Origin of the sequence: Lachnospira pectinoschiza, assembly GCF_020564355.1 — a bacterium.
Classification (GTDB): Bacteria; Bacillota; Clostridia; order Lachnospirales; family Lachnospiraceae; genus Lachnospira; species Lachnospira intestinalis.
This window is the reverse complement of record NZ_JAJCRR010000002.1, coordinates 1-57,671: the sequence shown is the minus strand read 5'-3', so window position 1 is coordinate 57,671 and position 57,671 is coordinate 1. Positions and strand designations below refer to the sequence as shown.

General features: G+C 43.5%; 43 protein-coding genes, 1 tRNA gene and 1 rRNA gene (1 of these 45 running past the window's edge). 4 read left to right on the top strand and 41 right to left on the bottom strand.

The window, feature by feature from the left end:
- Window positions 1-229, top strand: partial view of an MgtC/SapB family protein gene (locus LI288_RS03615; protein ID WP_022433057.1) — the 3' end only. 461 nt of this gene lie to the left of the window's left edge; 229 of the gene's 690 nt are visible here — the last part of the coding sequence; its start codon lies off the left edge, out of view; it ends in the stop codon at window positions 227-229.
- A gap of 220 nt (window positions 230-449) precedes the next feature.
- Here the strand turns inward: LI288_RS03615 and LI288_RS03610 are convergent, their stop codons facing one another.
- The 5 genes from LI288_RS03610 to LI288_RS03590 all read right to left on the bottom strand — a co-directional run bounded on the left by LI288_RS03610 (window position 450) and on the right by LI288_RS03590 (window position 4,395).
- A complete protein-coding gene (locus LI288_RS03610; protein ID WP_227089468.1) occupies window positions 450-1,496 on the bottom strand; it encodes an FKBP-type peptidyl-prolyl cis-trans isomerase in 1,047 nt (348 codons plus the stop codon).
- 203 nt (window positions 1,497-1,699) lie between these two features.
- Window positions 1,700-2,056, bottom strand: coding sequence for a 50S ribosomal protein L20 (gene rplT / locus LI288_RS03605; protein WP_022433055.1), 357 nt, complete (start codon window positions 2,054-2,056; stop codon window positions 1,700-1,702).
- Window positions 2,057-2,093: 37 nt separating this feature from the next.
- A complete protein-coding gene (gene rpmI, locus LI288_RS03600; RefSeq protein ID WP_022433054.1) occupies window positions 2,094-2,291 on the bottom strand; it encodes a 50S ribosomal protein L35 in 198 nt (65 codons plus the stop codon).
- Window positions 2,292-2,330: 39 nt separating this feature from the next.
- Window positions 2,331-2,825, bottom strand: coding sequence for a translation initiation factor IF-3 (gene infC / locus LI288_RS03595; RefSeq protein ID WP_227089467.1), 495 nt, complete (start codon window positions 2,823-2,825; stop codon window positions 2,331-2,333).
- A 298-nt stretch (window positions 2,826-3,123) separates the two neighbouring features.
- Window positions 3,124-4,395 (bottom strand): peptidoglycan-binding protein, encoded by a 1,272-nt coding sequence (locus LI288_RS03590; RefSeq protein WP_227089466.1) that lies wholly within the window; start codon window positions 4,393-4,395, stop codon window positions 3,124-3,126.
- Between the two features lie 93 nt (window positions 4,396-4,488).
- On the opposite strand from LI288_RS03590, the gene LI288_RS03585 reads away from it, so the two are divergent.
- Window positions 4,489-5,418 carry an N-acetylmuramoyl-L-alanine amidase gene (locus LI288_RS03585; protein ID WP_022433051.1) on the top strand — a complete coding sequence of 310 codons (930 nt, stop codon included), beginning with the start codon at window positions 4,489-4,491 and terminating at the stop codon, window positions 5,416-5,418.
- 102 nt (window positions 5,419-5,520) lie between these two features.
- On the opposite strand, the gene LI288_RS03580 is transcribed toward LI288_RS03585, so the two are convergent.
- From LI288_RS03580 to LI288_RS03545, 8 genes are all read right to left on the bottom strand, one after another.
- Window positions 5,521-6,702: a hypothetical protein gene (locus tag LI288_RS03580; RefSeq protein ID WP_022433050.1), complete on the bottom strand. Its 1,182-nt coding sequence runs from the start codon at window positions 6,700-6,702 to the stop codon at window positions 5,521-5,523.
- A gap of 41 nt (window positions 6,703-6,743) precedes the next feature.
- A complete protein-coding gene (locus tag LI288_RS03575) occupies window positions 6,744-7,235 on the bottom strand; it encodes a dihydrofolate reductase (protein ID WP_227089465.1) in 492 nt (163 codons plus the stop codon).
- Between the two features lie 175 nt (window positions 7,236-7,410).
- A complete protein-coding gene (hflX, locus tag LI288_RS03570; protein ID WP_227089464.1) occupies window positions 7,411-8,670 on the bottom strand; it encodes a GTPase HflX in 1,260 nt (419 codons plus the stop codon).
- A gap of 148 nt (window positions 8,671-8,818) precedes the next feature.
- Window positions 8,819-10,552, bottom strand: a complete 1,734-nt coding sequence (gene ptsP / locus LI288_RS03565; RefSeq protein WP_227089463.1) for a phosphoenolpyruvate--protein phosphotransferase — start codon at window positions 10,550-10,552, stop codon at window positions 8,819-8,821.
- A 27-nt stretch (window positions 10,553-10,579) separates the two neighbouring features.
- Window positions 10,580-12,385: a glycerophosphodiester phosphodiesterase gene (locus tag LI288_RS03560; RefSeq protein ID WP_227089462.1), complete on the bottom strand. Its 1,806-nt coding sequence runs from the start codon at window positions 12,383-12,385 to the stop codon at window positions 10,580-10,582.
- Between the two features lie 99 nt (window positions 12,386-12,484).
- Window positions 12,485-13,063 carry a putative ABC transporter permease gene (locus LI288_RS03555; RefSeq protein ID WP_227089461.1) on the bottom strand — a complete coding sequence of 193 codons (579 nt, stop codon included), beginning with the start codon at window positions 13,061-13,063 and terminating at the stop codon, window positions 12,485-12,487.
- Between the two features lie 32 nt (window positions 13,064-13,095).
- On the bottom strand, window positions 13,096-13,692 hold the full coding sequence (locus tag LI288_RS03550) for a CDP-alcohol phosphatidyltransferase family protein (protein ID WP_022433044.1): 597 nt from the start codon (window positions 13,690-13,692) through the stop codon (window positions 13,096-13,098).
- 21 nt (window positions 13,693-13,713) lie between these two features.
- Window positions 13,714-14,922, bottom strand: a complete 1,209-nt coding sequence (locus tag LI288_RS03545) for an NADP-dependent isocitrate dehydrogenase (protein ID WP_022433043.1) — start codon at window positions 14,920-14,922, stop codon at window positions 13,714-13,716.
- 369 nt (window positions 14,923-15,291) lie between these two features.
- Between LI288_RS03545 and asnB the strand changes: the two genes are divergently transcribed.
- The gene (asnB, locus tag LI288_RS03540) at window positions 15,292-17,133 is read left to right on the top strand and encodes an asparagine synthase (glutamine-hydrolyzing) (RefSeq protein WP_227089460.1); all 1,842 of its coding nucleotides are present in this window, start codon (window positions 15,292-15,294) and stop codon (window positions 17,131-17,133) included.
- Window positions 17,134-17,202: 69 nt separating this feature from the next.
- Here the strand turns inward: asnB and LI288_RS03535 are convergent, their stop codons facing one another.
- The 13 genes from LI288_RS03535 to LI288_RS03475 form a co-directional block, all read right to left on the bottom strand.
- Window positions 17,203-20,478: an Ig-like domain-containing protein gene (locus LI288_RS03535; protein WP_227089459.1), complete on the bottom strand. Its 3,276-nt coding sequence runs from the start codon at window positions 20,476-20,478 to the stop codon at window positions 17,203-17,205.
- 150 nt (window positions 20,479-20,628) lie between these two features.
- On the bottom strand, window positions 20,629-21,300 hold the full coding sequence (locus tag LI288_RS03530) for an ABC transporter ATP-binding protein (protein ID WP_227089458.1): 672 nt from the start codon (window positions 21,298-21,300) through the stop codon (window positions 20,629-20,631).
- Window positions 21,301-21,322: 22 nt separating this feature from the next.
- On the bottom strand, window positions 21,323-22,513 hold the full coding sequence (locus LI288_RS03525) for a sensor histidine kinase (protein ID WP_227089457.1): 1,191 nt from the start codon (window positions 22,511-22,513) through the stop codon (window positions 21,323-21,325).
- Window positions 22,470-23,282, bottom strand: a complete 813-nt coding sequence (locus tag LI288_RS03520) for a response regulator transcription factor (protein WP_227089456.1) — start codon at window positions 23,280-23,282, stop codon at window positions 22,470-22,472. Before LI288_RS03520 ends, LI288_RS03525 begins: the two co-directional genes overlap by 44 nt.
- The gene (locus LI288_RS03515) at window positions 23,261-26,134 is read right to left on the bottom strand and encodes an FtsX-like permease family protein (RefSeq protein WP_227089455.1); all 2,874 of its coding nucleotides are present in this window, start codon (window positions 26,132-26,134) and stop codon (window positions 23,261-23,263) included. Before LI288_RS03515 ends, LI288_RS03520 begins: the two co-directional genes overlap by 22 nt.
- Before the next feature lie 152 nt (window positions 26,135-26,286).
- Complete coding sequence (locus tag LI288_RS03510; protein WP_227089454.1) at window positions 26,287-30,039, bottom strand: phosphoribosylformylglycinamidine synthase; 3,753 nt, start codon at window positions 30,037-30,039, stop codon at window positions 26,287-26,289.
- Between the two features lie 105 nt (window positions 30,040-30,144).
- Entirely contained in the window at window positions 30,145-31,080 is a 936-nt protein-coding gene (locus LI288_RS03505) for a M14 family metallopeptidase (protein WP_022431918.1), read from the bottom strand.
- Window positions 31,077-32,012, bottom strand: a complete 936-nt coding sequence (locus LI288_RS03500; RefSeq protein WP_227089453.1) for a M14 family metallopeptidase — start codon at window positions 32,010-32,012, stop codon at window positions 31,077-31,079. Before LI288_RS03500 ends, LI288_RS03505 begins: the two co-directional genes overlap by 4 nt.
- Before the next feature lie 15 nt (window positions 32,013-32,027).
- Window positions 32,028-33,443 (bottom strand): DUF342 domain-containing protein, encoded by a 1,416-nt coding sequence (locus LI288_RS03495; RefSeq protein ID WP_022431920.1) that lies wholly within the window; start codon window positions 33,441-33,443, stop codon window positions 32,028-32,030.
- 51 nt (window positions 33,444-33,494) lie between these two features.
- Entirely contained in the window at window positions 33,495-34,472 is a 978-nt protein-coding gene (locus LI288_RS03490; protein ID WP_227089452.1) for a hypothetical protein, read from the bottom strand.
- A gap of 132 nt (window positions 34,473-34,604) precedes the next feature.
- Window positions 34,605-37,064, bottom strand: coding sequence for an ATP-dependent DNA helicase (locus LI288_RS03485; protein ID WP_227089451.1), 2,460 nt, complete (start codon window positions 37,062-37,064; stop codon window positions 34,605-34,607).
- Window positions 37,055-37,849: a hypothetical protein gene (locus tag LI288_RS03480; protein WP_227089450.1), complete on the bottom strand. Its 795-nt coding sequence runs from the start codon at window positions 37,847-37,849 to the stop codon at window positions 37,055-37,057. Before LI288_RS03480 ends, LI288_RS03485 begins: the two co-directional genes overlap by 10 nt.
- Entirely contained in the window at window positions 37,764-39,455 is a 1,692-nt protein-coding gene (locus tag LI288_RS03475) for an N-acetylmuramoyl-L-alanine amidase family protein (protein ID WP_227089449.1), read from the bottom strand. The genes LI288_RS03480 and LI288_RS03475 overlap by 86 nt, the downstream gene beginning before the upstream one ends.
- A gap of 158 nt (window positions 39,456-39,613) precedes the next feature.
- Here LI288_RS03475 and LI288_RS03470 point away from each other — a divergent pair, with 158 nt between their 5' ends.
- Window positions 39,614-40,675, top strand: a complete 1,062-nt coding sequence (locus LI288_RS03470) for a glycosyltransferase family 2 protein (protein ID WP_227089448.1) — start codon at window positions 39,614-39,616, stop codon at window positions 40,673-40,675.
- Between the two features lie 114 nt (window positions 40,676-40,789).
- Here the strand turns inward: LI288_RS03470 and LI288_RS03465 are convergent, their stop codons facing one another.
- The 15 genes from LI288_RS03465 to LI288_RS03395 all read right to left on the bottom strand — a co-directional run.
- On the bottom strand, window positions 40,790-42,466 hold the full coding sequence (locus tag LI288_RS03465) for a cadherin-like beta sandwich domain-containing protein (RefSeq protein ID WP_227089447.1): 1,677 nt from the start codon (window positions 42,464-42,466) through the stop codon (window positions 40,790-40,792).
- Window positions 42,467-42,515: 49 nt separating this feature from the next.
- Complete coding sequence (locus LI288_RS03460) at window positions 42,516-44,672, bottom strand: dockerin type I domain-containing protein (RefSeq protein WP_022431926.1); 2,157 nt, start codon at window positions 44,670-44,672, stop codon at window positions 42,516-42,518.
- Window positions 44,673-44,722: 50 nt separating this feature from the next.
- Window positions 44,723-46,309 carry a peptide chain release factor 3 gene (locus LI288_RS03455; RefSeq protein ID WP_440311442.1) on the bottom strand — a complete coding sequence of 529 codons (1,587 nt, stop codon included), beginning with the start codon at window positions 46,307-46,309 and terminating at the stop codon, window positions 44,723-44,725.
- 128 nt (window positions 46,310-46,437) lie between these two features.
- Window positions 46,438-46,695 (bottom strand): hypothetical protein, encoded by a 258-nt coding sequence (locus LI288_RS03450; protein ID WP_022431928.1) that lies wholly within the window; start codon window positions 46,693-46,695, stop codon window positions 46,438-46,440.
- Window positions 46,696-46,898: 203 nt separating this feature from the next.
- Complete coding sequence (locus tag LI288_RS03445) at window positions 46,899-48,503, bottom strand: FMN-binding protein (protein ID WP_227089445.1); 1,605 nt, start codon at window positions 48,501-48,503, stop codon at window positions 46,899-46,901.
- A gap of 130 nt (window positions 48,504-48,633) precedes the next feature.
- Window positions 48,634-49,344, bottom strand: coding sequence for a hypothetical protein (locus tag LI288_RS03440; RefSeq protein WP_227089444.1), 711 nt, complete (start codon window positions 49,342-49,344; stop codon window positions 48,634-48,636).
- 17 nt (window positions 49,345-49,361) lie between these two features.
- Complete coding sequence (locus LI288_RS03435; RefSeq protein ID WP_227089443.1) at window positions 49,362-50,375, bottom strand: ABC transporter ATP-binding protein; 1,014 nt, start codon at window positions 50,373-50,375, stop codon at window positions 49,362-49,364.
- Window positions 50,350-51,324 carry an ABC transporter ATP-binding protein gene (locus LI288_RS03430; RefSeq protein ID WP_227089442.1) on the bottom strand — a complete coding sequence of 325 codons (975 nt, stop codon included), beginning with the start codon at window positions 51,322-51,324 and terminating at the stop codon, window positions 50,350-50,352. Before LI288_RS03430 ends, LI288_RS03435 begins: the two co-directional genes overlap by 26 nt.
- Complete coding sequence (locus LI288_RS03425; protein WP_022431933.1) at window positions 51,303-52,247, bottom strand: ABC transporter permease; 945 nt, start codon at window positions 52,245-52,247, stop codon at window positions 51,303-51,305. The genes LI288_RS03430 and LI288_RS03425 overlap by 22 nt, the downstream gene beginning before the upstream one ends.
- Before the next feature lie 39 nt (window positions 52,248-52,286).
- Window positions 52,287-53,276 (bottom strand): ABC transporter permease, encoded by a 990-nt coding sequence (locus LI288_RS03420; protein ID WP_022431934.1) that lies wholly within the window; start codon window positions 53,274-53,276, stop codon window positions 52,287-52,289.
- A gap of 4 nt (window positions 53,277-53,280) precedes the next feature.
- Entirely contained in the window at window positions 53,281-55,164 is a 1,884-nt protein-coding gene (locus LI288_RS03415; protein WP_227089441.1) for an ABC transporter substrate-binding protein, read from the bottom strand.
- A 1-nt stretch (window position 55,165) separates the two neighbouring features.
- Window positions 55,166-55,831, bottom strand: coding sequence for a hypothetical protein (locus LI288_RS03410; RefSeq protein ID WP_022431936.1), 666 nt, complete (start codon window positions 55,829-55,831; stop codon window positions 55,166-55,168).
- 39 nt (window positions 55,832-55,870) lie between these two features.
- Entirely contained in the window at window positions 55,871-57,010 is a 1,140-nt protein-coding gene (locus LI288_RS03405) for a hypothetical protein (protein ID WP_227089440.1), read from the bottom strand.
- Window positions 57,011-57,377: 367 nt separating this feature from the next.
- Window positions 57,378-57,448 (bottom strand) — tRNA-Trp (locus tag LI288_RS03400).
- 118 nt (window positions 57,449-57,566) lie between these two features.
- Window positions 57,567-57,671, bottom strand: a 23S ribosomal RNA gene (locus tag LI288_RS03395); the annotation flags it as partial.

Below are 57,671 nucleotides of genomic sequence, written 5' to 3'. Positions count from 1 at the left end.
CATCTCCATTTATGCAGAATATCAGGATTCTTCCTTTATCAAGAACCTGATTGAATACTGCAACCTGCATAATTACGAATTACATAATCTGGAAATTTATCCGACCCATGAGCAGCGTTCCGGTTTTGCCACATTTTATGTGCGTGTACAGAATCCCATTATGCGCCAAACTGTTTTAACGGATATCCGCGGTCTTTCTAATTCACTGATCATCGAAGAAATCCGTTGAATTATCCGGATATCGGATATCTTCCGGTTTGGGCTGCCTGCCTTTACGGATTCACAGATTGTACTTATCAAAATTTCAGCTTACCAAAAAAAGAGATTTACGAAGCCGGTCATTATTAAACCGTTTCCTCGTAAATCTCTTTTATTTTATAATATAAATTTCAGACTTTTATTTTGGACTGTATCCGTCCATGCTGCGTGCCGGTGTACTATTTATGTGACTATTCGTATACGGCACTGTTCATCACAACGTCCTGTGCCTTCTGTAAGAGCATGGCACGTACAATCTTATCTTTTCCATACTTTTCAACAAAACTGTCTTTATTGGTAAAGCCCATCTTATCCGCAAAGCTTTCCAAATCGCCCTTGTATTCATAATCTGTAATACTTAAATCTTCCTGTTCAATAATAGACTGGAAAATCAAATCCTGTGCTACGGCACGCTTTACGTATTCCTCAAATGAAATACCAAAAGATTTCTGGCAATACTCATCATTTGATAAGCCCTGCATCAGTGCATAGAACTTAATGGATGTTTCTAATTCTGACTGCTTGCTTGACAGATATGCTTCCGGATAGCCTGTAATTTCACAGTTTTGCTGAAGCTTTGTAAGAACTGCTTCTTTCTTGGCATCTTCAATCTGTTCGTCAATCGTTTCCTGAATATCATCTTTGATAGACTGTCTGTATTCTGCTACCGTATTGCATGAAAAATATTCCTGTACATACGCATCGGTAATCATCGGTACATTGGGCTGTTCAACCTTTTTCATTGTAATATTGTATACAATGCGGCTGCCCGCATATTCCGGTGCATCTTCAAAATCTTCCGGCACGGTTAAAATTACAACCTTTGTCTGACCTGCCGACATGCCGTATAATGCATCAATAAATCCGTCAATGACAAATGTATCTGTTCCTAAAATCAGCGAGTAATCTTCGTTACTGAAGCCTGAAACTTCTTCGCCGCCGATTGTTCCGGTAAAGTCTACCGTTACCTGATCCTTATCCCTTGCTTCTCTTGAAACCTCATCATAAGTCGTATTGGATGCCAGATCGTTCTGAACTTTTTTTTCAATCAGTTCATTCTCAATTGCCTGTTCGTCTACCGATACGGTAATCCCTTTATACTGTCCTAATTTGACATAGTCGCTTGCTTTTGCTTCAAAATTCACTTTAATCTTAGTGTTACAAGCCACAGCTGTCACCATCAGTGCCGCTGTCATCACAGCTACACCTGCTCTTTTTAATAATCCTGTTTTTTTCATTCCTGTTCTACCGCCACCAGACGGTCCTCCCATCATGTAATTTATGCTGCTGACGGTAAATCCCATCAATATCATTTATGTTTATACCACATTTCTTATCAAATTCATAGGTATTGCACACAATTTTCACACATATTACACATTTTTTATATTACAAATGCCCCCGTATACACGAGGGCATTTTATCAGCTTTGCTGATTAAATTATGCTAACTTAGACTTTGCAAGTTCTGCAAGCTTTGCAAAACCTTCTGCATCGTTGATTGCCATTTCTGACAATACCTTTCTGTTTAAGTCGATGTTTGCAAGCTTTAAACCATACATGAACTTGCTGTATGATAAACCATTCATTCTTGCAGCAGCATTGATTCTGGCAATCCATAACTGTCTGAACTGTCTCTTCTTCTGCTTTCTGCCCTTGTATGATTCTGTTAACGCTCTCATTACAGACTGCTTTGCAACTCTGTACTGCTTAGAACGTGCTCCTCTATATCCTTTAGCGAGCTTTAATACTCTGTTATGTTTCTTCTTTGCGTTCATACCGCCTTTAATTCTTGCCATTTTCTATATTCCTCCTTAAAATTCACACAACCTCATATTAGAGATAAGGCATAATCTTCTTCATTGTCTTTACATTTGTTGCATCTGTCATAGCTGCATGTCTTAAATTTCTCTTTCTCTTTGTTGTCTTCTTTGTAAGAATATGGCTCTTGTAAGCTTTCATTCTCTTTAACTTTCCTGTTCCAGTCATTTTAAAACGCTTAGCGGCTGCTTTTTTTGTTTTTACCTTTGGCATAATAATCCTCCTAAATGTTCTCTATAATTTCAATTTATTTTAACGTTTTTCAGTTAAAAACATCATCATGCTCCGGCCCTCGAGTTTTGGAGCTTTTTCAACAACTGCAATATCACTTAACTTCTCAGCAAATTCTTCCAAAATGTGCTTGCTGCTGTCGATATGTGCCATCTCACGTCCACGGAAACGAAGTGTTACTTTAACCTTGTTGCCTTTTTCAATGAACTTTCTGGCTGCGTTATTCTTCGTATTCAAATCATTCGCATCAATATTCGGTGATAATCTGACTTCCTTGATTTCAATTGTCTTCTGTTTTTTCTTTGCTTCTTTTTCTTTTCTTGCAAGCTCATATCTGTATTTTCCGTAATTTACAAGCTTACACACCGGTGGATTCGCTGATGGAGCAATCTTTACCAAATCTACATTGGCTTCCTTTGCCAGCTTCATTGCTTCCTTTGGTGGCATCACACCAAGCTGCTGTCCTTCTTCTCCAATAACACGAACCTCTCTGTCGCGGATTTGTTCGTTAATCATTAATTCACTAATAGTAGTGCACCTCCATAATTAGCATGATGTTGAAATAGCAAACAGGTCTATTCCTCATAAAAAAATAGAACGAATAACCAATTCCCGTTATCCGCTCTACTCTAATCCTAATATCTTGTATTCTCCACAAATCCAGTGAAAAATTATATCATTCATAAAATATAAACCCGAGTCGCCTGCTGCGCTAAGGTGAGAGTGGATACCCTGCTTCGTTTTACAACTGTTATAGTTTAACATCTTATCGTTTCTTTGTCAATAACCTTTTTGTATTTTCCACGGCATTTTTTTACATCAGCTCTGCAATGCCCGAAAGGCGCACATACTGGTCGGAAATTTTATACCATGTCGGAAAATCCACAACGCCGGTCTGCGGCAGATTAAAAATCCGCTGGAAGACCTTTACTGCCTCTGCCGTACGTTCTCCGTAAATACCGTCTGCAACCAGCACCGGAATGGCATTATAAAATTCTCCAATCAGATTTAACTGTTCCTGTATCTGTTTAACCTTCTGCCCTGATGAACCGATATCTAAATCCGCTCCCGGCCATGAAGACGGAATCCCGCTGATTTCTTCCGCCGTATTGATATAAATGGTATCCCCATAGTAATACTGCAAAATTTCAATCGCACTATAATTCTGGTCGCCTAAGTATTTACTGCCCCACTGGCTTAACCACTGTGGACAGCTGACTCTTTTTCCATCACAATACTGTGTTAATATCGGCTGTTTGACGTTCGGTCTTGACAGATACGTATCAAATATCTCATCTACCACCTGTGAAATATTCCCAAATACATTTCTGTCTGCAATCCATTTATGGTCATATGCCGTAGAGGACGTAATCGTAAAATTATACCCCTGATTGCGATACCACTCTGTATACACACGGTTTAACGTAAAGGACATTATGGCATGGATATTGGCCTCCAATGTCTGTCTTGGCCATGTTGAATAGATTTCACTGCTTGCCACATTTTTAATATAATCCCTGTAACGCACATAGTAATTCTGTGCTGTGGAATCGGCCGGCGTGCCGTCATGGACAACAACCATTTCCGGCACCACCACACGGCTTAATACAATTTCTCCCGGTTCTCCGACCGGCTTTATCTCACTTTCAGCAATTTTAGGCGGATATTCCGCAAATAACGTATGCGGTCCGATTACAATATTTTTCGGTGATTCCGACACCCGTCTTGGTTCCATCGGCATATTCTGCAGGCTTAATTCCCCTGAAAGCACATTGACAGCCGACACGCTGAATGCCTCATAACCCTCCGCCCTGACCGTCACGGTATATTCCGCATACGGCTGTTCAATCCCCGGTTCCATGCTGTACTCTAACGGCGGCGCAGCAAGCCCGACATCCTCTGTCAGTCCGCTGTTATCCGTGTCTAACACCTCCAGCACTGACTCCGGGTCTGCTGTATAAGAAACCTCCACCCTTGCATTTTGAACCGGCTGATTCGTATCCCTGTCAATAACACTGACACGCAGTGTTCCCCGGTCAACCGCATTGTCCGGTGTTTCAAGTGTGTGTACATACCCTACGTTCATTTCTATCTCCATTGGTAATTTTTGTATCAATATATGCAACGATTGGGAAAGTGATGAATAATATAACTGTGATAAGACTGTTATGGAGGCTTTATGTCTGAAATAACGATAGCACTTGACGCCGGACACGGCGGCAGCGACTCCGGCGCCGTTTATAAAAGTCGTAAAGAAAAAGACGATACACTGCGGCTGACCCGCGCTGTCGGACAAATTCTTGAAAACAGCGGTATCAATGTCTACTATGTACGCGAAGATGATGAGTATGAAACCCCATTTAAAAAGGCAACCGATGCCAATAATGCCGGTGCGGATTACTTTGTATCCATTCACCGCAATTCCTCAGAGCGCCCGAACCAGTACAATGGTGTGGAAACACTTGTATACAACGATTCCGGCATCAAAGCCGTGCTTGCGCGCAATATCAATGAGGAACTTGAAAAGGCAGGCTTTAAAAATCTCGGTGTAACCGAACGCCCGAATCTTGTCGTTTTAAAACGTACGAAAATGCCAGCCGTACTGATTGAAGCAGGTTTTATCAACGACGATGAAGATAACCGTATTTTTGATGAAAATTTCAATAAAATTGCACAGGCCATTGCCGATGGTATTTTAAAGACACTTTACGCACAGGACATCAATTTTAATGAAATCCCGGATTATGTACAAAATATGCCGGAACCGGAAGCCTTTAACGGCACATATCAGGGGGATGCACAGGATACCACCCTGCCTCCAAGTCCTGCAACACGTCCTGGCATGAACGTTCCTTACCGGATGCAGAATCCAATGGAAGACAATGATCCCGAAAAACTCTACCGTGTCCAGGTCGGCTCTTTCCGCGATAAATCCAATGCAGAACGTATGCTCAACTCGCTTCTGATGGAAGGTTTTCCTGCATTTATGATTTATGAAGACGGGTTGTATAAAGTACAGGTGGGGGCTTTCCGATATCTTTCCAATGCAATCAAAATGGAACGCCGTCTCCGCTGCTTCCGTTACAGTACATTTATTGTATATAACTGATTTTATATTTCTGCATCACCGGCGTGCGCCGCTAGGCGCACCCCAAAAAAAGCAGTACGAAAAATAAACTTTCCGTACTGCTTTTACCTGATTATCTGATTTTTAACGAAACTGATACGTACATTCACCGGTAAATTCAACTGCCGCCTCATGTCCTTTCGCCTTTGCCGTCACTTTTCCTAAAGTACAGGACAGATAATTGTTCTGCTTTTCTACCGTCAGCGCCACCGTACCGGAAGGCTGGCTGCCGGTTTCATGGTATCTGACATTAAGGTTCACCTTAGATACCATATCCGTATTTTCACCGACTGCTGTCAGCTCGGAGCGCTCACTTTTTATACGGACTGCCGTCTGCTCATTCCATTTTTCAAGTCCCTGTGCTTCCAAAACAGCCTCGCAGAAGCCTGTGTCAAATGACGTTGACAGACGAACAAGATTTTTATCCTTATCTAAATAAACATATAGATTTACCTGTGTAAAATCTGAAAACAGTGTTTCTGCCTGCTGCTGTAAATCATATTTGGAATAACCGGTAAACGTTGCAAGCATCGTGGTATAAGAATTTAACTCTTTATCCGCATACACACGGTTTAAGAAGTCTTCCACACCCGCCATCCACGCTTCTTTTCCGACAGTTACGGTATATTTAACCGTTGAAAGCTGTGTGCCGTTGATTTCCAGCGTTTCTTTCCCTTCTTTTTCATAGGTACTCTGATTCAGCACCGTGCCTGCTGCCCCGTAAGCCTGCTCTGTCAGCTTATCGGCTACCTGCATATACTCCTGCATGGTATCCGCATCAACACTGTTTAATATCGTATGCAGTCTATTATAGTACGATTCGTACCCTGCTTCCTTTAAGAATTCTTTTAAATCCTTTTCACCCACAGATACTTCTGCTTCCCGTTTCTTTTCACTGCCTTCTGCCGTTATATTTCCGTTTACCGTGCGTTTCGCGGCATCTAATTGCAGTTTGAATGTTCCTTTTGATAAGCCATGCTCTTTTAAATAATCTTTTCCGTCCAGTTCGGCTCTGGTAAATGTCACATTTCCCGTCAGCTGTGTCTGACCGGTCAGCAAATCCGATACTTCGGAAATCATGGTCTGCATGCCCTGCTTTGATTCTTCTCCCGCTGTCTGTAAAGCAGCCAATACCTGTGCCTTTGGGGAATATGCCGTTTCCAGATACGGATATGCAAATGCCGTACCTCCGCCAAGCACGATGACAATTGCCATCACAAGAATTGCTGCCAGTCCTTTTCTTTTCTTTTTATTATAGTTTGCCAAGAAAAACCTCCTATCTGCCGCACATTGCGGTCTCTGTCTGTTTACTTCTTTCTGCTGTATCTGACAAATTCGTAAATCATATCAAAATAAGTCTTTTCTTCGCTTGTTTCTTTGATTTCCCATTCAGAAAGCTTGTCCAGATTCGGGAAATACGTATCTGCATCGTATTTATAATCTACCTTTGTAATGTGTGCCGTATCACACAGCGACAGAAACTGCTTGTAAATACTGCCCCCGCCGATGATATAAATATCCTCTGTCGGATACTTTGCCAGTTCTTCTTTTGTTTCTTCAAATGACCGGCATACGATTGTATTTTTCGGTGCAAAGCCCGGATTTTCAGACAATACAATATTGGTTCTGCCCGCCAGTGCCATTGCCCCCGGCAGACTCTCAAATGTCTTTCGTCCCATGACAATCACCTTGCCCGTCGTTTCCTCACGGAAAAACTTTTTATCCTCCGGGATATTGACCAGCTCTCTGCCAGCCTTCCCAATAGCCCAGTTCCTATCTACTGCTGCAATTAAATTCATACTTCCTCTTTTCCGCAGGCATTCTAATGCCGGAGGATTCGCGGACTGAATTTATTCAGTCCTGCGATAAATCCAGAATTGTGACGCCTGCGGCACAATTCTGTTATGCGAAAATCTTTGATTTAAGGATTTTCGCATTTCTCCTTTTCTGAGCGACTTTGTCGCGAAGCAACTACTATTGAAGCTTCTGATACAGCGCTTTCGGCACATACGCTTCCACTTCAATTCCGTTTTCTGTGTATTCTTCTTTGATAAGCTGTCCCTGTGCGCGGATCTGCTGGATTTTTCCGGCATCGGCGTATGCAAAGGTCTGTACCAGATGCACACGGCTCTCCCGGATAATCTTTTCCAGAATCGCTTCAAAATCTGCAATGCCTCTTCCGGTACGTGCGGAAATATATGCCGTTTCATCTGCCTTAAAATCCCGTAAAACCGGCGCTTCCGTATCCCCATTTTCAAACTTATCACACTTGTTAAACAAGGTCACAACCGGCTTATCACCAACTTCAAGTTCCTTTAAGGTCTTGTATACGACATCCATCTGGATATCCCTGTCCGGTGAGGATGCATCCACCACATGCACAATTATATCCGCATACTTTGCTTCTTCGAGCGTACTCTTAAATGCCTCTATCAGATTATGCGGAAGCTTGCGGATAAATCCGACCGTATCGGTCAGCAGGATTTTTTCACCGTTTGGAAGATTCATTGCCCTTGTTGTCGGGTCAAGTGTTGCAAACAGCTTATCTTCCGAGAGGATTCCCGCATCAGTCATATAATTTAACAGTGTAGATTTTCCTGCATTGGTATATCCAACAATCGCCGCTACCGGAACTGCCGTACGGCTTCTGTTCTGTCTTGCAACCTCTCTGTGATTCTTGATTTCTTCTAGATCTTTAGAAAGACGGCTGATTCTGTCACGGATAATTCGTCTGTCTGTTTCGAGCTTCTTTTCGCCCGGTCCTCTCGTACCGATACCGCCACCCAGTCTTGAAAGCGTTGTTCCAAGTCCTGTCAGTCTGGTGGAGCGGTACTTTAACTGTGCTACCTCAACCTGTATCTTTCCTTCACTGGTCGTTGCACGCGAAGCAAAAATATCGAGAATGACCATGGTTCTGTCCATAACCTTTGTCCCCAGTGCATCTTCAAGATTCCTAAGTTGTGCCGGAGAAAGTTCATCGTCACAGATAATGCCCGTTGCCCCTGTTTCTTCTATAAGACTGCGGACTTCCTCTAATTTTCCTTTCCCGATATAAGTTGCCGGATGGTACGCATCACGCGGCTGGATTACCTTCCCAACCGTTTCCGCACCTGCGGTCTTTGCAAGTGCTTTTAATTCTTCAAGTGAGCTTTCCATGTCTTCCTGATTGTCTAACTGTACGCCAACCAGTAAAACTCGTTCCTTCTGCTCCTCTGTATCATATCCCTGTGCCATTCATTCCTCTTTTCCGCAGGCATTTCAATGCCGGAGGAACCGCGGGCTGAATTTATTCAGTCCTGCGATAAAAAGATATTTGTGCTGCCTGCGGCACAAATATCTGTGTGAAGAATCTTTAATTTAAGGATTCTTCACACTTTCTCCTTTATTTTCCATTTGACATTTTTGTTGCAATATAATCACTCAGATAAGCTGAAACTTCCTTTTCTGTGCTCATGCCCATCACCGTATCCGTAACGGCAGCGGCTTCTTTCATCGTCCATGAAGCAATATTTTTTCTTGTTTCCAGTACTTTTGATGCCGTCACGCTGAATTCATCTAATCCGAATGCTAAAAGCAACGGTATCATTGCCGGATTGCCTGCGGCTTCCCCGCACATGCCGACTTCAATATTTTCCCGTTTTGCGCACTCGATAATACGCTTCACAGAGCGCAGTACCGCCGGATGGAATGCCGAATACAGATAAGCAACATTTTCATTGCCCCGGTCAACCGCAATTGTATACTGCGTTAAATCATTCGTACCAATAGAGAAAAAGTCGGCTTCCTTTGCTAAAATGTCGGCAAGCATACACGCCGCCGGTGTTTCAATCATGACACCTAACAAAATATCCTTATCATACGGAATTTCTTTACTGTCAAGTTCCCGCATGACATTCTGCAAAATTGTCCGCACGCTGCGCACTTCACTCACACCGGTAATTAACGGAAGCATAATGCGGATATTGCCGTAGGCACTTGCCCGCAGGATTGCCCGCAGCTGTGTTGTAAAGACGTCGATTCTGCCAAGACAGAACCGGATGGCACGATATCCTAAAAACGGATTGCTCTCCTTTGTCAGCCCCATGTACGGAATGTCCTTGTCTCCGCCAATATCCAGTGTACGGATTGTTAAAACTTTGTCCTTACAGATGACCGCTGCCCGCTTATAGACTTCAAACTGTTCTTCCTCTGTCGGCATGGAAACACCGTTCATAAACAGAAACTCCGTCCGAAACAAGCCGACACATTCTGCCCCGGATTCCATCGCCTTGACGGCATCCTCTGCATTTCCGATATTTGCGGCAAGGCACACTCGTTTTTCATCCTGTGTGACTGTATCTTTATTGATATATTTCTTTAGCTCCTGCACCTGTTCTTCATATAACTTGCGTTTTTTGCGATATATTTCTATCGTCTTTGGAATCGGCTGTACAAAGACTTCTCCGTATTCACCGTCTACAATCACCGTATCGCCGTTACCGATTTTTTCCAACGCATCTTTTACGCTTAATACCGCAGGAATTTCAAGCGCTCTTGCAAGAATGGCCGTATGCGAGGTTTCCCCGCCTTTTTCCGCCACGATTCCTGCCACATGCGCTGTATCCATAACCGCGGTAATGGACGGCTGGAGTTCCTTTGCAATAATAATGGTATTTTCCGGCAGATGTGTCAGGTCTACACTATGCACACCCAGTAAAATGCCCGCCAGACGGTCTTTTAAATCAATAATATCCGCAATGCGCTGTGCTACCGCCTCACTGCCCGAATTTTCAAAAATCTTAATATAGAGATTACACGTTTCTTCAACTGCCGCTTCCGCGCAGACCTTCTGCTCCTGTATCATCTGTAAAATGCCGTTGTCCATTTCCGCGTCATTAATCAGATAAATCTGGTTGTGCAGAATCAGTGCTGTCTTGTCCTTTTCGCCAAGCCGCTGTTTTAACTGCTCTATCATCTGCTGTGTTTCTTCAATAAACTGCGCCTTTGCCTTTTTATAACGTTCCTGCTCTGCCGCCGTATCTTCGATTTTTTTAACGGAAATTTCCATCTGCGGACTTTCTACAATCAAAGCCCGTCCCATTCCGATTCCTTTTGATGTACCTATTCCTCTAATCATATAAGCCCCCGTTTCCGCATTTTACGCTTAGCCGTTAAATACATATTTAATCATATTAATCAGTGTTTCGCTTGTATCCCTTGAATAGACGGTTTCACGTGCCAGTACCGGGTTGTCCGTAATAATATTGTCTACGCCCTTATTCGTCAGATTCTTAATAGATACTTCATTGTTGACCGTCCACGCAAAAACCTGTTTACCGGACTGATGAATGGCATCCACCGTTCTTTTGGATAAGAACGAAGCATTCATGCTGAAAAAGTCGATATCCGGCATATTAAAATAATCCCCGTATGCCACCGACAAAATATAACCCGTCTGGATTTTTGTATCATAGTGCTTTGCATATTTTAATGCATAATAGTCAAACGATGTAATCACACATTTATCTTCCATATTATACTGATGAATTAATTCTATCACTTTTTCTGCCAGTTTTACACTGGAAGCCGTCGTTTTCAACTCAATATTAATGCGGATTTTTCCGTCCGTCAGTTGAAATACTTCCTCCAGTGTCGGCACCTGTTCTCCGGCATATTCTGCACTGAATGAACTACCTGCATCAAGCTGTTTAACTTCTTCCAGTGTCATTTCTGAAATTTTTCTGTCAACGCCTGTTGTTCTTGCCACACTTGCATCATGCATAACAACCACTTCATCATCAGCGGTCAGCTGCACGTCCAGTTCAATGTAATCTGCCATATCATCCATGGCTCTTTTAAATGCTGCCAGCGTATTTTCCGGTGCCTCCGTAGATGCGCCGCGGTGTGCCGTAATGGTCGTTTCATGGAAAATAGCAATTTTATCAAACGGATTTTTATTAAATGAACCTACCACGTAAACTGCATTTAACACAACGGACAAAATCAGCACTCCGAAGTAGATGGTTCTGTTTAACCGGTAATAACGGTTTCTGATATAAATGACACTAAAATCTACCGGCTGCGTATTGTATTTATAATACATACGCGAAATCACCGTATAGGATACAGGAATGGCAATAAACACCAGAAACAATTTCGTCCCGCTCCGGATGGCACGCAGAACGGATAAATAAACCGCACTTCCCATATACGCCATTGCAAGCAGTTTCACGCCTGCAATCAGAACTGCTGAAATCAGCACATAAAAAATACCGATTATCACAAGCACACCCAGATTGTACATTACAAGTGAACCAAGTGTTCCCACAAAATGTTTTTTGACAATTGCAGCACTCTTTTTATAAGCCTGTCTGAAATCCACACCTTCCAGCATAAACACATGGAAAGAATAAATCCCGAAAATCATCACAGTATAAATAATCAGCGTACCTGCAATCAATGCACCTTTTACAAACCATGTGTTTCGCAGAATATACGTCTTAAACAGATTCACCGCAGTCTGGGAATAGAGTACATTTCCACAAATCGCCACGTTAATCGTAAGAATCATGATAAAATAAAACAAGGCGAGTGGAATATTTTTTATCTGAAACAGCGGACGGATATGCTTTAATGCCGTGAGTCCTGTTTCTATAATGGAAGCTGTACATTCCTGCCTTTTTAACTCAAAACAGGTTGTTAAAAAAGACATTTCATAGCTGCAGTATAGTACAAACAGAACAATTAATAAAACCAGTGTCAGAATCACTGCCGGATTTGTAACCGCTTTTAAAATGTATTCATTTGTAAGATAACTGATTCCTGCAAAGCTAAACACCAGATTTAATACCAGTACCGCCAGCGGATAGACAATCGCCGTTGCTGCCAGCTTATATGTCAGTTCAAAAACAAATATGTGCTTTCCGCTGCGCATCAGCAGACTCAAATCTTCCTTTGCCTTTTTTAACATTTTCTACAATCTCCGTTACTTTTGTTTCAAAAATGGCAAAAGCGCCTTTACCGATATGGCAACTGCGCTCTACCCAACGCCCTATGGGCGGTATTTTCCTTAATGTCTTATAATTCTGGATAAAATATCCATATTTTTAAAACTCTCACTGTTCTGGATATTCTGTATAAAATGTATCGTAAAATCAATGAGATAGGATATTGTAAGCACTGCCCCGAAAAAGCAGACAAATCTTTCGTCCAGTGCAAATACCAGATTTTCTACCAGCCGGTTGAAAATCCCAAAGATAAACAACGCAAGAAATCCCCAGCCCAGTGTACTCTGAAGGCATAGAATTCCTTTATAATTAATCTTTTTATGTGTATAATCCCACCACACTTCATCAAACAGCCGGAGCATCACCTGTGCTGTCAGATATTCAAAAATCGTGGCGGCAATGCAACCCCAGATATACAGTGCCACATAATTGTGTTCAATCGGCTGGAATAAATGATATGCAATAAACACACCAAAGCCGTAAATGACACAAAACGGAAGCTTTGCAAATCCTCTGTTTTCCCATCTGCCCAGCTGGATGCGGATTACAACACATTCCATTGCCCAGCCGCAGAAGCTGTAGATAAAAAACCACAATGCCAGCTGGCTCATATTCATGCCATGAAAAGTATAGCCTATCATAACCTTATTCTGTTCCCATAACCTTTCTTGATTTAATAAATGACCTTATCATTCTTACCGGTTCTGCCGTCAATAAACATTGTAATGTAAATGCGAAGATACATTACAAAAGAAAGCGTCATCGCTCCTGCACATACCAGCAGAAGCATTTTCTGATACCCGTCTGAAAGCTGTGGGAAGGCTACCATAATGAGCATAACTGCATACAGCAGGGCTGTACACACTTTCCCATACCACTTTGCACCATTGAGCCTGCGATGCACCGTCCTCCAGCTGATATAAGCAAATACGGTCGAAACCACTTCTTTCACAACCAGATAAATGACCAGAAGATACATGTACGGAACGCGGAACATCAACGCCACAAGCATCGCAAGCTGCATCAGCTTATCCGCAACCGGGTCAATGACCTTTCCCAGATCCGTTATCATATTACATCTTCTTGCAATCTGCCCGTCTAAAAAATCGGTAATTCCCGATGCCAGCACTATCAATGTTGCAAGATAATAGTCGTGCGGTGTTTCTGCCGTAAAATAAACGTGCAGAAACAGCGGCACCATCAGTATTCTAAGGTAGCAAAGGATATTTGGAAGCTTGAATAAATCTTTTATTTCAAACTTAAATTTCACTCTGATCTGCCTCCGTTCATCTTAAAGAAGTCCTTCTAATGTCTTTCTGACTGCTTTGATGAAATCCTGTGTATTTAATGTCTTTGCATTGTCCAGTGTTGTAATCAGTGCAAGGTCTTTTGTCATTTCACCGTTTTCAACGGTTTTAATGCAGGCTTTTTCCAGCTTATCCGCAAATGCACACAATTCCGGAATGTTATCAAGTTCACCGCGTTTTCTTAACGCACCTGTCCATGCAAAAATGGTTGCAATCGGGTTGGTTGAAGTTTCTTCACCCTTTAAGTGCTTGTAGTAATGTCTCTGAACTGTTCCGTGTGCAGCTTCATATTCGTAATATCCGTTTGGTGATACGAGTACGGATGTCATCATGGAAAGTGAACCGAACGCTGTTGCTACCATATCACTCATAACATCGCCGTCATAGTTCTTGCATGCCCAGATATAGCCGCCTTCTGAACGGATAACACGGGCTACTGCATCATCAATCAGTGTATAGAAATACGTAATACCTGCTTCTTCAAATTTAGCTTTATAGTCGTTATCGTAAACTTCCTGGAAAATATCCTTAAAAGTATGGTCATATTTCTTGGAAATGGTATCCTTTGTCGCAAACCATAAATCCTGCTTTGTTTCCAGTGCAAAGTTAAAGCAGCTTCTTGCAAAGCTTTCAATAGAACCGTTTAAGTTGTGCATGCCCTGTAATACACCGGCACCCTTAAATTCATGAATCAGTTCTTTGGTCTGTGTACCGTCTTCTGCCGTAAATACCAGTTCTGCTTTTCCGGCACCCGGTACTTTCATTTCACTGGCCTTGTATACATCACCGTAAGCATGTCTTGCAATGGTAATCGGCTTCTTCCATGTCTTTACATATGGCTCAATGCCTTTTACGATAATCGGCGCACGGAAAACAGTTCCATCAAGCAGTGCACGGATTGTTCCATTCGGACTTTTATACATTTCTTTTAAGTCATATTCTTTAACACGTGCTGCATTCGGTGTAATGGTTGCACACTTGACTGCAACACCGTATTTCTTAGTTGCTTCAGCAGAATCGATTGTTACCTGGTCGTTGGTTTCGTTTCTGTGAACCAGACCTAAATCGTAGTATTCTGTATTCAAATCTACAAAAGGAGTCAGCAGTTCATCTTTGATTAACTGCCACAGAACTCTTGTCATTTCATCTCCGTCCATCTCTACTAACGGTGTTGTCATCTTTATCTTTTCCATGCGCATTTTTCCTCTCTGTCTATATTTATTCAAATTTTCATTTTATTATAATGTATTTTCTATATTTTGTAAACCCTTGTTCTGCTGTCATATCCATTTGTCCTTCGTAGTGATTCTATGGCTGCATTTTCAATAATTTTACCGTATAAATCACATTCCGGCGGAAAAACTTTTATTATTAATTGTAATCGGCAAATTTGTTTGTTATAATCTTTAACGTGTATTTTAACTTCGCAGCAAAACAAGGAGGCAAATTCCTCTGCTCCTGCTTAGGGCAGTCGCATTTTGCTTCGCAAAACAAGGAGGCAAATTCCTCTGCTCCTGCTTAGGGCAGTCGCATTTTGCTTCGCAAAACAAGGAGGAATGAATATGTGTGGATTTGCAGGGTTCACCGGGTATCTTGAAAACGGTGAAGAAGTTCTCACAAATATGATGAATAAAATTATTCACCGCGGTCCGGACAGTGCCGGACAGCATATTGACGGGAAAGCATATATGGGCTTTCGACGTCTTTCTATTATCGACCTCGATAACGGCAGCCAGCCGATGTATAATGAAGATAGAAAAATTGTCATTACATTTAATGGCGAAATTTACAACCATCAGGATTTAAGAAAAGATTTAATCGAAAAGGGACATACCTTTGCCAATAATTCCGATACAGAAGTATTGATTCACGCTTATGAAGAATACGGCGAAGATATGCTTTCCAAGTTAAGAGGTATGTTTGCCTTTGTAATCTGGGACAGTGAAAAGGAAACGATTTTTGCGGCAAGGGATTTCTTTGGCATTAAGCCGTTTTACTATGCCGTTGTTGACGGAAATCTGGTGTATGCTTCTGAAATTAAAAGTATTCTGGAATATCCGGGCTACAAAAAAGCAGTCAATGAAACTGCACTGGAAAATTACCTGACTTTCCAGTATTCCGTACTGGAAGAAACATTTTTCAAGGGCATTTATAAGCTGATGCCGTCCCACTGCTTAACATTCCATAACGGTGAGTTAAACATTAAGCGTTACTGGGAACCTGTTTTTGAAGCAGATGAGTCCGTTTCTTTAGATGACTGGGTTGAGCGTATCGACAGTGCAATGCACGATTCCGTGGAACACCACAAAATCAGTGATGTTGAGGTCGGCTCTTTCCTTTCAAGCGGTGTGGATTCCAGCTATGTTGCCGCAATTTTTAACGGGGATAAGACTTTCACGGTTGGCTTTGACTATGAAAAATATAATGAAATTGACTACGCAAAGGCACTTTCCGAAAAAATTAAAATTGACAATTATTCCAAGCTGGTTTCCAGTGAAGAATACTGGGCTGCGATTCCAAAAATCCAGTACCATATGGACGAGCCTTTGGCAGACCCGGCTGCGATTGCCCTCTACTTTGTAAGCCAGACGGCTTCTAAGCACGTAAAGGTTGCACTCTCCGGCGAAGGTGCCGATGAATTTTTCGGCGGCTATAATATTTACAGAGAACCGCATGACCTTGCAGGCTTCCAGAAACTTCCTTATGTTTTACGAAAAGGACTGGCTTCCTGTGCTTCTGCACTGCCGTTCCGTTTTAAGGGAAAGAATTTCCTGATTCGTGCAAGCAAACCGGTGGAAGAACGTTTTATCGGAAATGCGTTTATGTTTAACGAAAAGGAACGCAGCCGCGTTTTAAAAAATCCAACCGGAAAGTACAATCATACGGAGCTGACAAAACCGTTTTACGATAAGGTTAAAAATCAGGATGATGTCACAAAAATGCAGTACATTGATATTAACTTCTGGCTGATTGGCGATATTTTATTAAAAGCCGACAAGATGAGTATGGCACACTCCTTAGAGGTCCGTGTTCCATTCCTTGACAGGGAAGTTTTTGATGTTGCACGACATATCCCGACAAAGTATAAAGTCAATAAGCAGAATACAAAATATGCAATGCGTATGGCTGCGCACCGCTATCTGCCGGATATGGTCGCAGAAAAGAAAAAACTTGGCTTCCCGGTACCAATCCGTATCTGGCTGCGTGATGAAAAGTATTATAACGTAATTAAAAAAGCGTTCCACAGTGAAGCTGCCAACAAGTATTTTAATACCGATGTTTTAATGCAGTATCTTGATGAACATAAGGAGGGCAAAGCTGACAATTCAAGAAAGATTTGGACAGTTTATATGTTCCTTGTATGGTATGAAGACTTCTTCGGAGATACAAAGCAGGCCGCATAAACGTGCGCTGCAAGACGCACAGGAAAGGGCGGGTGAAAAACGAAAGCTTTTTCACCCGCCCTTTTAGCTTTATGATATTACAAGTCCGTTTCTTATGGTGTACTGCCGTCCATCTGCAAAAAATGTACCGCTATAACCAAAATCAATCGTTCCTCTGTTAAAGTACCACTGACCGTACTCGTTGCTGCCAATTCCGGTGTATGCAAAATCAATTACACCATTGTTAAAATACCACCAGCCATACTCGTTTACTGCCATTCCTGTATATACAAAATCAATTGCGCCATCTTTAAAGTACCACCAGCCGTAATCATTCACTGCCATTCCCGTATAATCTGTCAGCACCTGCCCATTCCGGACATAGAGCCATCTGTCATCCGGTATCAGCATTCCCGTAAATCCGAAGTTTAACTGTCCGTTTGTATAGAACCATGTTCCATATTCATTATCCGCAAGTCCGTTAAATGTCAGATTCAGCTGCCCGTTATTAAAATACCACCAGCCATACTCATTGCATGCCATACCCGTATAACTAAAATCCAGCTGTCCGTCTTTAAAATACCACCAACCGTATTCATTCACTGCCATTCCCGTATAATCTGTCAGCACCTGTCCATTCCAGACATAGAGCCATCTGTCATCCGGTATCAGCATTCCCGTAAATCCGAAGTTTAACTGTCCGTTTGTATAGAACCATGTTCCATATTCATTATTCGCAAGTCCGTAAAATGTCAGATCCAGCTGCCCGTTATTAAAATACCACCAGCCGTATTCGTTACACGCCATACCTGTGTATGTAAAATTAACATCACCATTCTGAATGTACCACCATCCGTACTCATTGCATGCCATGCCGCAATAGTCTGCAGCAATCACATCATTTGCATAATAGTGCCATACACCCTCTGCATCCTGACGCATTTCATAGACAACTTTTTCCTCTGTGTCAGGCTTTGTCGGTTCTGTGTCCGGTTTCTGCGTTGGCGTTTCCGTCGGCTGTTCAGATGGCTTTGTCACCTCTGTCGTACTTTCTGTTGGTTTTGTTGCTTCTGTTGTGGCTTCCGTCGGCTTTTGTGTCGGCTTTGGCGCTTCTGTCGTAGCTTCCGTCGTACTTTCCGTTGGCTTTGGTGTCGGTTTTGGCGCTTCTGTCGTAGCTTCCGTTGTACTTTCCGTTGGCTTTTGTGTCGGCTTTGGCGCTTCTGTCGTGGCTTCCGTCGTACTTTCCGTTGGCTTCTGCGTCGGCTTTGTCACTTCTGTTGTAGCTTCCGTTGTACTTTCCGTCGGCTTTGGCGCTGCCTGCGTTATTACAAGTGTATGCTCTGCCGTATGTGTTCCTGCTTTTGCGGTAATTGTAACCGTTCCTTTTGAAAGTGCCGTGACAAGACCGTTTTGATCAACTGCTGCAATATTGGTATCCGAGCTTATCCACACAACAGTTGTATCATCTGTTGTATCCTGCGGAAGAATGACAACCGATAATGCCGCTTTATCTCCGGCTTTAAGTTCTCCTGTTCCTGTAATCTTTATATCTGTAATCGGTTTCTTTACTGTAACCGTACAGCTGTCCTGCATTTTTCCGTCTTCTGTTTCAACTGTAATCACCGCACTTCCGGCACCTTTGGCTGTAACCACACCTTCCTGTGACACTTCTGCCACACCACTGTCCGAAGATGTCCAAATTACATTTTTATTGGCAGCATTTTCAGGCAGCACCTCTGCCGTAAGCTGCTCACTCTGCTGCCAGTTCAGTTCCAATGCATGCTTATTTAACTTCACCGCCGTTACTGCTGTGTCCGGTTCTGCAACGTTATTTGTAAATGCCTTAATTCTGAAGTTTGTATTATTAGTATTTCCATAGTCGCTCCAGCCATAATATTCATTCAGATAAATATAACTCTGATGCGGCTGTGCAGCACAATTGGCCTGAATTCCGTTTAATGTTCTGGCACAGTCATAATAAAGCATAACTGACTGACCGCCCGAACCGGCAAATGCTGCTACTACTGAAAATATCTCTCCCTGATTTACTGTTACCGGTTCGTCAAACGCAACCGTCTTTAAAAGATTATCCTTGTCGCCGCTTGAAAAAGAGCCGCTTTTTTGTGCTTTTAACTCGCCGCTTTCAGGATTGTCCACATCTGTAAGACCGGTGTAAATACTGACGGTATAATCCATCTGTTTTGCCATAACCTCAAAAGATGCTGCCGCAATCTGCTCTGTGCCATTCTCATTGGCTTTTGCGGTAAATACATTTGCCGCCTTAAACTGCTGCTTTCCTGTCATCATTGCAAATGCACTTCCGTCATATTGATAATTATTATCATAATTATCCGCAGGTTCTGCTTCAAATGCCACTGCTGAACCGGAAAGACTTTGATCATAATATGAAATATAAAAATATCCGTCCTCGCCAAAATCACTTCCCCAGCTGTTACGGACTATCCATGCTCCATTTCCCTCCGGTGCTGTCGGGAAATTCTGTGCCGGATAATCATCATCCCAGCCTACAACAGTGACTGCATGGTTGGTTGTCTGTTCGTCATAACAATAATATCCGGCTGTATCTGCATTATAATACTGATTGCTGGCAAACCCTGAATATGTATATGCATAATAACTGATTCCGACTGCACCATAATCCATCACAGCCTGTTTTACATCTTCCATATTCTGCAAATTATAACTTCTATAATTCTGTAAATGCGCCACATCTGCATAAGCAAGTTCATCCGAAAGTCCTGTATCCAGTACATCGGCTGCCGTTTCATACGGTGCGCTTTCCTCACGTGCCGCTGAAAGCCAGTCTGACAGCGTATTAACCGCCATCTCATAATTTCCGCCACGCATCAGATAATTTATATCTGTATCCGTATACACGTAATCATCACCTGTCAGTCCGCCCAGCTTATCCTTCACAGAATGCGTTGCAAAATAAATCAGTTGCAATTCCGACAAATCCGTTTCCCCGTAACCTTTTTTCATCAGATTGATTTCCATGCATGCAATCGTTGAAAATGCCCAGCATGTTCCATAACCTCCCTGATTTCTGACCGCCGGCAGCTGCTGCGTCCGGTATTGTCCCGGTAATTGTTCTGCTGCTGATTTTAACAGTCCTTCTGTATCCTCTTTTTGTACTTCCTGCCTTTTTTCAGAAAAGCTGTCCGAAATATAACCTGTCTGTGCAATGCCGTCTTCCAGCCTGCTTTGCTCTGTTATTACATCTGCCGGTGCCGCGGTCTGCTGTATGTTTTGCGCAAATGCGGGACTTTCCGATGTAACCAGAAGTGCTGCACTTAATACCGCAGCGGCGGCTTTTCTGATACATTTTTTCATATGACCTCTCATCGCTTGTCCTCCTTACATCCTTGTTTTCTTCCGCAAAGTAAAAAATCTACAAATGATTCTTAACAATTGCCTATGCATTTATAGCATATCCATTATTTACTATATTTTGCTGTATATTTTCATTATACACACCCATACCGTCAAATGCAATCATTTCATGCACGCCACAATATTTTCCATAGAAAGTATTCTGTCGGCATAATCTGCCATCTGCCTGTCATGCGTAACCATGACAATCGTCTGTCCGTACCGCATAGACGCTCTTGATAAAATCGCCGCCACGCTTTCTGCATTTTCTGCATCTAAATTTCCTGTCGGTTCATCGGCAAGAAGCACCGCCGGTCTTGTAACCAGCGCCCTTGCAATTGCCACACGCTGTTTTTGTCCGCCGGACATTTCATCGGGATACCGCTCCCTGCAGTCCGTAATTCCCAGTTCTTCAAAGAGCCGCTCCAGCTGCTCCTTATCCACCGCCCGGTGTGCAATCTTTAGCGGAAGCAGCACATTTTCATATGCCGTATATTCCGGAAAAAGACTGTAGTCCTGATAAATAAACCCGATTTTTTCCTGCCGGAACTGTGCCAGCTTTTTCCCCTTCAGCCCCGAAATTTCTTCACCTTCCACATAAACCTTTCCTTCATCCGGTTTATCAAAACTCGCCAGTATCCGAAGCAAGGTAGACTTTCCTGAACCGCTTCTTCCGACAACCGCCACAAATTCTCCACGCTCTACCGAAAAACTGCACCGGTTTAGTGCCTTTACGACAACACGCCCCGCCTGATAGGTCTTTGAAATATTTTCTGCCCGTAAAATTTCTCCCATAATTTCCTCTTTTCCGCAGGTACTAGATTTTACCCTGCTTTAATGCAAACTGCGGCAGTACCACCCTGAAAACCGCGCCCTGCCCGTCTTGTCTGTTATATGCCTGTATCGTCCCGCTGTGTGCTTCAACCACAAGCCTGGAAAGATTCAAGCCGATACCTGTCTGAAACGATGCGTAATCTCCCTGCGTTTCAAACCTGTCAAATAAATGTGCCGTGTCGCCGTCCACAAATCCGTTTCCGTTATCCACTACCTTAATAACACACTTATCCGCATGCACCACTGCAACTATTTTTACCTCCGGCTGTTCTTGCATCTGTTGTGCTGCCCGTGCCGCACGGCAGGCATTTTCCACAAGATTAATCAATGCTTCCGTAATCCACTGTCCGTCTGCATAAATCTGTGCGTCCTTATCCGCACAGTCAAAGGTCAGTTTACAGTCTGTCTGTACTGCCTGTCTGACATTTTCAAACAGACCTGAAATGCTGACCGGCTCTTTTATAAAACGCACCTTTCCGGCTTCAATGCGGCTGATTGTAAGTAACTGACGGATAAATTCCTTGATTCTTTCCACATGTAAAAAGCACTGCGCAATGTCATTTTGTATCGTCTGTTCCTGCGGAATTTCTTCCCGGATAACATCAAGTAACAGACTTAATCCCGCAAGCGGTGTCTTAATCTGGTGTGCGATATTTTCTGTGAATTTCTGTACTTGTTCTTCTTTTCTTTTGGTATACCGCAGTGCTGCTTCCAATTCCTCACGGCATTTTTTTATCTGCACTTTATCACTTTCCAACAGCGCATAAACGTCACTGCCGCCAATCTTTTTTACATACCGCCATGAAAGAAGCCCCATAACAGCCAGTATAACAATACCTGCAATCAGAAATCCCTTTCCGCCCGCATACCATGTCAGCCACAAAATTCCCTGTTCCGTGTAACCGCTTTCATAAACCGCCGATGCCGCAGAAATGAGATTTTCATAATTTATCTTTGCCATAAACATATGATTGGTGACTAATATGCCAGCGGACGGATTGCTTTGATAGACCGCGCCAATCACCGCCTGACATTTTAATTCATAAAACACCGCCATTCCCGCAAAGCTTAAAAGCCATACTACAAGCCATGTCAGATTCATGACTGCCGCACGCTTTCTCACTTCATTTTTACCAAATTGATTTTTCGTCCGTCCCGCCGCTTTCTTCTTCACTGATTACACACCTCAAATTCCACCGGTAGCCATATCCCCGGATTGTTTCTATATATTGCTGTTTTCCCTCTGTATACATGCCCAGTTTATTTTTTAACCGGCTCACCGAAACAGTTAGTGTATTATCTTCTACAAAGTTTCCGTGTCCGTCCCACAGCTTTTCTAAGAACTGTCCTCTTTTAATAATAATTTCGGGATTTCTTAAAAAAATTTCTAACAGCTGTGCTTCTAACGGTGTCAGCTTTAACAGCTGTCCGTCCTTAAATATTTCCGCTCTTTCAAAATCCGCCCTGATATCGCCGCTGGCTAAAATTTTCCGCCGGTTGTATCCCTGCGGCAGCGTGGACAAATCCGCTGCGGATATTTTTGATACTTCCGGTATAACCTGTACTGTCAGCCTGCGCAGGTTTGCATGAATCCTTGAAATCAGCTCCGCGACCCGAAACGGCTTTGTAATATAATCATCCCCGCCGATATCCAGTCCCTTTGTGATACTTTCCTCGTCATCACATGAAGTCAGAAACATCACAATCGCCTGTGAAATTTTCCGGATTTCATGACAGATATCAAACCCATTGCCGTCCGGCAGCCACACATCCAGCAGATAAATGTCATACTGCTGCCCGCTCTTTATCTGCTCCATCGCCTGCTGTTTATTTTCAACTGCCTGTACCAAAAAATCCCTGTTCTGTAACAGCCGTACCAGACTATCCTTTAATGAAATGTCATCTTCTACGACAAGTATTTTTATTTTCCCATTTTGTTCCATCTGTCTGCTCCTGTTTTACCGCTTTTCCATATTTTGACATAAATCAGCGCCGTTAGCAACAATCCTGTACCGGCAATTGCCGCAGCAATTCCCGCGGTCTGTAAGCTTCCAAGCGCCGGTCCGCCCTGCACTGTCCCTGCTGCATAAAACAAAATGCCTGCCATGACGGTCCCCGTCACCGTTGCCAGACTACAGTTTTGCATTTCATCTGTATAAATGGCACTCCGCTCCATTCCAAGTTCCATTAAAAGACGTATCCTCTTTTTCTGCTCCTGCAGATAAAACAGACTCCATACCACCAGAATCAATCCATACAGTAAAAGAATCCCGGCGATTGTAATGCCATAGAAAAACAATTGATTGAGATATTGTATCCTGTACACGTTGTTTTCTTCAAAATGGCTCACATAAGAATAGCCGTAGGAATCCAGATATGCTCTTAACACCTCATCTGTTGCCTGATACAATGCCGATAATCCGTAGGATACCATCATCACATTCTGACCTAAATCCCGATACTGCTCCGGGTCATATTCTTTTTCCATGACCGTACACATTCTTTTAGCAGACAACTGATAACGATTATAAACGACACTTTCCGGCATAATCCAGTATTCCTGTGCATTCATTTCCTTTAATATAGGAAACTTCTCATAAAATGCCGTTTCGTTTTCTTCATCCAGATAGACAACTGCTGCCACTGTCACCGGATTTTCTGATTTATATATATTTTTACCGGCACGGTATCTATATAAAATCTTTTCCTGTAACGTTTCCGGAAGTTCCTGAATTTCCTGTCTGATTTCATCTTCCTGCTTGTCATCCATATCTGACAGGATTTCTTCTGCCGCATCAAACTCTGCTGTTGAAAAACGCATTTTCTGCATATAATCCGCGCATTCCTGATACAATTCCGATACAGCATAACTTGAGTGATTATTATTCATCCAATAAAAGTAGTCCGAAGATGACGATAGTGTATCACCTGCCTTACAGGTGTCCACATATTCCCCGGCAGCCCCTTTCTGAATCACCAGTACAGCCTGCTCTCCACGTTCAAAGGCTTCATAATCTCTGTATTCTTCATCGATATAATCTTCCAGCTCCTCATAAACTGCCCTGTTTGCCGCCACATAATAATCCAGACTGCGCGTTCCGTTAAATTTACTAAAAACAAAATGTGTCATTGTACGTGTTCCGCTGTATGCCGGCATTTCATACTTCATAACACCCTTGTTTAAAAAATTTTCCAGACCGTTTTCTTCGATGTACTGCTTATAAAATTCAGTATCATTTTTAGTCTTATAATACAGAACCATCCAGTTCTGCACCAATGCGGTATCTGTTTTGTCAATTCCTGACATCTGTCCGATATATGCCGTCAGTGACTGCGGCAGGCCATGAATTACACGCATTTTCCCCGTATCATATTTGTAATCCATCATTACCTTCTCCCCGTCCAGTACCGTCTCGGAAGATGTTGTGCCGCTGCTTTCACTTGCTGTATCTGAATTTCCTTCATCGATAATACCGTCCGGTGTAATTATTAAATCCGGCTGTCTTTTTTCATGGATGTATGCTTTCTGTACCGCCGACATTTTTTGTGTGCAGACAAGCACCGCAAGCACAACAATACCCGTAAATCCCGCTTTTATAACATGCTGTCCGTACCGCATTGTCCACACGGACAGCTTCTTTTTCTGCTTTTGCTTTTCCCTGTCCACTCTTTGCGCCGCATACAGTCCCCACAAAGCCGTTATCACACAAAAAACCGCCGTCCATGCCGCCACACTGCCAAAGGCAGTCAGCGTAAGCTGTGCCTGTGCATTCTGCCGCTGTAACAAAATCCACAGAATCAGCCACACGATTCCAATGCCTGCTGCCGTTCCGACAACCGCCGCCGGTACAATCAACACACACAGTTCTGTAAGCTGGTACCATGCCCGGCAAAAACGTGTCATGCCCATTCTCTCAAACTGCCGGTAAGCTGTTCTGCGCTCCCGCTGATATGTCCACAAAACTGCCGCCGTAACAAAAATTCCCGCTGCCAGTGCGAAACAGCCCGCATAGAAACTCATTTTCCCGAAATCCGTTTCATGACTGTCATATGTCTTACTGTTATAAATCAATTTTGTATCTGCGGTTGATACCTTATACATGCCCTGATATATCTGCCTGTAATCCGCTGTATGGATATCTTCATTAAGTGCGTAAAGCGTTGTAACCGATTCCGTCTGCGCATAGTTTTCCGCCTCTATCTGCGTAACAAGCATGACCGGCATATAACTTCCGCTGTCCCAGTATGCCGCATAATCCTCCAGTACGCCTGTCAGCATATATTCCCTGACTGCCAGCCGCTTCTCGTAAATACTGGTCTTATTGTTTTTATCAGGATAGGAAACAGTTATTGTCTGCCCCAATTCTTCAGAATATCCAAGTGTTTCCAATGTATGCCGCTCTACTGCAATTTCATCATTATTCTGCGGCATTGCTCCTTTCAACAGTGTAAGTGATGCCAGCTGTGCCGCCATACTGTCCATATAACCTATTTTTATCTCTGTTGACGACAATTCGGAGACACTGTATACTGCCGTATTCACAGCTTTTCCGCTTCCTGCCAGATACGGATGTGTCTTTAATTCCTCCGACTGCGTTCCGTTACTGCTGTTTTCCATTATAAACCAGCCGCCAAATGTTTTCTTGGTCACTGCTTTCTGATAACTTAAAATGCCATTTGCACTTACCACGATAACCGCTATGAAAACTGCCGCAGCCGCCGCTGTAACCGTTACCTTTCCCGCCTGTTTCTTTCTTTTTGTCAGACTGTGTAACACATTTTGAAGAATCTGCATTGCACGTCACCTGCCCTTCCCCTGTTTTTATATGTTTATCTTATCACAGGAACGTGACAATTCCCTTACAAAAAAGAAAACCTTGCAGAAGATTTTCCCTTCTGCAAGGTTTTCAACCTTTTATTTCATTCTTTCTTAGACAAAAACGAATCTTACTTAAAGTATTCCACGCCGGATTCAAATATCTTCAAATCCTGTTCGCCGTAGATATTGATTGCAACGGAATCACCGCGTCTTTCGGAATGTGCCATTTTACCAAGGCATCTTCCGTCAGGGCTTGTAATACCTTCAATCGCCATATAAGAACCGTTGACATTCCATTCTTCGTCCATAGAAACATTTCCTGCCAGATCACAGTACTGTGTTGCTACCTGTCCGTTTTCAAACAGCTTATCTAACCATTCCTTCGGTGCTACAAAACGACCTTCGCCGTGTGAAGCAGGGTTTGTATATACACCGCCTAATTCAGCCTTTGCAAGCCATGGGCTCTTATTGGATACAACCTTTGTGTAAACCATTTTTGAGATATGGCGGTTGATGGTGTTAAATGTCAGTGTCGGTGACTGGTCGTTCTGCCCGGTAATGGAGCCGTTTGGCACAAGACCCAGTTTGATTAATGCCTGGAAACCGTTACAGATACCCAGTGCAAGACCATCTCTTTCATTTAACAGTCTTTCAACAGCTTCCTTCATCTTTGCGTTACGGAATGCCGTTGCAAAGAACTTCGCAGAACCGTCCGGTTCATCACCTGCGGAGAATCCTCCCGGGAACATGATAATCTGTGACTGGTTGATTGCCTTTTCAAATTCATCCACAGATTCTCTGATTCCCTGTGCAGAAAGGTTCTTAAATACCTTTACGATGACATCTGCGCCTGCACGTTCAAATGCCTTTGTGCTGTCGTATTCGCAGTTAGTACCCGGAAATACCGGAATAAATACAGTCGGCTTTGCTACTTTATTCTTGCATACATAAACACTGTCTGCCTTGTAGAGCTTACTTTCAACCGGTGTTTCATCCTTTGAAACCTTTGTCGGGAATACATTTTCAAGCGGTTCTTTCCATACGCTTAATGCTTCTTCTGCATTAATTGCCACTTCTTTATAAGTAAACTTTGCTTCATCTGTTACTGTACCAACCATTGTATACGGTACTGTAATTTCTGATAAACGGCTCTTTTCTACTTCTGCCACAATACAGCCGTAAGCCGGTGCAAATAACTGTTCTTCCTTGAGATCATTATTTAACGCAAAGCCTTTCATATTACCGAATGCCATCTTTGAAAGTGCAGGAATCAGACCGTTTGCATCGCATACATAAGCAGAAACCACTGCTTTCTTTACAATGAGTTCATGAACAGCCGCATATAAAGCCTTTACCTGTTCAAAATCCGGTAAATCATATTCATTCTTTGTAATATCAAACCGTACCAATACATTTCCTGCTGTCTTTAATTCTGGTGTAATAATGTCGCTTTCCTTTGCTACATCAACTGCAAATGAGCAGAGTGTCGGTGGAACATCAATATCTTCAAATGTTCCTGACATACTGTCCTTACCGCCGATAGACGGAAGTCCGAAGCCTAACTGTGCTTCATAAGCACCTAACAGTGCTGCAAACGGCTGGCTCCAGCGTGACGGGTCTTCTGTCATTCTTCTGAAGTATTCCTGGAACGTAAAACGGATCTTGCTGTAATCACCGCCTGCTGCCACAATCTTTGCAACAGAATCAATAACTGCATAAACCGCACCATGGTATGGACTCCACTTTGACAGATATGGGTCAAATCCATATGCCATCATCGTTACAGTATCGCACTTACCCTTTAATACAGGGAGTTTTGCAACCATTGCCTGTGTTTCGGTCAGCTGATACTTACCGCCGTAAGGCATGAGTACCGAACCTGCGCCGATAGAGCCATCGAAACGTTCTACCAGACCTTTCTGTGAACACTCATTTAAGTCTGAAAGAACCTTTAACCACTTACCTCTTACATCTTCAACCTTGCCTGCATTTAAGACACAGTCTTCCTTCTCCGGAATGTCAACCAGTACAGAAGTTTCCTGATGTGCACCGTTGGTATCCAGAAATGCTCTTGAAATGTTGACAATTTCCCTGCCTCTCCACTCAAGCACCAGTCTAGGCTCTTTTGTTACAACCGCAACTTCTACTGCTTCTAAGTTTTCTTCTGCGGCATATGCTAAAAATGCTTCTACATCTGCCGGATCAATGACAACCGCCATTCTCTCCTGTGATTCGGAAATTGCAAGTTCTGTTCCGTCAAGGCCTTCATATTTCTTTGGCACTTTATCTAAGGATACGCGTAAACCGTCTGCAAGTTCACCGATTGCAACGGATACACCGCCCGCACCAAAGTCGTTACACTTCTTAATCAGCTTTGTAACTTCCGGTCTTCTGAATAATCTCTGCATCTTACGCTCTGTCGGTGCATTACCCTTTTGTACTTCTGCACCGCAGGTTTCAATGGATTCTGTTGTATGCACCTTTGAAGAACCGGTTGCACCGCCGCAGCCGTCACGTCCTGTACGTCCGCCGAGTAAGATAATAATATCGCCCGGATCAGAGGTTTCTCTCTTTACGGCACTTCTTGGCGCTGCTGCCATAACGGCACCGATTTCCATTCTCTTTGCCACATAATCCGGATGATAAATTTCCTTTACATAACCGGTTGCAAGACCGATCTGGTTACCGTAAGAGCTGTAGCCCTGTGCAGCTCCTGTTACAAGCTTTCTCTGCGGAAGCTTGCCCTTTAAGGTCTGTGAAATCGGAACGGTCGGATCTGCTGCACCGGTTACACGCATTGCCTGATAAACATAGGTACGTCCTGAAAGCGGGTCACGGATTGCACCGCCAAGGCAGGTCGCCGCACCACCGAACGGTTCGATTTCTGTCGGGTGGTTGTGTGTTTCATTTTTGAAGTTTACAAGCCATTCTTCTGTTTTTCCGTCAATTTCAACCGGCACAACAATACTGCACGCATTGATTTCATCAGATTCTTCCTGATCCTGTAACTTTCCTTCTGCCTTTAACTTCTTCATTGCCATCAGGGCAAGGTCCATTAAGCAGACAAATTTATCTTTTCTGTCTTTATAAATTACGGCTCTGTCTGCAAGATACTTTTCATAAGTTGCCTGCATTGGTGCTTTGTAATAACCGTCTTTAAATGTAACGTTCTTTAATTCGGTTGCAAATGTCGTATGACGGCAGTGGTCAGACCAGTATGTATCGAGTACCCGGATTTCCGTCATGGAAGGATTTCTCTTTTCCTCTCCTGCAAAATACTGCTGGATAAATGCAAAATCCTTAAAAGTCATAGCAAGTCCTAAAGAATCATATAATTCCTTTAACTGAGTTTCTGACATTTCATTAAATCCGTCAAAAATCTTTACATCTGCCGGCACTTTAAATTCTGTCACCAGTGTCTTTGGCAGTTCACTGGATGCTTCCCTTGAATCTACCGGATTGATACAGAGTTCCTTAATCTTTTCTTTTTCATCAGCTGTTAACGCACCCGTCAATACATATGTAACTGCTGTTTTGATAACCGGTGTTTCATTTTCATTGAAAAAACGCACACACTGCTCTGCGGAGTCTGCTCTCTGGTCAAACTGTCCCGGAAGATATTCTACGGAAAATACGAAATCATCAGCATCTGCCGGAAATTCCATTTCATATACATCATCAACCGGTGGTTCTGAAAATACCGTTGTCAATGCCTGTGTATAAGTTTCCTCTGAAAGATTCTCAATATCATAACGGATTAAAACCCTTACCTGTGAAATCGTCTTAATTCCCAAATATCCTGCAATCTCATCATGAAGCTCTTTTGCTTTTACAGCATATGGTTTTTTCTTTTCAACAAAAACTCTTTTAACGCCGCTCATCTTTTCCTCCTAAAATTCTGCCGGGTGCAAACTTTACCGCGCCCCGCTTTAATGTATTATTGAAATAAGTATCATTGTAGCATATCTGTCAAAATTAAACAATAACTACTCATGCATTCTTCGTATAATCTTATATACAACCTCATTTCCCGTAACCATCGGTGCCGTATGCGCAAAAAATACGATACCGTCCGTCTGGGAATAGATTTCACTTTTGACTTCTCCCTCATACGGATCAATTACCTGTGCAATCAGATCGCCGTGAAATACCGGGTCTCCCGGATTTTTCAAATGCCTGTAAAATCCGGCATCATATGTTTTTACCGGAAGCAGGTCATATTCATTAATCACACTGGCAATATAGCCGCTGTGGTTGTTATATTTTAAAATGCCCATGCGGGTCAGAAAACGAAGCACCGATGACACAGCCTGCCTTGCTGAACGGTCATCCACCAGATCAGTACTGTTGGTATAAATCGAAAATGCATTTGTTCCATTCATCTGCCAGTTATAATTTAGTGTTACCGTATCCATCGGCTTTGGCTTTCGGATAACTACATACTGTAACCCGAACAGATTCGCAAGGCTTGCATTCTGATAACCGGTTTCCATCATGCGCACATGCGGGATAAAATCCCCCGGCATATAAAAGCTTGCAAACTGGATACCGTAGCTGTATCCTTTTACCTTTTCAAACAGTTCTCCCGCAATCTGCTTTGTGGTATCTCCACGCAGATCGCCCGGAAAGGTTCTGTTAATATCTATATTATCCACTGCCCAGAACCGTTTGCCAACATTCATGGAATAACTGTTTGCCGTTGGCACAACCAGAATGCCGTGTCCGTGTGTAATCGCCCCGTGTGCTTCCAGCTCTTTTAAAACTTTAATCAGCTGTGAACAGATATAGAGCTGCTGCATTTCATTTCCCCGCAACGCCCCGACGATACAGGCTGAATTCTCCTCTCCGCCGAACCGGTAGCCCTCTACAACAAAATCTTCCCGGTAGAGGCCTTTTAATCTATATAACTCAATTTTTTTCATGCTTTTCCTCCATATACCCGGGCAATCAACGCACCTTTGTATACAACCGGATTTTCCCGCAGGGTAAATATAATTCCGTTTGTCGGTGACTCAATTCTCTGAATCACCTTTCCTTCTATCGGCTCAATAATATCGCCGATATGCGTTCCCATCTCAATTGCTCCCATATGGTCTGTTGCTGCAACAAACACACCGGTCTGAGCAGCATTGATAATGCTGACTTCTCCTTCGGTAGAAATAATCGGCTGTTTCACCTGCGGTGCTTCATCCTCCCATATTCCCATATGAATCAGCATATTAAAAATGCCGTCTATCAGCTGATGGCAGTATGCATTATTGATACGGTGTCCCACACCCATTTCAACCACTAAAGTCGGCACACCCATATTATTCAGGCTGTAGGCAAGTGTTGCTTCCAACACTGTAATAGATGAATAAATCCAGACAAAATCCGCATTGAGCAGCTTTGCATACGGCAGAAGCTTCTCCTCGTTGTCATCATTTAAACGCACCTGCGGCACTTCTTTGACAAAAATATTGCTGGAATGAATATCCAGACACATATCGCTTCCAATAATATCATCAATAATCCCGGCAGCCAGATATTCCGTAATCGCACCATTGTTATCTCCCGGAAAGACCCGGTTCATATCAAGGTCAAACATAGGGATTCCTCTTGAACCTGTATCAAGTCCAAGAGGATTCACATCTGGATATATATCAACAATTCCTTTCAACTTCTCAGGATGAGCATTCAGCTGCTTCACAATCTCATAGCAGACATACTGCCCATCCAGTTCATCTCCATGCGTACCCGTCACAATGGAAATTCGCTTTTCATTTCCTGTAAGCTGTTTCGGTGCAAGTCTGTTTTTTCTCACCGTCAGTCTTTCATGAACTGCCAAATCTACCGATACAACTTCCTCTATCATCGGATTGTTCCTCCACTATTCTTCATAATCCCTTACAACGATACTGTCATTGACCTTTCGGACTAAAACATGTACCAGTGTATCCGCCGGTTCATAAACCTTGGCTTCTATATAAATACGTGCTCCCGGAAAGATTTTGGAATCAACCTTTACAACAGCTTTTCCGGACTCTTTAATCAAATCGTATAGCCGCTTGCTTTCCTGCTCACACTTAGCCTTCTCCGCACTCTTTATAATCTTGGACTGACAGATTTTCGTATAAGAAACGCTGTCAAATGCCTCAGGTTTCACATCCCTTACCATCGTCAGTTTCTTCAATGCACTCTCATACATTTCAATCTGGGAATCAATATCCTTTAACTGTACAATAATATTGGCATAATCCATACGGAGTTTCTTTGTTGCTCCGATTCTTAAATTGGTCGGTGCATAAGATGCATTACCGGCATTGGAGGTTTCAATCCCCATAACACCTGTTACATCACCGCCGTGAATCGTTCCTCTGCTTCCCTGTACAATGACTTTGCCAAGTGCCATAATCTTACTGCTTAAAATATAGCCTGCATTGACATCGCCTTCCGCATAAACAATCGCATTCTCAAAAAAACGTGCCGAAATATTCCCTTTGGCTTCAATCTGTCCGATGCCATTGGCGTTGACGCCTTTATTTAAAACGATATCTTTATTTGACTTAATCACCGCACCCTCTACATAGCCACCGATATAGATGCTGCCCATTGCCCGGATTGTTACACCGGTAATAACATTTCCGGTGATATTGACATCCCCATTAAAATCAATATTACCAATATTCAAATCAACGTCACCACTGATGTCCAATACATTCACGATACGCAAATCATAGTTACAGTATTCAACTTTACCGTCAATGGCTGCATAATAGGTATTACCGTCCTCTGACACGGTAAATCCTTTGCCTCGCAGATTGGATTTTGGTTTGCCCGCCTTCGGTGCTAAAAGTTTCCCCTTTACATCAAATCCAAACACACCTTTCGTCGGCGGATAATACTGTGCAAGCTTATCACCCTCACTCACCTTTTCATACAGCTTCATATTATAATAGTCAACCGAGCCGTCTTCACGCACAGACGGTTTTGCCTTCAAATCCGTTTCAAATTCAAATTCATAGTAACCGTCTGCGCCATCCTGCACCATCTTCCCCTGTGCAACGACCACCGCTGTATTATAAATCTGCTCCTCCACCATATGATGAATCCTGGCATCATCCAACCCCATCTTTACTCCGGCATTAGACAAAGCCCGCATCACTTCTTCATATGTATAGGGGTCTTCCTCTTTTGCAGGTTCACTTAAAAAAAGGGTCGCAGACATATTGTCATCGGCTATTATGACCTGAATATCTTTTTTATTAAGTTGTCCCATTTCATCAAAAAGTTCAGGTGTTCCCATATGTACCTCAATTCTGCCCCAAAAGGCCTCATATCCTATTTCATCAATATCCTACTTTTTTAATGCTTCTGACTCAAGCCTCATATTCATCATAACATCACTTGGTATCAGCGGATTGAGCAGCTTTGTCACATCAATCCCATGTTCCAGCCCAAGTCTTATCTGCTCCATCTGTTTAAAATCATATGCTGCATCTGCATAGAGATTAACATTCACACCGCTTTCCAGTCCCAAAAGGACTTCCTGGCTCTGCAATTCATCCAGCCCGCCGCCTTCGGATTTGCCCTCAAGCTTTAACCTCATATCTTCCATTTCCAGTGCATCGATAAACGGATCTGCATAGCCTGAAACATCAATTCCGGCTTCCAGTCCCAGCCGTACCTGTTCCATCTGGGCGGATGAAAATCCAACCATCGAATACCAGCTGACATCAAGACCAGCCTGTAATCCAAGCCGCAGCTGCTTCATCTGGTCCCCCGTATATTCATGCAGCAGATATTTTGTAATATCTACACAGTGTTCAATACCAAGACGGATTTCCCGCAGCTGATATTCATCAAATCCTTCATTGACAAAGAACGATAAATCAATCTCTTTTTCCCTTGCCTTGCGGATCTGTCTAAGAACATTCCCTGAGAATCCCCGTTTTGCGTATTTTGTAATATCATAATTCATCCGTTCCGATAAACGGATTTCTTTCATGACCGAATAATCATATGCCGGATTGCATACCGCATCTAAATCCATATGTTCCCTAATAACCGCTTTAATTTCCTCCATCTGCATATAATTATAACGGTTATCCGCAAACGGCGTGATATCCATGCCTTCTTCGAGCGCCAGCCGGATAGACTTCATCTGCGCTGCGTCATACTTTTTATCCGCATATTTTGTAATATCCACTTCATTGTTCAAGCCTTTGGCAATCTCTACGGACTGCAGTCGGTTAAACCCCATCCCCTGAAGTGCTTCCTTTAAAGTACCATCTTTTCTGCTTTCTTCTAATTGATTCTTAATACTATTCTCCATATGCTATTCTCCACTCACTGCCAATTATTTTGTCAGACGTTCCTAATATTGCGTTGGATTTTTCACTCACGAGCCACACTTGTATATACAGCTTACATTAATTCTTTTAATTATTATACAATATATTTAACTTTATTGCACTAAATTTTTCCAAAAATCTGCTAATATATTTTTAAAATTGTGCTTTGTTACCGGATAAACCTCATTCCACTCCCTCGGATACAGCTTTTCATATCCGGGTGTCAAGAATCTGTCATCGAGTAAAATAATCACTCCACAGTCTTCCTCCGTGCGGATAACGCGCCCTGCCGACTGTAATACCTTATTCATGCCGGGATAGATATAGGCATACGCATAACCATCCTTTCCACATCCGTCAAAGTAATCCCGCAACAGATTTCTTTCCTTTGATATCATCGGAATTCCCGTACCGACAATAATCGTTCCGATAAGACTTTCTCTTTTTAAGTCAATCCCTTCTGAAAATATGCCGCCCATTACACAAAATCCTAAAAGGCTTCCGCTTCCCTGCACATTTTCAAATAAAGACAGAAAATTTTCTTTTTCCTGTTCTTTCATCGACGGAAGCTGCACAATTAGATTCTGTTCTGCTGTAAGCTTTGGTGTACCGCCCTCTGCGCCCATGATGATTTCATCCGGTTTATACATCTGTTCATAGTTTTCTTTTACCTGCTGCAAATATCCATATGATGGAAAAAATACGAGATACCGTCCCGGATGCACCTGTACCGTTTCGGCAATGTAGCGGCATACTTTCCGGTATTCCCCTGCATTTCTTCTTGTATATCTGCTGCTGACATCTTTTCCGATAACAATTCTGCGCTTTTTACTGTCAAACGAAGACTGTGCATACACTGCATAATCCTGTGTATCTGCAGTCAGCATTTCTTTAAAATAATTGACCGGAAGCAGCGTCGCCGAAAAAAACACGGCACTTCTTCCCTGTGCCAGTCTTTCCGACAGATTCGTTGACGGGTCTACACAGAACAATTTCATATAAAAATGATTGTTCTCATCATGCTTTGTATAAATCAGATATTTTTCATCCATGCAGTCATACATATTCAGAAAATGCCGCAGTGTAAAGAAAAACTGCAAAATTTCCTCCTGCTGCGGATGATTTTTATGATGTTCCAGAAAATGCTGTAATCTTACATAACACCGTTCCAGTGCCGCAGGAAAAGTTCCCAGATAATCAATCACATCTATTGTATCACATTTTCTTTTATATTCCAACAATCCGGCATTGCACTTTTCAAGGCTGTTATACAATGCCCTGTCTGTATCTTTTACATATTTTTTTATTGTCAGAAAATCCTCTTTTACAAGAATAGCACTGTACATCTGCCTTGCCCTGTCAACCAGATTGTGTGCTTCGTCCACCAGAAAAATATACTCGCCCCTGTTTCCTTCGCCAAAGTAGCGCTTGAGTGCCACATTTGGGTCAAAAACATAATTATAATCACAGATAATGCCGTCACACCAGTATGAAATATCCAGCGACATCTCAAACGGACAGACACAATGTTTCTTTGCATATTCCATCACTTTTTCACGGTCAATCACCATTTCATGTGTGATCATGTCATAGACCGCATCGTTAATCCTGTCAAAATGTCCTGCTGCCCTCTCGCATTTAACAGGATTGCAGTTTCTTTCCTCCAGAATGCAGATTTTATCTTTTGCCGTCAGTGTCACCGTACGCATAGAAAGCCCCTGCCTGCGCAGAATTGAAAAGGTTTCTTCGGCAACGGTTCTTGTAATCGTCTTAGAGGTCAGATAAAAGATTTTGTCTGCCTTACTCTGTCCCATGGCACAGACTGCCGGATAAATAGTTGAAATGGTTTTTCCAACACCGGTTGATGCCTGAATAAAAAGATTTCTTGCTTCCCCGATGCAGTGATAAACACCTGTTACCAGTTTTTTCTGTCCTTTGCGGTATTCAAACGGAAAGGACAGCTTCTTAATCGATGCCGTCCTTTTTTCACGTTCGCAAAAGACAAAATCTGACCACCGTTTAAAGCTGTTGATCAGCGTTTCAAACCATTCTGTCAGTTCTTCTTTTGAATATTCTTTTGTAAAACGCTTTATTTTTTCTGTTTCAGGATTGGCATAGGTCATCTGTACGCCGATACCGGAAAGATGGTTCTGTACCATATAAATATAGCCGTACACCTTTGCCTGCGCTTCATGTACCGACACCGGCTGTTCTAACTTTTCCACATCAGACTGCATGGTTTTAATCTCATCAATAATAACCTTTCCAACCGGTGTCTTACTGCCGTCCGCTTCTTCGTGGAAATCACTGATAATACCGTCCGCCCTGCCCTCCAGACGTATGATGTAATCAATATCCTCCACCGTTTCCGGCAGTTCAATTTTTAACGGAACTTCCGCCCTGTAAGATGCGCCCATGCTTTTTTGTATTTTTTTGTGCATGCGCGTACCCTCCTGCATCAGACGCACATCTGAAAATCCGCCGGTTCTGTTATCAATATCACCGCTGCGGCAGATAAATTCAACCAGTCCGCGGACTGAAAGTTTAATTACGTTGTCCTTTATTACATACATCTATTGTTTTCCTTTACCTCGTAAAGATACGACCTGCCCTGCTTTCCTACTCTTGTAACCGTCTGCGTATCCTTTAAAATATTAAGTGTTATCCTTGCCGTATCCACCGGAATATGGGCAGCTTTTGCAAAATCCGCCGAAGTAAACGTGCCATCCAGTTCATACGGCACAAACTGCATATAGTCTTCAAGCTGCTCAATTGTCACTATCTCCCGTATGCCTATCGGGATTCTGTCTTTTTTTTCGCCGTGCCTGCGGATTCCTTTTTTGGTACGAATCCGCTGCTGTAACGTCTTATACTCCTGCATATCCATCAGTACCAGTTTGACCGTCAGCTGTGGGTGATGCAGATACTGTTTGATTTTATACAGCTCCGTAAAAGCATCGTAGACCGTGTAGTGGCGCGGTGATTTTCTTGGTTCACTCACCTCCCCTGTCTGTTCATCAACCCAGAACACCCATTTGTTGCAGGGCATCGGATAGACAATTGTTACCGGATAGTGGTTCAAAAAGACTGCCAGCTTTTCACGAAGCCGCTCAAAGCTTCTTGTCTGGATTTCAATAACCCCGTTTTCATTGTAAATATCCGCAAAATAACCCTCAAGCGCAACTTCATGGTTGTCTTCTTCCGGCTCAAAAAATTTTTTCAGTACACTATGTACCGTCTTTTCGGAAAGTGTTCCAATCCCTTTATTATGCCTATTTGCCGAGAGTACTGCTTTCTTCGCCTGCTGGAAGCGTTCCTGCTGTATGTACTGTATCTGCTGTATCTGCTTCTGTTTCATTTACAATCCTTTTTTCTACGACATAACCTTCTGTAATGGTATATTCTGTATCATCAAATTTCACTTTTCCGCTAAAGTCATATCCGATTCTGCCCTGCTGATAATACCATTCACCGTAACTGTTTGCGCCAATACCGGTATATTCCTCATTTAACAGACCATTTTCAAAATACCACCAGCCGTATTCATTGTGCGCCATTCCCGTATATTCACGATTCAGTTGACCGTTTTCAAAGTACCACCAGCCATATTCATTTAACGCCATTCCCGTATAGGCATCATTTAAATTGCCATTTTCAAAATACCACCAGCCATACTCATTCAACGCCATTCCCGTATAATTCAGGTTTAAAAATCCATTTTCAAAATACCACCAGCCGTATTCATTCAACGCCATTCCCGTATATTCACGATTCAAGTTGCCATTCTGATAGTACCACCAGCCATATTCGTTACATACCATTCCGGTATAATCCCAGTTTAATACGCCATTCTCAAAATACCACCAGCCGTATTCATTCAACGCCATTCCCGTGTAATTCCAGTTTAACTTTCCGTCTTCAAAGTACCACCAGCCATACTCGTTACATGCCATTCCCGTATAGGCATCATTTACATAACCGCCCTGAACATAGTACCATTCTGCTCCGTCACAAAGCATTCCGGTATAATCCATGTTTACAACACCGTCCTGCATATACCAGCGGCCATACTCATTTTCTGCAATACCTGTATAAGAATCATCTATTTCACCGTCTGTAACATACCACCAGCCATATTCATTTAACGCCATTCCCGTGTAATCCGATACTTCACCGTCTTCGTAATAATGCCAGTCACCGTATTTATCCGTACATAGACCATTTTTCTTATGCAGTCCGAAATAATCTGCAATTCCGCTGGCATCTGCCTGTCCCATACGTACCAGCATGTTGTCATTGGACAAAAATACATGTGTATCCCCTGCATCTGAAAGATAAGCATGTTCTACAATAATTCCCGGTACACCGTTGTACTTGGAATTTCTGATGACACTGTAATAATCCGCGCGGCTTCCATCCGGATACCAGTTGGTATCATCATCTTCCTCGCCATCACTATCTCTTGTATACAATCCATTCCGGTATATGCCCATTTCACTCAGGTAACCCGCAATATGCTCAGATACCGCATATCCTATATCATTAAATTCTGATACATAGTGATTATTGGGATAATAAATTTCATATCCGCTGTCATCGCCCGAATTGTTATGCAGACTTACAAAAAGGTCCGCTCCGACTTCTCCTGCATATTCTGTCCGCTGTATTAAGTCCTGTTTGGTTGTACTGCCTTCAAACGGACACGCAATGGTATCATGTGTCATATAAACGGTTATGCCATCGTATTTTTCAAGCTCTGTACGGCACGCCAGTCCGATTTTTAAATTTAATTGCTGCTCTTTTAAACCATATGCTGCCGCCCCTGTATGTGTACTGTCATGTCCGGGATCTAACATCACTACAACATTGTCTGCCGCTTCTGCCCTCCGGATGCCGTTTAAAAAAAATGCCGCCGTCATTGCAAACGCAGCTGCCGCCAGCACTGCTGCCTTTCTTTTTTTCATACTTTTGTGCCTCACTTTCCACTTATTCTAAACTAAAAACAGTATACCATACTTTTCCCCATTGTGAAACTTCCCGTTGACAGTCTTCCCACAAAAATGTCATACTTACAGTAATAAAAGATTTGGAATATACGCCGTTTGGCAGATAGGAGTACGTTATGATTTCAATCAGTCTTTGCATGATTGTTAAAAATGAAGAAAAGTTATTAAAACGCTGTCTGGATTCGTACCGTCCGGTCTGCGATGAAATTGTTATCGTAGATACCGGCTCAACCGACCGCACCAAAGAAATCGCCGCCGGATATACGGATTTGATTTATGATTATCCATGGAACAACGATTTCGCCGCCGCAAGAAATTTTGCCTTTTCAAAAGCAAACTGCGACTACATTTTTTCTGCCGATGCGGACGAGGTCTTAGACGAGGAAAACCGCCGCCAGTTTTTAAATTTAAAACAGGTGCTTGTTCCGGAAATTGACATTGTACAGATGATTTACGTCAACAGCAAATCGCACAACACCGTTTATAATTTTGAAGAAGAATACCGCCCGAAGCTGTTTAAGCGCCTGCGTACGTTTGAATGGATTTCTCCGATTCACGAAACCGTACGATTAGAGCCGGTTGTATTTGACAGTGATATTAAGATTTTACATCTGCCTGAACAAAGCCATACCAAACGGGATTTCGGTGTGTTTGCCGATGCTGTCCGCCGCGGTGTGCGCCTTGAAAATTATGTCGTGATTATGTTCTGCAAGGAACTTTTTATTTCTGGAACAGATGAAGACTTTTTAAGTGTCCGTGAAATTTTTGAAAATGTGCTTGCAAAGGAAGACCGTCCCGAAGACTGCCGCAAAAACATTGCCTGCGTGCTGGCGCGCATTTACCGCCTGACAAACGCATACAATGAATTCTTTAAAATCTGCTTAAAGGATATGGCACAGAATCCGTGTGCGGAAATCTGCATGGAACTCGGACACTATTTTTACGGATTAAAGGATTATGAAGAAGCTGTTCTTTGGTATTTAAACGCAGCTTCCGAAACACCGAGCATTATCGACATCCACTCGTCCGGCGATGCGCCGCTTGCCTGTCTTTCAAAATGTTACAGCACGCTTGCCGCACAAGCCAAACAGAATAAAAATGCCGAACTTTCTGCCGCTTTTTTAGCACAGGCTGAGGATTATCAGGCGCAGGCAGAACACTGGCAGGCGGCAATCTAATATTTGTATTATATATATTCCAGTAATATATTCAGTAAATTACACTTTATACCGAAAAATGTCAAAAAAAGGAACAGACCACCGCATTTCTGCAGCAGTCTGTTCCTTTTTCTGTTATGTCCGTTTCACATCATCAACGTCATCTACATCCTGAATGTCTAACACTTCCAGATCATCCTCATTTTTTTTCAATGCTTCTGAAATCGAACGTACGACCTCATCTTCATCGTCTTCCTGGATTTCATCTTCTTTATCTGCCAGCACGTCCTCCGATAAATCTTCATCATCATCTTCTTCATAAGAATCAAAATCATATTCATCGTCATCATATCTGTCATAGCCGTCATCTGCCGCCGCTGCAAATGCCCGCTTACTCTTTGAAAGCTTCACTGCAAGCATTACAATCGCAATGATACAAAGAACCACAACTGCCGAAAGCACCAGTGCCACTACTTTCCACATTCTGTCAGAAGCAGCGCTTACTCCCTGTGATTCGGTCTGTGTCGTGAGATTTCCCGCCGGAGCGGACATCACACTGTATACCTGTATTGTATTGTCATTGCAGTCATAACGGAACCACCCTGTAACGCCCAGCGAACTGACACCATAGAACAGACAGTAACTGCCATCCTCAGACATTAATACATCTGCCGTCTGTCCGCCAATCGTATAAGTCGTCTTTTTATATCCATCCGGTTTTTCCATGGAATCCGTAATCGGAAGCACCGCATAAGTAATATCCGGTTCACTTGCTTCTATATATAATGAAAATGTTTTCGCAACTGAATCATACACATAAAAGCCCGATGTGCCTTTGCCGTCCGTATTTTTCAGATACATCAGAATAAGCTTCGTATTCACGCCTTTTCCGGCTTTAACGGTAATGCCGTTATATTCATAATCCACTTCATCATAACCGGACGGAAGCGGATTTGCCGTATAGTCATCAGCCAGTTCATACTGTGCACCTGCTACCTGTATACTGCGGATTTGTTCCTCACTCTGTGTCGGTTCTTCCGAACTGACAGTCGTTGTTTCCTGCTCTCCGGCTTTGGTCGTTTCCTGTTCGTCCGCTTTGGTTGTCGCCGCCGCAGAATCGTCCTTTGTTGTTGAAATCGTATAGACCTTTTTAGAGCCGTCCTGTGCCGTTACCGTAATCGTTGTCGTATTACTGCCGGGGTCCATGCGCGTTCCGCGGACAGATACCGAAGCATTTTCATCATTTGCAACCGCACTGACAACCAGCTGTGAACAGTCTGAACCGACTGTCGTCGTATACGATGTGACATTCGGTGAAAATGCCGGAGATAACACGCCCGGACTGATATCTAACGATGCAAGCGTATTATCGGTTGAATAGCTGACCGGTGCTTTTACGGTTACTGAACCCGAACCGGCACTGACTGCCATATAATCCTCATCTGCCGAACTGATAATCGTATTGGAAGTGCTTACAGAAATCGAAGAACTTCCCGCCGATACCGCTTTAAACCGCACGCTGAATGAGGTACTGTCAGTAGAGAGCAGGCGCACACTGCCGCCGCCCCCACCGCTGTAGCCGGAAACCGGCTGTAGCACGCCTGAATCATAACTGAGCCAGATGTCACACATATAAATGTCCACACTGCTGCTGACACTGACCGATATCGTCACTTCATCACCAATATCACAAGAGCCTGAGCCTACGGATATCTTTGCTGTTTCTTTTGCATACGTTGGCAGCGGTACCAGCAAAACTGCCATTACTGCTGCCAGCAGCACTGCGGCTGCCTTTTTCCATTTTCCCGTCATTTTTCACCTCAATCACATTTCTTTGGCAACTCCCACTACTGTCTGAATCCTACTGTTCAATGTACCGGATATCCAAAATGTGTCTTTTAATATATAACAAGTCTATTGATGTAATGCCGTCATTTCCACGGTTTGCATCTGCCGCCGTCAGATACGGTTCTTCCAGCAGCTTTGTTCCTAAAATATGGCGCTTCACATACAGTAAATCCATGCTCGTCACCGCTCCGTCGCCGTTGACATCACCGTAAATCACAAACGTGTAGCGTGCCATTTCACCGCCGTTTTTATCGTAAATCGTAAGCACATCTCCAGTTCCCACAATACCGTCATTGGCACTGCCGTCACTGTGTGTTACTTTTCCGTATGCGCCGCCCGTAAAGGAAATGTGATTTAAAACGTCCTGTGCGGCACTCCCGACACCGACTCTGGATATCTTGCCGTTTTCAAGCAGAAAATCTGTCGAATATCCGCCCTTTTCCGAATCGCCGCCACTGTTTCCGTTATCCGTGCCGCTATCACCGCCGCTGTTTCCGGAATCTGTACCACCGTTGTTACTGTTGTTTCCACTATCACCGGAAGCCGCTTCTTTGCGCACAACACGGATGATATACGTCTTTGTTTCACCGCTTTGTGATGTAACCGTCACTTCAATCTCATTCGTGCCGACCTTTAGCGCATGACTGCCGGTTCCTGTAAGTTTTGCACCGGAATCTGCTGTTTGTGCTTCGATATCCACAGAAGAAATTTCATTTTCCACAATTACACCATACTCAGTTGTAAACATATCAAACGTCGGTGTCAGCGAATAACCTGAAACCGAAAGACTTGTTAAGGCATTGTTTGGACTGCCCTCCCCTGTCGGAAGCTCACACGCACTGTCCGGCATATTTTTATAAACCGGAATCTTAAACACCAGTGCCGTATTTTTCTTGGTCGTATCGCTGTATGCCTGTGAAGCGGTCGAAGACTCACTTCTCGGTGCTAAGACATTTGTCATATACTGATGGGTATACGGTGTTACCATATCAAACTTTTCATAATAAATCGTATTCTGTCCACGGTTAATGTAACGGCTTCCTATGTAAATCGCACCGCCGATAACAGATTTCATACGGGTATTCCACGGTCTTAATGTCGCTGCATCGGTTTTGGCGGCATACTTCAAGCCGTTGACCACCGCACTTGCCGTTGCGGTTTTATAAGCACCCTGATTGTAGTAATTGTAATACCCCTCATAGCCGCTCACCGTTCCGGAAATGCTGTTGCCCTGTCCTTTTCTGCCCTGCTCCTGGATAATGCGCGTTGCCAGATGATACGGACTGACACCCGATGCCCGTCCTGCATACATCAGCGCCGAAGGATAATTAAAATCCGTTCCGTCATACGACAAGTCATGGGACGAACCGTCCATAAACGTATCTTCAATAATACTGCTTACGCCGGTTTCACTCTGCACGGAGCTGTTATAGGACAAATCCTCAAACATAAACACATTTGTTTCGTTTAAGAAGTTACGCGGGTCAAGGGCATACTGCACCAATGCGCTTGAAGCCTGTACCCAGCCGCCGCTGTCCAATTCATACCACGAACCGCTCTCCCAGTCGTATGCGCCATCCGCCGTTGACTTCCACGAGCTTTTTGCCGAAGCATAAATCAGGCTCCGGCCAAGTACATTTTCATTTTCAACGACCGTATCCCAGTCCTTGTCCACAAAATCCGCAACAAATATCCACTTTGGATACTTCGCATGCAGACTGCGCAAATCTTCCTTATAAGATTCCGGGAAGCCCTGACTTGAAAGATAGCTCTCAAAATCCGTATCGTCCGAATAGTCAATATCCGTACTGTCTACCGTGACATATTCACTCGTCACATAGCCTTTGGTGTAAGTACCGTTTAAATAAAAACCCACCTGATACCACGCGTAGGTATCACTCGTCTGCACCGTATCCAGAATATCAAAATGGAACCCGCCGCTGACCTTTGTAATGACATTTGCCGTACCGGAGGTATCTGTCGATGAGCGGACACGAAGCCCTGTGACACCGGCATTGACCGTTCCTGTCTTCTCCTGTGCATAAGCCGTCACCGGCTGTATCTGTGCCGTAAGCACCGGCAGCGTTGAAACACACATCACCGCCGCCAGACACGCAGCTTTCATTTTTGTCAGTAAACGTTTTCTTTTTTCATGTACGTTCTTCCCCATAGTGTCCTCATTTCTGTACTGTTTCCTGCACTTACTCTGCCGTTTACAAGTTAATTGTTCTTACCGAATTCAGAAAGCTTTAAGCCTTCATTTCTTTCCAGTACCATATTGACACTCCAGCTGTTCACAAAGATTAACAGCGGATTGTCCTTTAAGTCCTTAATCTTCTTCATATCGGAAGTACCGACAATGCGGTTTACATCGATTTCTTCCGGATTTTCAATCCAGCGGATATATTCATACGGAAGCTGTTCCAGTTTAATCTCTACGTTGTATTCGTTTTTCAGGCGGTATTCAAGCACTTCAAACTGCAAGACACCGACAACACCGACAATGATTTCTTCCATACCGGTATTAAATTCCTGAAAAATCTGAATCGCACCTTCCTGTGCAATCTGGCTGATTCCCTTGATAAACTGCTTCCTTTTCATCGTATCCATCTGTCTGACACGTGCAAAATGTTCCGGTGCGAAGGTCGGGATTCCGTCAAATTCAAACTTCTGGTTGGACTTGCAGATTGTATCTCCGATAGAAAAAATACCCGGATCAAATACACCGATAATATCTCCCGCATAGGCTTCTTCAACAATGTGGCGTTCCTGTGCCATCATCTGCTGTGGCTGGGCAAGACGGATTTTTTTGCCGCCCTGTACGTGGTTGGCTTCCATGCCTGCCTCAAACTTTCCGGAGCAGATTCGCATAAATGCGATTCTGTCACGGTGTGCCTTATTCATATTCGCCTGAATCTTAAATACAAATGCCGAAAAGTCTTCTTCAAACGGATTAATCTCCCCAATTGAAGAATGTCTTGGCAGCGGAGAGGTTGTCATGTCCAGAAAATGCTTTAAGAACGTTTCCACACCGAAATTCGTCAGCGCCGAACCGAAAAATACCGGTGTTAAGTTTCCTTCCTGCACCTGTTCTAAATCAAATTCCGCACTCGCACCGTCCAACAGTTCAATATCTTCTGTGAGTTTGTCAAAATAGCCCTGTCCGATTTCCGCAAGCAGTGCTTCATCATCTACGGCGATTTCCTTCGTTTCAACCTCTTTTTGTCCGTTCATTGCCGCTTTAAATAAGGAAACGTCTTTTGTATTGCGGTCATACACACCTTTAAATTCCTTGCCGCAGCCGATTGGCCAGTTGACAGGACAGGTACTGATACCCAATACACTTTCAATTTCATCTAACAGCTCAAACGGGTCATTAGCTTCACGGTCCATTTTGTTGATAAATGTAAAAATCGGGATGTGACGCATAACACAGACCTTAAACAGCTTAATCGTCTGTTTTTCCACACCCTTTGACGCATCAATTACCATGACCGCCGAATCCGCTGCCATTAAGGTTCTGTACGTATCTTCCGAGAAGTCTTCATGACCCGGCGTATCCAGAATATTAATGCAGTATCCGTCATAATTAAACTGCAATACAGATGACGTTACGGAAATACCTCTTTCCTTTTCAATCTCCATCCAGTCTGAAACCGCGTGTTTTGCGGTCTTTTTACCCTTTACCGACCCTGCCAGGTTAATCGCTCCGCCGTAGAGCAGAAACTTTTCCGTCAGTGTGGTTTTACCGGCATCCGGGTGGGATATAATGGCAAATGTTCTTCTTTTTTCAATCTCGCTTCTAATGTCAGCCAATTTTATTTCTCCTTGTTTTACTTCTTATTTTCTGTCTGCCTGAAATGATGAAAGGGTGCCGCACTAACGCAATGTTTCACCTTAGTGTGACAGCCCTTTTCACTGTTCTTCGCCCAGTACTATGCATTTAATGCAAATTTATAAGAAACCTCGGATTTGTCATCGATTCTTCTGAATACATTTACCACACGGTTCATCACTTCTTCAAAATCTTCTTCTTTTTCTACTTCGATGCTGACAATCTGTCCGTCATCTTTAATTTCTACGGATTTTACACGCGGTACTTCTAAAATCGTCTTTTTTGTATCTTCAACTTTCTCCGGTGTTGTCAGCATTTTACTCTTGCTCTTATATTTTACCTGATATGTTCTTGTCATTTCTTTGTCCTCCATCTATCAAAAACTTAAACATAAATTTTCATATTGAATTATACCGTATCAGCCGCATAACTTCAATTCTTTTCTGAAAAAAAATGTGCAAAACAGCGCCCGCATAACCATACGGACGCTGCTGTCATTACACCTCTGTGCTGTTTTATATTTTTATTTTTTTGAACATACCTCTGTCTGCGTATCATGTCCTACAGTACTCTTTTACGTTTCTTCAATACTGCCGCCGCAATGAGAAGACCGATTGATAAAACGGCTGATACTGCATACATGCCTGTCATCGCTGAATCACCGGTCTTTACGGTACTGTTTCCTGATGTCTGGGCACCGGACTGGGAACTCTCAAAGTTCTGTCCTGACGCATTGGCATTGCCCTCTGACGCGCTGTTTCCTGTGGATTCACCGGACTGTGTACTGTCATTGGATGTGCCGCCTGATGTATTTCCTGAATCTCCTTTGCCCTGTGTGTCATCATTGGTATCACCGTCCGGTATTTCCTGTGTATAAGGCACTGCCGTATAAGAAAGGAAATTACCGTCTGCATCGGTTGTATTCATCTGTGCCGCACCGTAACGTAACGGACTTGTAAATGTAATACCCTTGTCTGAAACCGTAAATGTTGTTGTACTGCCGAGTGCCACAACCGTTACACCGCCTTCGTAAGTCATTGTGTATACACCGGTTGCAGAATCAAAGGAAATTGAACCTGAACCCTTATTGGTATCGTTGTCTACCACGTCATTTTTATACGGGTGTACGATAAAGGTCTTCTTTCCCATATCAATTCCGATGTATGCAGGCATCTTCATCATTGCAGAAGCGTCATAGCTGTCTGCTGTCAGTACATAAGCACCGCTTGTCAGTGTGCCCTCATAAGCTGATGTCTTTGCTGTGTATGAAAGGAATTTGCCGTCTGCATCGGTTGTATTCATCTGCGCCGCACCATAACGTAACGGACTCGTAAATGTAATGCTGTCCGCATCTGCTGTAAATGTCGTTGTTGCACCGAGTGCCACAACCGTTACACCTGCTTCATAGGTCATTGTGTATACACCAGTTGCAGAATCAAAGGAAATTGAACCTGAACCCTTATTCGTTTCATAATCTACAACGCCGTTCTTATACGGATGTACGCTGAATGTGTTATTTTCTGCATCAATGCAGATAAATGCAGGCATTTTCATCATGGCTGAAGCATCATAGCTGTCCGCTGTGAGTTCATAAGCACCTGTCTTTAACACACGTTCATAACTGTCGTTTCCTGTATCGCCGGAATTGGTTTTATCATCAGAAGGCTTTTGTGTATCATTTGTGTTGTCACTGCCGTTCTGGTTATCGTTCTGTCCGTTGTCACCGGAAGGGGTATCTGCCGTATCGGCATCGGCTTCATTTGCCTGTGATTTAACCATTGCCTTTGCAACCGCTTCGTTAATGGCATTGGCTGAATACGTTGCACCGCTGACGGTATCTGCTGCTGTACCGGTTGTTCCGATATAAGAATCCGCCATACCCTTCATCGCATAATTGATATACGGTACATTGACCGCCTCAATGTCTGCATTTTTTTCATCGTTTAAGGCAACCTTGCTGATCACACCGTCCTTCACACTGACTGTTACGTATAAATCATAATTGACCACTTCATGAAATTCTACATGTGCCGAAGCCGTATAATTTCCGTCATGGTGCTGTGTATCCTGCGCATAAGCCGGATAACTGACACCAAGTACATTGCCTGCAAGTAAAACGACTGCAAGCGCACCGCCTAAAAGACCGGCTGTTCCTCTTTTTTTCATAAACCTCTTTCTCCTTGCTGTTTTTCTTGTTAGATATTTCTAATATCTGTTAGACATGACTAAGTTTATCATTATCTGTGTGATTTGTAAAGCGGAAATCCAAAATAAATATTACCGCCGCCGCATGTTTTTACAGATGATACACGGTAATACTGTCACTGCTTCCCGCAAAGCTGGACAAATGTCCCGTAACGATCATTGCACCGTCATATGCTTTCGCACTCTCTAACTTTCCCGTCATAGAAATGTTGTCACCGTTTACCGTATAACTGCCATCATAATTCTCGCCTGAGTTGTACTGCTGGTTTCCCGATACCGTAATACTCACCGCATACTGATAGCTTCCGCCGGACAGTGTCAGCGTTACATCATAGTGAATGTAACTGCCCATGGCATCTACGTATTTATCGGTCGAACCGGTGTAAGTACCCTCCACACTACGCTCCTGTTTTTCTTCCTGTGCGGGTGTTTCCGGTGCGGGTGCAGGTGCTTCTTCTGCCGGAGCCTGTGGTACTTCTTCTTCTGCCGGTCCTTCCGGTTCAGATACAACTACCGCTCTTTCCTCATTCCCTGCTTCGCCCTCTGCCGGCTGTGTATCCGGATTTGGCGCTTCCTGTCCGGACACTTCTGTATCCCCTTGTTCGCCCTGTAGAACTTCACTGCTGACCTCAGCACCTTCTTTTCCCGCCGCCTGCGCCGCGGTCTTGCTCTCTGCTGTCGTTACCGCCTCCGTTGTGCTTTTTGAAGTGTTCTGATTTGCCGTATCTTTTGAGCCGCATGCCGCCAGTCCCATACTCAGACCGATAACCAGCCCTGCCGCCACCAATGTCGTCTTTCTCATCTTTCTCTCCTTATCGTTTACTGTTCTATATCTGCTTTTAGTCCTGTCACCACAGGACACGCCACAAAATGCTCCGGCTCAACCTCCGTCAGCACACATTCCCTGTCTGCGCAGTCCTTCTGTGCCTGATAACACCGGCTGCAAAAACGGCACCCGGACGGCGGATTGATTGGGCTTGTCACATCGCCCTTTAACACAATACGCTTCGTTTCCTCATTTGGATTCACCGTAAGCACCGCCGATAACAGGGCTTTCGTGTAAGGATGCACGGGATTTGCAAATATTTTTGCCGCGTCACCGTATTCCACCACCTTGCCCAGATACATAATTGCCAGCCGTGAGCAGAGCTTTTTCACCGCCGCCAGATTGTGCGAAATGAATAAATAGGTCGTCTGTGTCTTTTCCTGCATTTCCATAAGCAGATTTAAAATCTGTGCGTGAACCGACACATCCAATGCGCTGACCGGTTCGTCACACACGATATATTCCGGGTTTAATATCAAGGCTCTTGCTATTGCAATACGCTGCTGCTGTCCGCCCGAAAACTGCGAAGTATAGCGGTCTAAATCTTTCCCGGTCAGTCCGACCGCCGTAATCATTTCCCGCGCTTTCCGCTCCACCTCATTTTTGTCAAATCCGCCGCGTATCCGCATAGGTTCGCAAACCGCTTCCCGCACCGTAAAGCGGGGATTTAAAGACGATGCCGGGTCCTGAAAAATCTTCTGCATGTGAAGTCTTGCTTCCTGCACCGACTTTTTTTCTGCATAAAGCGGCTGTCCGTTAAAATAAATTTCTCCCGACCGGGGCTTTGCAAAACCAAGCGTTGCATTGGCAAACGTTGATTTGCCGCAGCCGCTCTCCCCGACCAGTCCAAACGTTTCTCCTTTCCGGATTTGTATAGATACGTCCGATACGGCAGACAGCATTTTTTGTTTTTCAAAAAAAAACTTTTTCTTCATAGGAAATTCAACGCTTAAATTTCTGGTTTCCAGCAAAATATCCCTGTTATTCTTTAAATTTTCCTGCCTCATAACAGCGCACCTTTCTTCCCTGTTCATTCTGTGTCAGTAACGGCATTGCCTTTTTACACGCTGTCGCCGCATACGGACAGCGCGGGTGGAAATAACAGCCTGCCGGCTTATCCGCCGGATCCGGCAGATGTCCGGGTATCTGTACAAATTCTTTTTTGTCATCATCAAGGCGCGCCACTGCCGCCATAAGCCCTTTTGTATACGGGTGAAGCGGATTTTCAAGCAGTTCCTTTGCCGGTGCTTCCTCAACAATCTTTCCGCTGTACATCACGGCGATTCTGTCCGCCATACTGCGTACCACACTCAAATCATGCGTAATCAAAAGCAGTGCCGTCTGCTTTTCCTTCTGCATTTTTGAAAGCAGCTCCAGAATCTGCGCCTGTATCGTGACGTCCAATGCCGTTGTCGGTTCATCTGCGATGATAACCTCCGGTTCACAGGCAAATGCCATGGCTATCAGTACACGCTGGCGCATACCACCGGATAATTCGTGTGGAAATGCGTGATACCGCAGTTCTGCATCCGGAATGCCGACAGCTTTTAAAGCTTTAATCGAACGCATTTTTGCTTCTTTTTTGCTGATTTTTTCATGACAGCGGTAAATCTCGTCCATCTGTTTTCCAATCGTCATCACAGGATTTAATGCCGTCAGTGCGTCCTGAAAAATCATGGAAATCTTACTGCCGCGCAGTGCCTGCATCTGACGGTCTGTGTAGTCTGTGACATCTTCCCCGCAGATACACAGCTGATCCAGCCGCACCGCTGCCAAAGACGGCTGTAACTTCATGCACGATAAGGAAGTCATGCTTTTACCGCAGCCGCTTTCTCCCACCAGCGCAAGACATTCCCCTTTTTTTACCGTTAAGTCTACACCCTCGACCGCACGAATCATTCTGCCCCTGTCAGGAAATACCACTTTTAAATTCTTTACTTCGATTGCGTTTTGCATGGTTCCTCCATTGTGTCAAAAACCTCGTCCAAATAAGTGCCGTTCATATGCTTCCACAGCTTTTTTACACTGCCCTGTCCGTGCATTTTCGGATTTAAGACTTCTTCAATCGCAAATCCGACACGCATAAATGAATACACCGATAAAAAGATTCCGATTCCCGGCGCAACAATCATCCACCACTGTCCAAACAGCACCGCGCCACTGCTCTGCGCTTCCGAAAGCATTTTCCCCCAGCTAATCATTGTGGGATTCCCCAGTCCCAGAAAACTCAATCCCGCCTCCGCAATCATAATGCCCGCACTGGTAAGTGCCGTACTCATGACTACAAGGTTAGATACACCGGGAAGAATATGTTTCAACATAATATAGCCCTTTTTCGCACCCGAAAGCTCCGCTGCCTTGACGTAATCCGCATTTTTCATCTGCAAAACCTGGGAACGCACGGTTCTTGCCAGCCCCGGCCACCCAAACAGCACAAAAACAAGCACAATCACGACATAGCTTTTGCCAAAAATGTTGGTGATAAGAATTGTCAGCGGCAGTGTCGGTATGACTAACATCACATCGACAATCCGCATGATAATCATATCGACGGCTCGTCCCAGATACCCTGCGGCAACACCTAAGAGCGACCCAAGCACAGAAATTGCTATCCCGGTAATAATACCGATGCCAAGCGACACGCGCGTTCCGTAAATTAACATGCTGAATACGTCCTGTCCGGTTGTAATCGTTGTCCCCAGCCAATGGATTTTATCCGGGGCAAGCCCCTTTGCATCGCGCATGGTCACATCATACGGGTCAAACGGCGCAATGAGCGGTGCAAATACGGCAGTTACCGCCAGCACCAGCAAAATAATCAGTCCGATTCTGCCCTGTTTATTCTGTGCAATCTTTTTTATCAGTCTGAATCCCTTCATCTTAATCCTCTATTTTCATTTCTTTGTAACTTCTCAGTCCTACTCTACCGTAACGCGCGGGTCTAACAGCCCCAGACACAAATCGGTAATCAGATTGCCAAGCAGTGCCACCGCCGCCATAAATATCATAATGCCCATCATCAGCGGATAATCGTTATTGTTATTCGCTTCCAGATACAGCATGCCGATTCCCTGCCAGTTAAATATTTTTTCGATAACCACCGAACCACCAATCAGTCCGGACAGCCCCATTCCAAGCCCCGTCACAATCGGAAGCAATGCATTTCTTAAAATGTGTTTGTAAACAACACCATTCTGCGATACACCTTTTGCTTTTGCCGTAACGATAAAATTTTCATTGGCAACGGCAATCACACTGTTTCTGGTACTCTGCGCATACGATACAATACCGCCAACCACTGTCGATAACACCGGCAGGGCGGCATTGTAGGCAACCATTTCCACGCTTTTTAAATTCCATGCAAATTCCGATACCATATTCTGGTCTGTATATGCCGGAAGCCACTCTAACTGAAATCCCAGAAAAAAGGACAACAGCAGTGCGATAAAAAAGGACGGAACCGCCGTTGTTACCGTGGAAGCATTCATCAGCATCCTGTCTGCCATGCCGCCGCGTTTTGCGGCACATGCCGCACCGATAAGGATTCCGAAAAACAGACTGATAAGCATACTCGACACCGAAAGCACCAGTGTCCACGGCAGTCTTTGTGCTATCAGGCTCCACACCTTTGGCGAACCCGCCTGATAGGACGTGCCTAAATCACCCTTTAAAAGATTTTTGACATACCGTACATACTGCGACCAGTTCGAGCCGTCTAACCCGTACTGCTGTCTTGTCAGCTCCTTAATCATTTCATAATTTTCATCGCTCATATTGCCCTGCGCCGGATAATATCTTGCACACGGGTCTTCCACGCCGATCCGCGGAATAAAAAAGCACAAAGTAACAACCAGTGCGAAGATAAAAAGCGTATATAAAATGCGCTGTATGATATAAGTATTTTTCATCTTTTTACTCTCCTGTTACCTGTACCAGATTCTTTAGTGTTTCATTGTTAAAAACCGTTTGGCCGTCCGATACCACATACCCTGTAAATCTGTCGGTACGCGCAACGGACAATACATTGGACGAATACAGCGGAATCTTGTAATACTGCTGTGCCGTCAGCACCTGCAAATGGTGAATCCTTGCAATACGCGCTTCCTGATTCAACGTTTTACGCATGGCATTGATTTCATCTGTCAATTCTTCATCCTGTATTTTTCCGTAATTGGATGAACGCTCTGTCGTCACAAAATGCGCTTTATACATGACATCTGCATTTGCCATGGATAAAATCACCGGCTGCACCGTCATGTCAAAATTACTGTTGTACAGATACGTTGTTTCCGGTGTTGAGCCCGCCGCCTGCAATGTCACTTCAATTCCGATTTTTTGCAACTGGCGCTGTAAATAAGACACCAAATCCTGATTTGCCGCCGCCGTCACAATCTGAAAATGAATCCGCTCCCCGTTGTATAAACGGTATCCGCTCTCGTCCTTATCCTGAAAACGTTCATCTAAAATCGCATTTGCCTGAGTAAGCCGCTCCTCAACCGGTCCGGATAAAATATCCGCCTGCGGTTCATACAGCAGTTCGTCATTTACCGAAATCAGTCCCGCCGATGCCGTTTTTCCCGCACCGTCCAGCACATTTGCAATCAGTTCTTCCTGATGAACCGCAAGTGCAATCGCTTTTCTGACTTCAATATCCTGTAACAGCATTTTCATGCCGGAATCATACGGCTTTGACGGATTGACATTGAACACCAGACAACTGATACCGTTTCCCGGTGCATTCGATACGAAAATGTCTTTTTCCCCGGACAGCAGATTCAGATAATTACTGCTTACCGCCGAATCCAGAATGTCAATATAGCCTTTGCGCAGGGCAAAAATGGCGGTATTGGAATCCAGATACAATAAAATTTTGATTTTATCCACTTTATACAGTGCCGAACCGTCTTGCGCTTTCAGATGATAATTGGGATTCTGCACCAATGTAATCACCTGCGTATTCGTTTCGTCCTTTTCCAATATCCACGCACCGCTTCCGACAGGATTTTCATACCGTTTTAAAAGCTCACCCTGCGGATTTTTACTGTTTAACTGACACTCACTGCTTACAATCGGTTCCCAGATATGCTCCGGCAGTATCAGAATCGTATTAAACAGCGTTGTTACCGCACCGAAAGATTTATTCACCAGAAAATACATCACCGTATCTTCCTCACCCGGCAGAATCCCGTATGTACCGCTTAAATCCGAGTGTTTTGCCGTAAACATGCCCTGTGTGACAAGCTTTCTGCCGTCTGATTCATGCTTTAAATCGGCAGTCCACGCCAACGCGCCTGCATGATTAGACAGCGCATAATCGGTTGCAAGGTCAAAGGAATAATACACATCTTCCACTGTCAGTTTTTCACCGTCCGACCAGTACACATTGTCATACAGTTCAATCCGCACCGCCATATAATCTTCTTTGCGTGTGCTGTAATAATTTTCTACTGCCTCATTGTCATTCGCAGTCTGAAATGTCTGATCCTGTGTCAGCGGCTGCCCTTCCAAATCCACATAGCACCAGCTTTTTGCTGTCAGTGGCGCATACGTGCCGCTGTCCGTGTCATATGAAAACAGTGTGTTGTAAATCATGCTGGCAACGGTCGGCGCAATACCGTCCCTCGACAGCCACGGCATAAAGGAAGTCGGAAAAGACGTTCCCACGTATCCTGTATACAAGGTCGATGACGTATCCTGCCTGCGCTCCGCAATCGAGGCGTCCGCGCACCCGCTAAATAAAAACGACACCACAAATACCATGGCAAGCACTCCTGCCAGTTTTTTTAATCTCTGCATTTTATTCTTCCACATACGGATATTCTAACCGTTCTCCAAAACCGTCTTTTGTTGCACTGTTGTCGTAAACTTCTTCAATTCTGAAAATGTATGCCGGCTGTTCTTTCCAGCGTTTCATTCCGGTCGGATTGTGGTATACGTCATGCTGTGCATTGATAAACTGCTGGTAAAGCTCCCGCTTTCCGGATAAATTCTCATCGTAAATCTCTACTTTTCCTTTCAGCTTATAGGAAATCATCGGCGGCTGATGAAAAATCAGACACGCTTCGGGGTTTACCTGATAGTTTGTCCAGCTCTGCTTTTTTGCCATTTCAAGACTGCCAAGCTTTGTAAAATCAATCCGCTTTCTGGCTTCTTCGCCGTACATCTGCTCCACTAAAAGCTTTAAACCACGCTCACCGTAGCTTTTATCGCCCGGCTCATATGTTGCAATATGCTTTAAATAAATCTCCAGCGTTTCCTCAAGATATTCGTCCTTCGGTAAAAATCCGACACCCTTTACCGATGCGTTTAAGCCCGCCGGACCGTAGGATACAAATGCCGGTTCATGTGAACAGAAGCTTAAAAACATCTTCTCCGGTGATGTCATTTCCCCTTTCTGTAATTTGATAACATTTTCTGCCCTCGTATTAAACGCCCAGTTAAAAAATTTTTTTGATGACTGCATAGTATTCTCCTTTATTTTAGTTTCTTTGTTTCTTTTATTTCAATTTTCTGAAATTTCACACTTATATCGTGTCAGATTGTCTGAGTTTCTGACACGGAAGCCCTCAAGCTTTAAACTGCCGCTTTCACTGCTTAATGTACCTGCCGGTACGGTTGCAATCTGATTTAAACCGCGCAGTTTGGTTTCGTTGTTATCCGGATAAATTTTAAATGTTCCGTCTTTACTGTCCGGGACAATCACACCATTTTCCGTAAAACTGCCTGCCCGGCTGGTATAACTGCCGTCCGAATATAACAGCACCGTCACATCAAAGCTTTCATTCGTTCCCGTAACCGTTCCTGTTCCTGTCAGTTTTGCCGTAACTTCCTTAACTTCCTGCTTTTTGAATGTCAATGTTTCGCGGCTGTCTGTATCCACTCCTGTTAAAACCTGAATCTGTAATTCCAAATCACTCAGCACCTCACATGAAATTCGCTCTTTTCCCTCCGGTGTCAATGCCAGCTGTGATGTGTTCACACCGTATGTTCCCGTTTCCGAAAAATACTGCTTCTCACCGTTTTCCGTCCGGCTTTCTGTCACTACATATGTATTGTCCACATAAAAAGTTGCTGTATACGTTCTGTCCGCACCCGTTGCCGTGTAAGTTCCCGTTGTAAATGCTGATTCGGTATCCGGCTGTTCATATCCTTCCGGAATCTTTACTGCAAGCAGTTTCGCATCGGAGCTGTCGCTCGTTGTTGTTGCTGATGCCGAACCATAATAAATTTTTTCACAATGGGTAAAATCCAGTCTGCCCTCGTCATCTACAAAAAAGCTGCTTGTCAAACCATCCGAAATGCTCTTATCCGCACCGTTTACCGATTCATAAACCATTACATAGTCATTTGCACCTTTCTGAACGACACCTGAGCTTTTATTGATCTCAAAATCCGTTGTATTAGAAAACTGAAATGTACCGTTTTCTGTCAGCCGCAGATAAATCACCAGTTTCATTCCCAGCTCTGATAAATCCAGATAATAATCTCCTGCAACAGCTTCAACCGCTTTTTTATCCGTTTTACTGCTGTTACTTGAATCTGTTGTTTTTGATGAACCGCAGCCTGCCAGTGCCAGTACTGCGGCAAATGATACTACAATCGCAAAAAATGCGGCAGTTAATCGATATAATGTTTTTTTCATTTTCGTTTTCATTCCTCTTTAATGTTCATATTAGTTCTAATTAATTTATATTAGTTTTTCCAAATTTATGTTTGTCTAAACTAACGTTAGTTAGAATAACATATAACCTTTTATTTGTAAAGAACCAAAATTTACCTAAATGAATATTCATTTACAGTTTAATAATTTGTAATTAAAGAAGATGAGAATGTAACATCTGTTATAGATTTTGTTCTGATAAATGTAAATTGGGAAATAACTGCCCGAATACGGCTGAATAATATATATTTCAGCAAATATATATACACTAGATGCGTATGCCGTATTTGCTAAAATTATAAAAATATAAAAAAAGAAGCGTTACCGCTTCATCACTAAACTTTATAAACAGGGGTGGAGAGAATCGAACTCCCACCAAAGGTTTTGGAGACCCCTATGATACCACTTCACCACACCCCTATATGATAAGAACAAAAAATCTGTTCCTTCAAAACTGCACATTAAAATTCTTTTTCATCCGATTATCCTCTGGATAACTCTCGTTCTATCCGTTTCCTTTTTGCAAACCTAACCTTCTTCGGTTAAGCCCTCGACCTATTAGTATGAATCAGCTCCACATGTCACCACGCTTCCACCTTTCACCTATCTACCTCGTCGTCTTCAAGGGGTCTTACTAGATTAC

What these genes read in the sequence shown, in the direction of transcription:
- infC (WP_227089467.1), bottom strand. Translation starts at nt 2,825, where the DNA reads ATGATTAACGAACAAATCCGCGACAGAGAGGTTCGTGTTATTGGAGAA.
- LI288_RS03440 (WP_227089444.1), bottom strand. Translation starts at nt 49,344, where the DNA reads ATGAGAAAGACGACATTGGTGGCGGCAGGGCTGGTTATCGGTCTGAGT.
- LI288_RS03460 (WP_022431926.1), bottom strand. Translation starts at nt 44,672, where the DNA reads ATGGGGAAGAACGTACATGAAAAAAGAAAACGTTTACTGACAAAAATG.
- LI288_RS03560 (WP_227089462.1), bottom strand. Translation starts at nt 12,385, where the DNA reads ATGTTAAAAAAGGCAAAGGAAGATTTGAGTCTGCTGATGCGCAGCGGA.
- rplT (WP_022433055.1), bottom strand. Translation starts at nt 2,056, where the DNA reads ATGGCAAGAATTAAAGGCGGTATGAACGCAAAGAAGAAACATAACAGA.
- hflX (WP_227089464.1), bottom strand. Translation starts at nt 8,670, where the DNA reads ATGGCACAGGGATATGATACAGAGGAGCAGAAGGAACGAGTTTTACTG.
- LI288_RS03420 (WP_022431934.1), bottom strand. Translation starts at nt 53,276, where the DNA reads ATGAAAAATACTTATATCATACAGCGCATTTTATATACGCTTTTTATC.
- ptsP (WP_227089463.1), bottom strand. Translation starts at nt 10,552, where the DNA reads ATGATTAGAGGAATAGGTACATCAAAAGGAATCGGAATGGGACGGGCT.
- LI288_RS03555 (WP_227089461.1), bottom strand. Translation starts at nt 13,063, where the DNA reads ATGATAGGCTATACTTTTCATGGCATGAATATGAGCCAGCTGGCATTG.
- LI288_RS03445 (WP_227089445.1), bottom strand. Translation starts at nt 48,503, where the DNA reads ATGAAAAAAAGAGGAACAGCCGGTCTTTTAGGCGGTGCGCTTGCAGTC.
- LI288_RS03405 (WP_227089440.1), bottom strand. Translation starts at nt 57,010, where the DNA reads ATGAAAAAAACATTATATCGATTAACTGCCGCATTTTTTGCGATTGTA.
- LI288_RS03480 (WP_227089450.1), bottom strand. Translation starts at nt 37,849, where the DNA reads ATGAAACAGAAGCAGATACAGCAGATACAGTACATACAGCAGGAACGC.
- LI288_RS03435 (WP_227089443.1), bottom strand. Translation starts at nt 50,375, where the DNA reads ATGAGGCAGGAAAATTTAAAGAATAACAGGGATATTTTGCTGGAAACC.
- LI288_RS03475 (WP_227089449.1), bottom strand. Translation starts at nt 39,455, where the DNA reads ATGAAAAAAAGAAAGGCAGCAGTGCTGGCGGCAGCTGCGTTTGCAATG.
- LI288_RS03585 (WP_022433051.1), top strand. Translation starts at nt 4,489, where the DNA reads ATGTCTGAAATAACGATAGCACTTGACGCCGGACACGGCGGCAGCGAC.
- LI288_RS03610 (WP_227089468.1), bottom strand. Translation starts at nt 1,496, where the DNA reads ATGAAAAAAACAGGATTATTAAAAAGAGCAGGTGTAGCTGTGATGACA.
- LI288_RS03520 (WP_227089456.1), bottom strand. Translation starts at nt 23,282, where the DNA reads ATGGAACAAAATGGGAAAATAAAAATACTTGTCGTAGAAGATGACATT.
- LI288_RS03450 (WP_022431928.1), bottom strand. Translation starts at nt 46,695, where the DNA reads ATGACAAGAACATATCAGGTAAAATATAAGAGCAAGAGTAAAATGCTG.
- LI288_RS03500 (WP_227089453.1), bottom strand. Translation starts at nt 32,012, where the DNA reads ATGATAGAGGAAGTTGTATCGGTAGATTTGGCAGTTCATGAAAGACTG.
- LI288_RS03430 (WP_227089442.1), bottom strand. Translation starts at nt 51,324, where the DNA reads ATGCAAAACGCAATCGAAGTAAAGAATTTAAAAGTGGTATTTCCTGAC.
- LI288_RS03490 (WP_227089452.1), bottom strand. Translation starts at nt 34,472, where the DNA reads ATGGAGAATAGTATTAAGAATCAATTAGAAGAAAGCAGAAAAGATGGT.
- LI288_RS03485 (WP_227089451.1), bottom strand. Translation starts at nt 37,064, where the DNA reads ATGTATGTAATAAAGGACAACGTAATTAAACTTTCAGTCCGCGGACTG.
- LI288_RS03510 (WP_227089454.1), bottom strand. Translation starts at nt 30,039, where the DNA reads ATGAGCGGCGTTAAAAGAGTTTTTGTTGAAAAGAAAAAACCATATGCT.
- rpmI (WP_022433054.1), bottom strand. Translation starts at nt 2,291, where the DNA reads ATGCCAAAGGTAAAAACAAAAAAAGCAGCCGCTAAGCGTTTTAAAATG.
- LI288_RS03535 (WP_227089459.1), bottom strand. Translation starts at nt 20,478, where the DNA reads ATGAGAGGTCATATGAAAAAATGTATCAGAAAAGCCGCCGCTGCGGTA.
- LI288_RS03530 (WP_227089458.1), bottom strand. Translation starts at nt 21,300, where the DNA reads ATGGGAGAAATTTTACGGGCAGAAAATATTTCAAAGACCTATCAGGCG.
- LI288_RS03410 (WP_022431936.1), bottom strand. Translation starts at nt 55,831, where the DNA reads ATGCAGTCATCAAAAAAATTTTTTAACTGGGCGTTTAATACGAGGGCA.
- LI288_RS03415 (WP_227089441.1), bottom strand. Translation starts at nt 55,164, where the DNA reads ATGCAGAGATTAAAAAAACTGGCAGGAGTGCTTGCCATGGTATTTGTG.
- LI288_RS03545 (WP_022433043.1), bottom strand. Translation starts at nt 14,922, where the DNA reads ATGGAAAAGATAAAGATGACAACACCGTTAGTAGAGATGGACGGAGAT.
- LI288_RS03465 (WP_227089447.1), bottom strand. Translation starts at nt 42,466, where the DNA reads ATGACGGGAAAATGGAAAAAGGCAGCCGCAGTGCTGCTGGCAGCAGTA.
- LI288_RS03575 (WP_227089465.1), bottom strand. Translation starts at nt 7,235, where the DNA reads ATGAATTTAATTGCAGCAGTAGATAGGAACTGGGCTATTGGGAAGGCT.
- LI288_RS03515 (WP_227089455.1), bottom strand. Translation starts at nt 26,134, where the DNA reads ATGCAGATTCTTCAAAATGTGTTACACAGTCTGACAAAAAGAAAGAAA.
- LI288_RS03470 (WP_227089448.1), top strand. Translation starts at nt 39,614, where the DNA reads ATGATTTCAATCAGTCTTTGCATGATTGTTAAAAATGAAGAAAAGTTA.
- LI288_RS03425 (WP_022431933.1), bottom strand. Translation starts at nt 52,247, where the DNA reads ATGAAGGGATTCAGACTGATAAAAAAGATTGCACAGAATAAACAGGGC.
- LI288_RS03505 (WP_022431918.1), bottom strand. Translation starts at nt 31,080, where the DNA reads ATGAAAAAAATTGAGTTATATAGATTAAAAGGCCTCTACCGGGAAGAT.
- LI288_RS03590 (WP_227089466.1), bottom strand. Translation starts at nt 4,395, where the DNA reads ATGAACGTAGGGTATGTACACACACTTGAAACACCGGACAATGCGGTT.
- asnB (WP_227089460.1), top strand. Translation starts at nt 15,292, where the DNA reads ATGTGTGGATTTGCAGGGTTCACCGGGTATCTTGAAAACGGTGAAGAA.
- LI288_RS03495 (WP_022431920.1), bottom strand. Translation starts at nt 33,443, where the DNA reads ATGGGAACACCTGAACTTTTTGATGAAATGGGACAACTTAATAAAAAA.